Source organism: Streptomyces sp. NPDC058145 (assembly GCF_042884245.1).
Taxonomy (GTDB): Bacteria; Actinomycetota; Actinomycetes; order Streptomycetales; family Streptomycetaceae; genus Streptomyces.
Genome location: NZ_JBHVUH010000023.1, coordinates 1 through 56,118, shown reverse-complemented (window position 1 = coordinate 56,118; position 56,118 = coordinate 1). Strand labels below are relative to the sequence as shown.

The window sequence follows — 56,118 nt, the reverse complement described above, 5'->3', positions numbered from 1 at the left end:
GTGTAGCCCTGGGCGTCCAGGTACTCCAGCAGCGGTACGGCCACCCGGCGCGTGGTGTCCAGGGCCCGCCGGGCCTCGCTCAGCGTGAACGGCTGCGGCAGCCGGCGCAGTACGGCCGCGGCCGCGGCGTCCGCCCCGGGCAGCAGCACGATGCCGTCGGCGATCCGCAGCAGGGCGCCCGCGGCCACGGCGGCGGCCAACGGCTTTCTGGTCAGGCCGAGTCGGGTCAGCCGGTCGGCCTCAGGCGCGCGGAAGGGCGCCCGGGTCAGATCCTGGCGCACGGTGTCCACGGCCGCCCGCACCGGCGGCGGCAGGGCGGGCCGCGTGGCGTCGGCGTCGTACAACCGGCCCTGTTGGTCGCGGAGTCGGGGTGCGGCGCGGACGAGGGCGTCGACCAGGGCGCGGTCGGGCAGGCCCAGCAGACGGCGGGCCGCCTCGGCGGGGAGGCCGGGTTCCAGCGGGTGCGCGTCGGCGTACCGGCCGACCTCGGCGGCCAGCCGGTCCCCGAGGTCCGTCCAGTGCGCCTCGTCGGCCAGCCAGTCCCCGGCGACGGGTCCGGCCGGCGGCGGGGCGCCCATGGCGAGCAGGTCGCGGCGCCGGATGAGACCCCGGCGGCGCAGTTCGGCGGCGCCGTCGGGGTGCCCGGTCATCCCGGCCAGTTCGGCCGCGCGGGTGCGGCCTGCGCCGCGCCGGGTCAGGCGGGGCGGGCGTACGTCGAGGACGGTGGCGCCGCAGGGGGTACGGCTGCCGCCGGGTTCGCGGAGCACCGCCCGGTCGCCGATCCGCAGGGGCAGTTCACGGTGCAGGGTGAGCCGGGCGGTGTCCTCGCCCAGCGGGCGGACGGTCACCGGGACGGCGGCCGTGCCGATGTGCAGGGTGACCGAGCGAGGCAGGTCGCGGACGGGCTCGCCGGTGACCCGGACGTCGACGGCGCCGGTCGTCAGCCAGCGGTCCGGGGTCAGCAGTGCCTGGCCGCGCCGCAGTGCGGCCGCCCCCGGGCCGTGCACGTTGACGGCCACCCGGGCCACCGCGCCGGCCTCCGTCCGCTCCTCGTGCAGGGTCTGCAGGCCGCGCACCCGCAGTACGTGCCCGTCCCCGGTGACCAGCCGGTCGCCGACGCGCAGGGTGCCCGCGCCGAGCGTGCCGGTGACCACGGTGCCGTGGCCGCGCACGGTGAACGCCCGGTCCAGCCACAGGCGTACGTCGGCCTCGGTGTCGGGGACGGGCAACTCGGCTGTCAGCCGGGCCAGTTCGGCGCGCAGCGTGTCCAGTCCGGCGCCGGTGACGGCGCTGACCGCCACGGACGGCACCTTGCCGAGCGAGGTGGCGGCCAGCCGTTCGACGGCGTCCGCGCGGACCGGTTCGGGGTCGGCGAGGTCGCCGCGGGTCACCGCGAGGACGGCGTGCCGGACGCCGAGCGCGTCGAGGATCGCCAGGTGCTCCTGCGACTGGGGCTGCCAGCCCTGGTCGGCGGCGACGACGAACAGCACGGCGGGCACCGGGCCGGCACCGGCGAGCATGGTCGCGACGAATCGCTCGTGCCCGGGTACGTCGACGAAGGCGAGGTGCTCCCCGTCCGGTTCGAGCCGCGTCCACACGAAGCCGAGGTCGAGGGTCAGGCCGCGGCGGCGCTCCTCCTCGTAGCGGTCGGGTTCCATACCGGTGAGCGCCCGCAGCAGGGTGGACTTGCCGTGGTCGACGTGGCCGGCGGTGGCGAGGACGTGCATGCCGCCTACCTCTCCGCGGCCGGCCGGGCCGCCCGTACGGCCCCGGCCAGCAGTTCGTCGTCCTCCGGCGGCACGGCCCGCAGGTCGAGCAGGCAGCGCCCGGCCTCCAGCCGGCCGACCACCGGGACCCGGCCGTTGCGCAGTGCCACGGCGTACGGCTCGGGCAACGACAGCGCGGCGCTGGGCAGGGTGACGCCGGGCGCCCCTCCCCCGCCGACGGTGGCGGCGCCGGCGACGGCCCGGGCGTCGATCCCGTCGGCGCCCAGAGCCGCGGCGAGCCGGTCGGCACGGTCCCTGAGCCGGGCCGGGTCGGCGGTGAGGGCGGTGGCGGTCGGGGTGGGCGGTCCGGTGAGTGTGGCCTCGAGGGCGGCCAGGGTGAGCTTGTCGACCCGCAGGGCGCGGGCCAGCGGGTGCCTGGCCAGGGTGCGCACGAGGTCGGCGCGGCCCAGCAGCAGCCCGCACTGGGGGCCGCCGAGCAGCTTGTCGCCGCTCGCGGTGACGAGGGCGGCTCCGGCGCGCAGGGCCGTGGCGGCGTCCGGTTCCTCGGGCAGGTCCGGGTGCGGGGCGAGCAGGCCGGAGCCGATGTCGACGACGACGGGCACCGCGAGCCCGGCCAGTTCGCCGACCTCCGCGCCACGGGTGAACCCGGTGACGCGGAAGTTGGAGGGATGCACCTTGAGGATGAAGCCGGTCTCGGGTCCGATGGCGGCGGCGTAGTCGGCGGCGGTGGTGCGGTTGGTGGTGCCCACCTCGCGGAGCCGGGCGCCGGTGGAGACCAGCAGGTCGGGCAGGCGGAACCCGTCCCCGATCTCCACCATCTCGCCCCGGCTGATGACGATCTCCCGGCCGGCCGCCAGGGCGGTGGCGGCGAGCACGAGCGCGGCGGCCCCGTTGTTGACGACGTGCACGCCGCCGGCGGCGGGGACGCGGTCGGCCAGCGCGGCCAGGGCGGAGCGGCCGCGCCGGGCCCGTACCCCGGTCGCCAGGTCGAGTTCGACGTCCGTGGGCCCGGCGGCCGCCGCCACCGCCTGCCGGGCCGCCGCCGACAGCGGTGCCCGGCCGAGGTTGGTGTGCAGCAGGACCCCGGTCGCGTTGATCACCGGCCGGAGCCCGCCGGCCGTGCCGGGAAGCAGGGCGACGGCGGTGTCCCGGACCTGTTCCGGGGCGATGCCGCCCGCACGCGCCCGGTCCTGCGCCTGCCGGATGGCCCCCTTGACCACGTCCTCCCCGAGCCGCCGCGCGGCCTCGGCCAGCCGCGGGTCGCGCAGCAGCACATCGGTCCGCGGAATTCGACGCCGCACATCGCCACCACCGCCGGGAAGCGTGACCGCCGGCTCCGGTTCGGGCGCGCCGGCGTCGTCCGAGGGGCTCGCCGTCGCTCCGGCGCTTGTTCCAGCCGGGCTGCCGGGGCCGGGTCGGTCACCGCCCGGCCGCGTGGCCGTCCGCCCCGGTTGGGTCGGGTGCGTGCCGGCGTCGTCCGGGGAGCCCGCCGAAGCACCGGATCCAGGTCCCTCCGGCGCGGAGCGGGATCCCTCCGGTTCGCCGGAGCCGAGTCCGTCGCCGCGCCGCCACGTGCCCGTCCCTCCTGCCTCGCCGCTGTGTCCGCCTACGTCGTCCGGGGAGCCTCCCGAAGCGCCGCGGCCGGGTCCGTCGGCATCCGGCCGTGCGGCCCAGCCACTCGACCCGGGCCGGTACGCACCGGCGTCGTCCGGGAGACCGGCCGGAGCATCGGAGCGGGGCCCATCAGCGCCCGGCCGTGTGGCCGTCCGCCCCGCCCCTGGCTGGGGCCCGCCGACGTCACCACGGGAGCAGCCCGGGGCGCCGGGGCCGGGTCCAGCCGGAGTACCGGGGCCCGGACCCGCCGGGTTGCCGGGGCCCGGACCCGCCGGGTTGCCGGGGCCGGCTCCGGGGGTTCTCGGGTTCCGGTCGTCCCTGCCGGGTGCCACCCGCTGTTCCATGCCGCCCCTGTTTCTCCGGCCCTGTCGTGCCCGTGCGGGCATCGCTCATCGTCTCCCAGTGCCCTCGCCCGGCCGTTCGACACGCCGGGCACCGCCGGCCGTGTCACGGGCCGCTGCCGGGGTCCCGCGGCCGGTCGCCGGACCGCGGGGGCAGGCGGGGCGGGGGTGCCTCGCCCGCGGTGAGGTGCGCCAGGACCTCCACCAGTTCCTTGCAGGCCCGTTCGACGGAGCGCCGGGTGTTGCGCTGCTCGGTGATCACGGCGGACAGCAGCAGCGCGGTGAGCGCCATCGCCCCGTTGAAGGCCTGGAGCTTCGCCATGACCTCGATCCGGCTCAGCCCCGCGAAGGCGCCGACGGCGTCCGTCGCCGCGACCGTGGCCAGCACGGACGTCAGCAGCGCGCACAGCATGCTGCCCGCGAGCTGGAAGCGCAGCGCGGCCCAGATGATCAGCGGATAGACGAGGAAGAGCAGGCTGATCGAGCTGTAGGCGGCCAGCGGCACGATGGCGCAGGCGACGACGGCCAGCGCGGTGGCCTCCTTCCAACGCCCCAGCGGCGGCGGCCAGCGGGTGCGCCGCAGCAACAGCAGGACCGGGGTGACGAGCAGGACGCCCATGGCGTCGCCCACCCACCAGGCCAGCCAGACGGTCCAGAAGGCCTGCGGCGCCAGCTTGTCGGTGAGGACGAAGACGCCGACGCCGAAGGTCGCGCTGATCGTCATGGCCGTCAACGCGCCGAGGAACACCAGGGCGAGCCCGTCGCGCAGCCGGCTGATCTCGGGGCGGAAGCCGGCCCGGCGCAGCAGCAGCACCGCGACCACCGGGGCCACCGTCTGGCCGAAGAGGATGCCGACCACGTCCGGGCCGGGGGTGCCGAGGGACCAGGTGGCGAGCAGCGCGCCGACCGTGATGGCGGGCCAGCAGCCGAGCCCGAAGAACAGCAGGGCGGCCACGGCCACTCCGGTGGGCGGCCAGATCGGGGTGACGACGGCGCCGTCGACGGCCAGTTCGCGCAGGAGTCCGAGGCGCGCCGACCCGTAGTAGCAGGCGGCGACCGCCAGCAGCTGGATGGCGTAGCCGCCCGGCCGGCGCAGATCCTGGTAAGGCACCACAGCAGCAATCTCACACCGGTGGCCCTCCCTCTGCGAGGCGAGGGGCGTCCGGTCCCGCTCTATGGCTGAACGCCGGGCCGCTGCCGGGACCCGCCGGCCGCCGCGTCCCGCCAGTGCGCGCCGGGCCCGTCGAGGCCCACGACCAGTACGGCGGCGTCGTCCTCGTGCCCCACGCTCTCGGCGCCCTTGATCACCGCGGTGGCCAGCGCGTACGCCTCGAGTCCGGCGACGGCGGCGATGCCGGCGAGCCGGACCACCTGGTCGAGGCCGTCCTCGATGTTCAGCGAGGGGCCCTCCACCACGCCGTCGGTGAGCAGTACGAACACCCCGCCGGTGGTGAGCCGGTGCCGGGTCACGGGGTACGTCGCGCCGTGCTGGACGCCGAGCGGCGGGCCTCCCTCGTCGTCCGCGACGCCGGATTTGCCGTCCGCGGTGGCCCAGACGCAGGGTATGTGGCCGGCCCGCGCGCTCTCCATGACTCCCGTGGCCGGGTCGAGCCGCATGAAGGTGCAGGTGGCGAACAGCTCGATGCCCAGCGTGAGAAGCAGCTCGTTGGTCCGGGCGAGGACCTCGCCCGGCTCGGTGCTGACGGAGGCGAGGGCCCGCAGCGCGGTCCGCACCTGGCCCATGAAGGCGGCGGCCTCGATGTTGTGGCCCTGTACGTCCCCGATGGACATCCCCACGCGGCCGTCGGGCAGGGCGAAGGCGTCGTACCAGTCGCCACCCACGTTGAGGCCGTGACAGGCGGGTGTGTAGCGCACCGCCAGGTGCAGGCCGGGCGCGGTGGGCAGGTCCGGGGGAAGCATGCCGCGCTGCAGGGCGATGGCCAGTTCGACCTGGGTGCGCTGCAGCTCGGCGCGCTCGCGTGCCTGGGCGGTGAGCATCCCGAGCCGGACCAGCAGCTCGTCGCCATCGTCCGTGGAGCGCTTGCGGGGCATCGATCACATCCGGCTGGGCGGCAGCCCTTCAGGGTAAACGCCTAGATTTTACCCATTCGCGGTGATTCTCCCCAAGGGAAGGGCCACACGATCCGTACGACCCCCGCGATCCGCACGGTCAGCGGACCTCCGAGTCGATACCCGTGACGACCGCGGGCCCCAGCGGCGCCGTCCGCTCGTCCAGCCCAGCGCCGCGCAACGCGGAGTCCGCGAGCCGGCGGGCCTCCTCCTCGGCGTGCGGGCCGGTGTCCGCCTCGACGGTCAGACGGAGGGCGAAGGTGTTGTCCTCGTTGACATTGAGTACGTCCAGGTCCTCGGTGCTGCCCATCCGCGTGGTGTGCGGATCGGCCGGCCGGAGCGCCCGGCTCAGCCGCGCACGGGCCTCGTCCCCGACTCCCGTCGTGAAGGTACCGGGCACGGTGATGACGTAGGTCGTCATGACGATCCTTTCCTCGGACGTCCCCCGCCTACCCCGATTCACGGCCTTCGCACGGACGCACATGGGCGACCCCGCCGCTCCCGGTCAGAGCCATCCGTCCAGCGCGGTCATGAACCCCTCGAAGTCGTCCCGGTAGAGGGTGTGACCGGCGTCCGGCACCCTGCGCACCTCGAAGCCCCGGCGTGCCAGCTCGTCGGCCATCGCGGGCGGTACGAGGCTGTTCGCGCCGGCCAGCACCACCAGTGACGGCACCACCGGGCGCGCCGGGGTCCGGCTGACCGCGTAGGCGTCGGGGAGAGCGTGGACGGTCCCCGCGTCCCAGTCGGCGATGGTCGCCAGTTCCACGTCCACGTCGGCCTCCTCCCAGCGCGGGTTGAAGCCCCGGATCACGGTGCGGGTGACGTGCTTGAAGTCCGCGAAGTAGGCGGCGGCCGTCACCGCGTGCTCGGCGAGCTCCCACGCGGGGTCGCAGTAGACGGCCCGTTTCGGTGCCAGCCGCTCCACCGCGAGGGCGAGGGCCATGCCGCCGAGCGAGTGGCCGATCGCCAGCTCGGGGCCGTCCGGCAGGGTCTCCACGAGATCGTCCGCCCAGGTGCCGGCACCGTACTCGCCCCGGCCGCTCGCACCGTGCCCGCGCAGGTCGACGCCGATGACCCGGTAGCCCCGGTCCGCGAGCGCCGGCGCGACCCGGCGCCAGGTCCGGTGGTCGGACATGATCCCGTGGACCAGGACCGCGACCCGCTCTCCGGTCCCCCACTCCCGGGTGTGCAGCTTCATCGACTCGCCTTTCTCGTCGGGCGCCGCAGGATCCTGCCACGCAACCGGCGGCCGATCCACCGGGGATCCGCCGGGGCACCCACCGGGGGCGGCCAGGGCCGCCACCCGTCCCGCGGGCGGCCCGGCACGGCTCACAGCGGGGAGTGCGCCACCACCGTCACATAGGCGCCGTAGAGCAGGGACACGACGGCCAGCGCACCGCCGACGAGCAGGGCCTGGGCCGGCCGCGCCCGCCAGGTGCGGGCGAGTGCGCGGGCCGGCGGGATCAGCAGCGGGAAGACCGGCAGCAGGAAGCGGGGCTTGGACGAGAAGGATCCCGAGCCGCCCAGCACCAGCAGCACCAGGACCCCCGCGAACACCACCAGGGCCGGCGGGGCGCGGTCCAGGCAGAGCAGCCCGAACAGGACCACACCGACCAGGACGACGATCAGCGCGGCGGGGTAGACGACACCGCCGCCGTACAGGAACAGCAGCCGGAGGAAGCGCACGGCGCCGGCGCCGAAGTCGAAGCGCGACTCCCAGGCGCTCTGGATCGTGAAGTAGCCCCGGAACGGATCGCCGGTCCGGGCGCCCACCCACAGCACATAGCCGAGCCAGCCCAGCGGGGCGAGGAGGACACCGGCCCACAGGGCGACCGGCACCCGGCCGCGCCGGCGCAGCAGTTCGTGCGCGGCGGCGACCCCGAGGGCCGCGGCCACGGCGAACCCGGTCGGCCGGGACAGTCCGGCCAGCGCGGCGAGCGAACCGGCCCACAGCCAGCGGCCGTTGAGCACGCAGTACAGGGACCAGACCGCGAGCGCGGCGAACAGGGACTCGGTGTAGGCGATGGTCAGCTCGACGGAGTGCGGCAGGACGGCCCACAGGGCGACCAGGGCGGTGGCGGCGCCCCGGCCGTACAGGTGGTGGCCGATGAGATAGAGGCCGTTCGCGGCCACGCCGGCGGCGGCCCAGGCGACCAGCAGCCCGGCCTGGCCGGGAGTGCACGGCAGCACCGCGAGCACGGCCCGGACGAGCCCCGGATACAGGGGGAAGAAGGCCCAGTCGGTCTGCACCGCGCCGGACGGGGTGATCCAGATGAGGTGTCCGTAGCCGCGGGTGGCGATGTGCAGGTACCAACGGGAGTCCCAGGAGTGGGCCAGGCTCCTGGTCAGGGTGTGGCCGGCGAGGTGATCGGCGGTGATCACGACGAGGATCCCGGCGAGCCGGACCGCCGCGAACAGCGCGAGGGCCGCCAGGGCGCCCTCGGGCATCCGGTGCCGGGCCACGAGGGGCGGTCCCGGACGGCGGAGGCGACCGGACGGGGCGGCCGGCTCCGGCCGGGGTACGGAAGACGTGCTCACGCCCCCGACCTTGGTCACGCCGGTACGGGCGCGCAATGCGCGACCCGCGTGTCCCGGCCTCTTCCACCCTGATTCAGGAACCGTGGAGGCCCCCGGCCGGACCCCCGGAAAGATCGAAGTAAGGTGTGGTTACCATATGAGCGCTGCCTAGCTCGAAAGATAGATCTGTGACTGTCAACGACGACTCGTTCACCAACTGGATGCACCGCGAGGAAATCGCGGAGTCCATGATCCCGATCATCGGGAAGCTGCACCGCGAGCGGGACGTGACCGTCCTGCTGCACAGCCGCTCCCTGGTGAACAAGTCGGTGGTCAGCATCCTGAAGACGCACCGCTTCGCCCGGCAGATCGCCGGTGAGGAGCTGTCGGTCACCGAGACCATGCCGTTCCTCCAGGCCCTGACCACCCTCGACCTCGGGCCCTCCCAGATCGACCTCGGCATGCTGGCCGCCACCTACAAGGCCGACGACCGCGGTCTGAGCGTGGCGGAGTTCACCGCGGAGGCCGTCGCCGGCGCCACCGGCGCCAACAAGATCGAGCGCCGCGAGCCGCGTGACGTCGTCCTGTACGGCTTCGGCCGCATCGGCCGCCTCGTCGCCCGGCTGCTGATCGAGAAGGCCGGCTCGGGCAACGGCCTGCGGCTGCGCGCCGTCGTCGTCCGCGGCGGCGGCGCTCAGGACATCGTCAAGCGCGCCTCGCTGCTGCGCCGCGACTCCATCCACGGTCAGTTCCAGGGCACCATCACCGTGGACGAGGACAGCAGCACGATCGTGGCCAACGGCAACGCGATCAAGGTCATCTACGCCGACGACCCGTCGCACATCGACTACACCGAGTACGGCATCCGGGACGCCATCCTCATCGACAACACCGGCAAGTGGCGCGACCGCGAGGGCCTGTCCGAGCACCTGCGCCCCGGCATCGACAAGGTCGTACTGACCGCGCCCGGCAAGGGCGACGTCCCGAACATCGTGCACGGCGTCAACCACGACACGATCAAGCCCGACGAGCGGATCCTGTCCTGCGCGTCCTGCACCACCAACGCGATCGTCCCGCCGCTGAAGGCCATGGACGACGAGTACGGCGTGCTGCGCGGCCACGTGGAGACCGTCCACTCGTTCACCAACGACCAGAACCTGCTGGACAACTACCACAAGGCCGAGCGCCGCGGCCGCTCCGCGCCGCTCAACATGGTGATCACCGAGACCGGTGCCGCCTCGGCCGTGGCGAAGGCGCTGCCCGACCTCAAGGCGCCGATCACCGGCAGCTCGATCCGTGTTCCGGTGCCGGACGTCTCGATCGCGATCCTCAACCTCCAGCTGGCCCGCGAGACCACCCGCGAGGACGTCCACGACTACCTGCGGGACGTGTCGCTGACCTCGCCGCTCAAGCGCCAGATCGACTTCACCACGGCGCCCGACGCGGTCTCCAGCGACTTCATCGGCTCGCGCCACGCCTCGATCGTGGACGCCGGCGCCCTCAAGGTGGAGGGGGACAACGCGATCCTCTACCTCTGGTACGACAACGAGTTCGGCTACTCCTGCCAGGTCGTCCGGGTCGTCCAGCACGTCTCGGGCGTGGAGTACCCGACGTACCCGGCGACGGCGGTCTGACGCCGGAGCGCTGAGCATGACGGCCGCCGACCGGGCTTCCGGTCGGCGGCCTTCGTGCTCGGCGCTCGCGGTCAGGCCTTCGGCGGCCGGGCGCAGGCGCCCGCGGCGCAGGCGGTGAGCCACTGGTCGAAGTCGGCGTCGTAGCGGGTGCCGATGCCGTCGTGGTAGACGGCGTATCCGCCGGCGTAGTCACCGGCGCGGAAGCGGGCGAGCACGTGCTGGATGTCGTCGGGGTGCCGCTCGGCCATGTAGCGCACGGCGAGATAGCCCCACGGGTAGGTGCGGGTCACGTCGCTGTTGCCGTAGGTGCTCTCGAAGAGGGTGCTCAGGCGGTACGTGTGCCTGGCCGCCTCCTGGATCGCCTGGCCGTAGGCCAGTTCCCGGTAGCCGTAGGAGACGTACTCGGCGAGGCCCTCGATCCACCACACGTCCGGCACCGAGATCTGCTCGGTGAAGTCGCCCGGCATGTCGTCGCGGGCGTCGAGGAAGTGCGTGTACTCGTGGTTCAGGTTCCAGACCCGCGCCGCGAAACCGTCGTCCACGTCCTTCTGGTACATGATCGAGGTCGGCTGGTTGGCCGGGTCGGAGGGGTCTCCCTCGAGGGTGATGCCGCCGTTGTCGGTGCTGACGCCGAAGATCGCGCCCGCGTAGGTCTGGTAGTCGGCGCGGCTCGCGAAGACCACGAGCCGGATCGTCGAGGCGTACTGGCCGGGTATCGGGGCGTCGGCCTTGACGATGCCGCGGAAGTAGGCACCCTGGTTCAGCACGCTCGCGCACACGGCGTCCAGGTCTTCCGCGGTGAGGGCCTGGGCGCGGACGGTGTGGGCCGCGTCGCATCTGTGGTCGATATGCAGGGCGGCCTCGGTCAGCCTGCCGGGCAGGTCGCAGACGTCGTAGTAGGAGCAGCCGGCGCCGTCGTACGCGCCCGCCTGTGTGGCGACGGCCACCCAGAGTCCGGCCGTCGGGCCGGTGATCCGCGACCGGTCCAGCAGGTCCCTGACCAACGGCCTTACGGTCGTGCGCAGTTCCGGGTGCTCGACATAACGGGCCAGGTTCATCCCGGCGTTGGTGTCCAGGAATGCCAGATCGGTGCCGAGCAGGTCCATGTGGCCCAGCGCGAAGTCGTGCAGGGCGCCGGTGACGCGTGGGTCGGCGGCGACCGCCGTCACGTACCGGGGGTTCCAGTTGCCGCGCCACAGCGGTGTATGGACGTCGTTGACGGCCCTGACCATGCTGTCGACCGCGTCGTACGAGCTGTCGTAGGCGTCCAGCAGCCGCCGGTAGACGTACAGATAGCGGTCCTGCTGGTCGGCGCTGTCGGTGAGGATCACGGTCTCGCCGAGGATGCCGCCGTTGACCGCCGTGACGTCCCGCGAGTGGCGGCGCGCGAAGAAGGTGTCCAGGCCGCCGGTGGTGGCGGCGGTGAGGCGGGAGGTGTACGGGCCAACGTCGCCGGGGTGGTTGAACTGCACGTAGTAGCCGGCGCGCAGGAAGAGGACGAGTTGCAGCAGGCCCGCGGAGTTGTCGCCCTGGTACCGCCCCGCCGCGCGCGTGAAGGCATGGGCGACGCTCAGCATCTGCGGCTGGCGGAAGACGTCGCGGGCGTCGGTGCCGGTGACGGAGAAGAGGGTGTTGACGCAGTCCGCGGAGGAGGCCGTCACGAACGCTACGAGTGCCGCTCCGGTGCGGCCGCCGAAGTCGCCGGGGGCGCAGGAAGCGGCCTTCGCTCCGGAGTGCGGGAGGAGTTCCGTGTCGCGGGTGAACGGTGGTGCCTGCGGTGGCAGTTGGGCCGGGCTGAGCGGCCGCGCCCGGCCGGGAGCGGGACGTTCGGTGGCGCCGGTGGCCGGTCCGGTGGGCGGCGGCGCGGAGATGTGTCCGGCGGGGACGGCCGGGGGTCCGGGTAAGGCCAGAGCCGGGGCCGACAGCAGTCCGGCCACGGTGGCGCAGACGGCGGCGGCACAGGCCAGCCGTCCGGGCAGCGCGAAGCGATGGCGCATCGGGGATTCCTCCACGAAGGGGTGCGCCTCTGTGGGGTGTCGAGGCGTGGGAGGAATGTCTCAGCGCACCGCCCCGGCAACAATGGCGTGTGACATAGCACATGACACCGCCCGCTCATAACATCCCGTCGCCTCACCGCGAGACAGCGGCCGGCGGCCCGGCGGTGGCCCGCTACGTCCCGGCGATGCTCCAGGTGCGCGCGGCCCACGCCCTCAAGTGCGGTGCCGCGGCGACCAGTTCGCGGTAGGCGCCGGTGGCCGACTGCATCAGTGCCTCCACGATGTCGTCGCCGACCGCGTCGGGCCGCCAGGCCAGTACATAGCGGCACCACAGCGGCGATCCGGCCAGGGGCTTCACCGCGACGTGCAGGATCGGGCGCAGGGTGGGCTGCACGAGGGACACGCCGAGCCCGTCGGCGATCATGCTCTGAAGCTGCGTCTGGTCGCCGAGGAACTCGTGCACGGTGACGGGGGTGAACCCGGCCGCGGCACAGGCGTCGTAGAACACCCCGGGCCAGCCGGCCCCGTCGTCCGGGGTGACGAACCACGGGTCCTCGGCCAGGTCGGCAAGCTGCACCTGGGCGCTCTGACGCAGGCGGTGGCGGGCGGGCAGGGCGACGAACGTCGGCTCGGTGACGATGCCGCGGTGGCGCACGGCGGGCGAGTGCGCCAGCTCCAGGCCCGGATAGTCGGCGGCTATGGCCGCGTCCACCGCCCCCTCCTCCAGCAGCTCCACGATCCTCGAGGAGGCGTAGACGCTGGTCACGGCGACGGACAGGTCCGGAAGCCGGGTGCGGACGCGGGCCACGGTGCCCGAGAGCATGGGTGAGTTGGTCGCGGCCACGCGCAGGGTGCGGGCCGGGCGGGTGGCGGGCGGCCGGTGGCCGATGGCGTCGGCGCGGGTCAGGACGTCCCGGGCCTGGGCGACGACCTCGGCGCCGTACGGGGTGGGCCGCACGCCGCTCGCGCCGCGCTCGAAGAGCGGCTCACCCAGGTGGCGCTCGATGCGCCGGAGCTGGGTGCTGACGGCGGGCTGCGAGTAGCCGAGCTGCGCGGCGGCGCGGCCCACGCTGCCCGCGTCCGCGATCGCGCACAGCACCCGCAGGTGCCGAAGCTCCAGCTCCATCGGTCCACTCCCCGTCCCGGCCGTACCCGCCCAAGGTAGACGCCGGTCCACAGCCCGGCCCCGCTCGATTGTCCACCCCACCCGGGACCGGCGTTCACCACCTCCCTGGGTGCGGGTGCCGGATCGGGAGGAGTTCGCCAGCCGGTACCCCCTGGTGATCCGCGAGTCGACCGGCGACTGAGACACCCCTCCACGTACCCCACCCGCGATGCAGCACGGCTACAGCAATTTTTCATTTGCCTAATAGTATTAGGCAGACGCATAATTGCTTCAGGCCAAGAGGAGGAAGCTGATGGTGCGCGCAGGTCTGACCACGGAACGTCTGGTCCGGGCGGGGGCGGAGCTGGCCGACGAGGCCGGCTTCGACCAGGTGACGGTGTCGGCGCTGGCCCGGCGCTTCGACGTCAAGGTGGCCAGCCTGTACTCGCACCTGAAGAACTCCCAGGACCTGAAGACCCGTATCGCCCTGCTCGCGCTGGAGGAACTCGCCGACCGTGCCTCCGAGGCGCTGGCCGGCCGGGCCGGCAAGGACGCCCTTCGCGCCTTCGCGGACGCCTACCGCGACTACGCCCGGGAGCACCCCGGCCGTTACCAGGCGGCGCGCTTCCGGCTCGACCCGGAGACGGCCGCCGCGAGCGCCGGCGGCCGGCACGCGCAGATGACCCGGGCGATCCTGCGCGGCTACGACCTGGCCGAGCCCGACCAGACCCACGCGGTCCGGCTGCTCGGCAGCGTGTTCCACGGCTACGTCGATCTGGAGGCGGCCGGCGGCTTCAGCCACAGCGCCCCCGACTCCCAGGAGTCGTGGACCCGGATCCTGGACGCCCTCGACGCGCTGCTGCGCGCATGGCCGACTCGCTGAACCCCTGAACCTCTGAACTCCCTAGCAGGACAGGCGCATACGATGCCCTCCACCCCGTCCGACTGGATCACCACCCCGCTGACCGCCCACCTCGTGCGCGGCGCCCTCGACCTGGAGCGCACCGAGCACGGACTGCTGCCGCACCGGCTGCCCGCCCGGGCCCGGGCCCAGTGCGCCGATCCGCAGCTGCGGATGGCGGAGTCCCAGCCCTCGGGCGTTCGGCTGGTGCTGCGCACCCGCGCCACCGCCGTCGAACTCGACACCCTGCCGACCAAGCGCGTCTACACCGGCGCCCCACCCCGCCCGGACGGCGTGTACGACCTGCTCCTGGACGGACGCCCGGCCGGCCGTGCCATCGCCGCCGGCGGGAACACCCTGACGATCGACATGGCCACCGGCACCGCCGAGCAGCGGCCCGGTCCGGTCGCCACCGTGCGCTTCACCGGCCTTCCGGACGAGGTCAAGGACGTCGAGATCTGGCTGCCGCACAACGAGACCACCGAACTGGTCGCGCTGCGCACCGACGCGCCCGTCGAACCGGTGCCCGACCGGGGCCGCGCGGTGTGGCTCCATCACGGCAGCTCGATCAGCCACGGCTCCGACGCCGCGAGCCCCACCACCACCTGGCCGGCGCTGGCCGCCTCGCTCAGCGGGGTGGAGCTGATCAACCTGGGCCTCGGCGGCAGCGCCCTGCTCGACCCCTTCACCGCACGCGCGCTGCGCGACACGCCCGCCGACCTGATCAGCGTCAAGCTCGGCATCAACCTGGTCAACACGGACCTGATGCGGCTGCGCGCCCTCGGGCCGGCCGTCCACGGTTTCCTCGACACCGTTCGTGACGGACACCCCGGCACACCGCTGCTCGTGGTCTCGCCGATCCTGTGCCCCATCCACGAGGACACGCCGGGACCGAGCGCGCCGGACCTGTCCGCCCTGAGCTCCGGACGGCTCCGGTTCCGGGCCGCCGGGGACCCGGCGGAGGTCGCGCAGGGCAAGCTCACCCTGGGCGTCGTCCGGAAGGAGCTGGCCCGGATCGTGCGGGAGCGGGCCGCCGAGGACCCTCGGCTGCACTACCTCGACGGCCGCGAACTCTACGGTGAGGCCGACTTCGCCGACCTGCCGCTGCCCGACGGGCTCCACCCGGACGCCGCCGCGCACCGCCGGATCGGTGAACGCTTCGCCTCGCTCGCCCTCGCCCCAGGCGGACCGCTCGGGCGCCGGACCGGCTGACCGGCACCGCCGGCCGGCCCCTCACACCAGGTGGGCGAAGACGACCAGGTTGTCGGTGTAGTCCCGCACCGTGTGGTCGTAGTCCCCCGCGCAGGTGATGAGCCGGACCTCGGGACGGTCGGCGTCGGCGTACACGCGGTCGCTGGGGAAGGCGTCCTTGGCGAAGGTCTCCGTGTCGTCCACGACGAACTCCGCCTTCTGCCCGTCGGCCCGGTCCACGGTGAACCGGTCGCCGCGCCCGAGTTCGTAGAGGTTGGCGAAGACGGCCGCCGACGTCACCGTGTCCACGTGGCCGGCGATGATCGCGGTGCCCTTCTCGCCGGGCGTGACGCCGTCGACGTACCAGCCGACGAGGTTGGTGTCGGCCGCCGGCGGCGGCTGGAGCTGCCCGGTGGAGGCGAGGGAGAGGGGGGTGAAGGGGGCGTCCACGGAGATCTTCGGGATGAGCAGACGGGTCGGCGTGGCGCGGGGCATCGACCGGTCGGCCTGATCCGTGCCGGGCTGTTCCGTGCCGGGCTGCTCGGTGCCGGCCGGTGTGCCGGCGCTCACCGTCGTGCCGCCGGGCGCCTGCGGGTTGTCGCCGTCACCGCGGTGGCCGCCGAACACGCTGACGGCGATGAAGACGATCGCCACGCCCCACAGGGTCAGCCGCCCGCCGTGGCCGGCGTTCTGCACGGTCCGGGCCTGCTCGGTGGAGGCCGGGGTCGAGGGATCAGGGGAGGAGGGGTCCGGGGAAGAGGGGTCTGCTGCCATCGGACATCACCTCACTCGGGCACGGCAGCACAGGCGTCGGGCTCCTTCGGGGCGCGGGCCGCCGGTGCGGGACGCACCGGCGGCGTACGCGGCCCTGAGAGGAGAGGGGGCCGGTCAGGACGCCGACTCGACGGCCTTCTTGCGACGCAGCGCGTACATGCCGGTGGCGCCTACGGCGAGCACGGCCAGACCGCCCGCGGTGAGACCGGAAGAGGCGAGGGCGCCGCCTCCGGTGTGCATGCCGCCGCGCGGCTTGTCGTGGTCGCCGCCGCCCCAGTCGCCCTTTCCGCCGCCGTCCCTGCCTCCGTCTTCCTTGCCGCCTCCGTCCTCCTTGCCGCCTCCGTCTTCCTTGCCGCCTCCGTCCTCCTTGCCGCCTCCGTCTTCCTTGCCGCCTCCGTCTTCCTTGCCGCCGCGGCCTTCCTTGCCGCCGCCCTTGTCCTTGTCCCGGTAGGTCTCGGGGTCGAACCTGCTGTCGTCACCCGAGCCCCAGTCGTCACCACCGCGCACCGTGGCGAGCGCACCGCCGCCCGTGTGCATTCCGCCGCGCGGGCCGCCGTGGCTACGGCCGCCGTCGTCGTCGCTGCTGTAGTCGTTGTCGTGGTCCTTGCCGGAACCCCTGCCGGAGCCCTTGTCGTGGTCCCGGCCGGAACCCTTGTCGTAACCGCTGTCGGAGTCGCTGTCGTGCTCCTTGCTGTACGAGGAGTCGTCCCGGCCTCCGCCGTCCGCGGCCGGCGCGGCGAACGCCGCACCGGGCGTGGCGAAGGCCAGGGCGGCGGAGGCGGCCGCCGTGGCGAGAAGAATGCGGGCAGAGCGCATATCGATGTCCTTCCGCCGTGGCCGGGCAGCGGATACGTCATCAGCTGAATGGGCCCGGCCTCGACATGAACCACCGTCAGTCAGGGGGTCGCCGCGCACCATCCGGGCGGCCCAGCCGGGTCATCGCGCCACCCGTCTGTCCCAGCGACACGCCGGAGCACCCCCCGTCCGGGGCAGTGCGCGTCACCCGGTGGCGCGCAGGCCTGCCCCCGGCTCCCGGCACGGATGTCCCTCTTCCGGGCCGATCCGGCCGTACGGCGGCGGTGGCATGCATGACGGGAACCCGACGATGCATCACATGACGGCGGCGCACCCGTTCCCCGGCCCGCCGAGAAGGGGGCCGTTCCATGCCCCGCGTCACCCTGGCCGGACGGCACCCGGTCCGCCGCTTCCTCGTGGCCTCACTGGGCGCGCTGACCGGGGCCGCCACGGTCTCGGCTCCGGCCCGGGCGGACGTGGGGGATGTGACGGTGCATCCGATCACCACCACGGCCGGCACGCTCCCCGCCGGGATCACCACCGGTCCTGACGGGGCACTGTGGTTCGCGGGGTCGGGGGCCGGCCGCATCGGGCGGATCAGCGCCGAGGGCGACGTCACCGACTTCCCCACCTCCGGCCCGGACAGCCTCCCCCTCGACATCACGGCCGGCCCCGACCGGGCGCTGTGGTTCACCGAGGGAAAGGCGAACCGGATCGGCCGGATCACCACCTCCGGGCGGCTCACGGAGTTCCGGGTGCCCACGACGGACGGATTCCCGGCCGGGATCGCGACCGGGCCGGACGGCGCCCTGTGGTTCACCGAGCAGAACGGCAACAGGATCGGCCGGATCACCACCTCGGGCCGCATCACCGAGTACCCGGTGCCGACCCCGGACGCCGCCGTCCGCTCCATCGCGGCGGGCGCCGACGGCGCGCTGTGGTTCACGGAGCCGGCCGGCGGCAGGATCGGGCGGATCGGCGTCACCGGACGGATCACCGAGTTCCCGCTGCCCCGCGACGGCGGCTTCCCCGACGCGATCGTCGCCGGGCCGGGCGGCATGTGGTTCACCATGTCCGGCCCGGACCCGGTCGGCCGGATCGACTTCTTCGGACATGTCACCGGGTTCCGGCCGCCCGATCCGGACAGCGGCCCGGCCGGGATCACGCGCGGGCCCGACGGCCGGGTGTGGTACGCCGACCAGGCCGGCCGGATCGGGCGGATCGACGCGGGCGGCGTGATCACCTCCTTTCCGGTGCCGGGCGGCGCCGACGGGGTGCCGTTCCGCGTCACCGCGGGTCCCGACGGGGGCGTGTGGTTCACCGAACTGCTCGGCAACGCCGTGGGACGGGTCCGGGCCGTGCCGCGCTGACCCCGCGACGCCGGGACCCCGTCCGTGCGGGCGCCCGGAAGCCCCTTGTTATGACCGGCGTCATAGAGCAGGCTGTTCGGCGGCAGGCCGGCTGGACGGTGGCCCGGCGGGGCGACGTGGTGGGAGGAAGCGGTGGTGGACGCGACGGCACGGGACATGTGGGAGCGGTTCGAGCCGGTGCACGATCTGGTGTACTTCGCGCCCGAGGCGCGGCGGGCGGCGGACGGGCTCGGGATGCGCGGGTACTGGATGGGGTACTTCGCGCTGCGCGCGGCCCCGCTGGGCCCGGTGGCCCCGTGCGTGGTGACGAGTTCCTTCTACGTCTTCCACCCCGCCCGGGTCGCCCGCGCGCTGCCCGACGCCTGGGAGTACGCGGCTCCGGCGGAGGTGCTGGCGGCCCGCGGTGAGGCCATGGACGCGGCGATGACCCGCCTGTTCGGGGCGGAGGTGGCGCGGTCCGCGGAGTTCGCGGAGGCGGCCGACCTCGCGTGGGAGGCGGCTGCGGCGGCGGACACCACGGGCCGGGTGCTGGCCGCCGCGAACCAGGCGCTGGAGCGGCCCGGGCGGGCGACCGCGCGGCTGTGGCAGGCGGTGACGACGCTGCGGGAGCACCGGGGCGACGGGCATGTCGCGGTGCTGGTGAGCCTGGGGATCGGTCCGCTGGAGGCCATGGTGCTCAAGGCGGCCGCCGGCGAGTCGGACGGGCCGTTCCTGCGGGAGACCCGGAAGTGGGAGCCGGAGGACTGGACGGCGGCCGAGCACGCCCTGCGCGAGCGCGGGTTCCTCGCCGCGGACGGTTCGCCGACCCCCGCGGGCGTCGCGGGCCGGGCGCTCGTCGAGCGGCGGACCGACGAGGCGGCCGGGCGTCCGTGGCGCGCGCTGGGCGCGGAGCGCACCGCGCGCCTCGCCGGGCTGCTGGAGCCGCTGGCCCGCGCCGTCGGGGAGTCGGGGCTGCTGCCGCCCGGCAACCCGGTGGGGCTGACCCTGCGGCCGTCCGCGGCGCGGTGACAGCCGCCGACCTGCCCGAATCCGGCTGAAACCGGCCGGGGCAATGGCCGAAGCGTCCTCAGAAAGGCCTCATTCACGGGTCGTACGCTGAGGCCGTGGTCAACCGAGACGAGGAACCAGGGCGGGTGGCGTCCCGGCTCACCGGGTGCCGGGTCACGGCTGCGCGGGCGCCGTCCGGGTCACCCGCCGAAGTGACGCTCGAGGGCGGCACGGTGGTGATGGTCAAGCGCGGCGACGCCCCGGGCGCGGTGCGCGCCGAGGTGGCCGGGCTGCGCTGGCTGGGTGAGGCGGGCGCGGTGCGGGTACCGGCGGTGCTCGGCCATGACGAGCGGTGGATGGTCACCGAGCGCGTGCCGACCGGGCAGCCGGGCGACACGGGGGCGCTGCGTTTCGGCCGCGCCCTGGCCGCCCTGCACGCCGCCGGAGCGCCCGCGTTCGGCGCGCCGCCGCCCGGCGGGCCCGCGGAGGCGTACATCGGCGCCGCGCCCATGTGCAACGCGCCGGCGGCCGACTGGCCCAAGTGGTACTCCGAACACCGGGTGCTGCCTTATCTGCGGGCCGCGGTCGACGCCGGCACCCTGCGGCGCGAGGAGGCCGCCCTGATCGAGCGGGTCTGCGCGCGGCTGCCGGACCTCGCGGGGCCGGCCGAGCCGCCCGCCCGGCTGCACGGCGACCTGTGGAACGGCAATGTGCTGTGGGGCGCGGACGGGGAGGTACGGCTCATCGACCCGGCCGCGCACGGCGGCCACCGCGAGACCGACCTGGCGATGCTCCAGCTGTTCGGCTGCCCCCGGCTGGACCGGGTGCTGGCCGGCTATACGGAGGCCGCGCCCCTGGCGGACGGCTGGCGGGGCCGGGTCGGTCTCCACCAGCTCTTTCCGCTGCTGGTGCACGTGGTGCTGTTCGGACGCGGATACGCGGAACAGGCCGTCGCCGCGGCACGTGGGGCCCTGGCCGGATGAATCCGCGGCGACCGCGCGCAGCCTCGCGGCCCCTGCCGGCGTCCTAGTACCCGACGCCGCCGAACGGCCTTGCTTCCGACCATGGTTACGGAGCGTAAGGAAACCAATCACCCGTTCGATTCGTATAAGGACGTGAAAGCCGAATCAGGGAGAGACCAATGCAACCGTTCACGCTCAACTACGCGCGCCCTGCTGTGCAGTTGGACGTCACCACTCCGTACGCGTACGACTCCGGACTGCAGTTGAACGTCCTCCCGGACGGGCGGATCGCCGCCACCGACCACGCCACGCTGAGAGCATTGGGGACAACGACCTCGACCGCCGGGTCCAAGACGCACTTCGACGACTGACCGCGGGCCCACGGAAGATGACCGTGCTCATCCTGACCAGTGAAGAGGACGTGACAGCGGACATGGTGGTGCTCCGGCTGCGCCAGTCCGGTGTGCCCGTGGTCCGGCTGGATCCCGCCGACCTCACCAACGGGGTCGCCCTGTCGGGCGAGTTCGTGCACGGCGCCTGTCGCGGGCATCTGTCCGTCGGCGGGCGCCTGGTGAGCATGAGCGGCCTGCGCTCCGTCTGGGTGCGCCGGCCGGGGGAAGCGGCCGCCCGCGCCGTCCAGCCGTCCGCCTGGCTGACGGAGGAGTCCGCCCAGGCGCTGTACGGCATGCTGCGCTCCACCGGCGCACGCTGGATGAACCATCCGGACGCGGCTCGCCGCGCCCGGCACAAGCCCTGGCAGTTGCGCCTCGCGCAGGACAGCGGCCTCGCCGTGCCGGCGACACTGATCACGACATTCCCGCAGGCGGCCCGGGAGTTCGCCGAGCGCTTCCCGGACCTGGTGGTCAAGCCCGTCTCCGGCGCGCATCCGCAGGAGCCGCCGCGCGCGGTGCCCACCAGCCGGGTCGCGCCGGACGCGGACTTCACCGCCGTCGCCTTCGGCCCGACCCTGCTGCAGCGGCGGATACCGAAGCGGGCCGACATCCGGCTCACCGTCGTCGGCGACCGGCTGCTGGCCGCACGCAAGCCGGCCGATCCGGACGGCCACCCCGACGACGTGGACGTGCGCTTCGCGCCGTCGGTCTCGCCCTGGCTCCCGGCGGAGGTGCCGGCACGCGTCGCCGAGGCCGTCCACCGCTACATGAAGGACGCCGAACTCGCCTACGGTGCCTTCGACTTCGCAGAGGACGCGGACGGGATCTGGTGGTTCCTGGAGTGCAACCAGTCGGGCCAGTTCGGCTTCGTGGAGATGGACACCGGGCAGCCGATCGCCGAGACCATCGCACGGTGGCTGGCGGGCGACGGCGAGGCGGCGGTGCCGGACGCGGGCGGCGACCGGGACGCGGCGCCGTGACGCCGTCGAGTCCGGTCCGGAGAAAGGAAGACGACATGCGCATCGCACTGCTGGGAACGGGCCCGTGGGCCCAGGCGGCCCACGCCCCCGCCCTCGCCGGGCACCCCGGCCTGGACTTCACCGGGGTGTGGGGCCGCCGCCCGGACGCGGCCGCCGAGCTGGCGGCGCGGTACGGGGTACGGGCGTACGACGACGTGGACGCGCTCCTCGCCGACGTGGACGCGGTCGCGATGGCGGTGCCGCCGTCCGTGCAGGCGGAGTTGGCGGTGCGGGCCGCGCGGGCGGGCCGTCATCTGCTGCTGGACAAGCCGCTGGCGGCGGGGGTGGCCGAGGGGCGGGCCGTCGTCGAGGCGGTGGAGCGGGCCCAGGTGGCCTCCGTGGTGTTCTTCACCACCCGCTTCCAGAAGGAGCCGGAGGCGTGGATCGAGGAACAGGCCGCCGTTGCGGGCTGGTTCACGGCGCGGGCGCAGTGGCTGGGGGCGGTGTTCACCAGTGACAGCCCGTTCGCGCACTCCCCCTGGCGGCGGGAGAAGGGCGCGCTGTGGGACGTGGGACCGCACGCGCTCTCCCTGCTGCTGCCGGTGCTCGGCGATGTCCGGGCGGTGGCGGCCGCGACGCACGGCCCCGCCGACACCGTGCACCTGGTCCTCGACCACGCCACCGGCGCGTCGAGCACGCTCACCCTGAGCCTGACGGCCCCGCCGGCGGCGGCCGGGGCCGACCTCGAGCTGCGCGGCGAGGCCGGGACGGCCGTGCTGCCGAGGAGCTCCGAGGGCGCGGTTCCCGCCCTCACCCGCGCCGCCGACGCCCTCCTGACCGCGGCCCGCACCGGCCGCCCCCACCCCTGCGACGCCACCTTCGGCCTCCGCATCACCGAGATCCTCTCCACGGCCGAGGCCCGCTTGGCCGGGCACACGGTGGCCGACTAGTCCGACCGGTCATCGCGCTCCGCGCCCGGTGGCCCGCCCACCGCGGGGCGGGCCCGTCGTGGGCCGACCGGCGGGGGCGCAGCGGATCTCCGAGTGGTGGCCCGCGAAGGCTCCCCGGCCCCGGCACCCCGGCGCCGGGCAGAGCACGGGGGGGGCGGAACCGTCCGGGCGCACGGCCCGGAACGGGCCACCGGACGGCAAGACGTTCCCACCCGGTGGACACGCCCACGCCGAGGGCCCGCCGGGCGACGGGACCCGGGTCCTTCCCCCGCCAGGCGCACATCCCAAGGCGGCCCCCCGGTCGGCGGCCCCCCGGCCGGGCGGAAGCCGGTCGGGCCCGGCGGCCGCGCAGACGGCGGGCGAGACAGCCGGGACGACACACCGGGCCGCCGGACCGACCGGCCCAACGCGCGGCCCCAGCCGACACGCACCGCCAAAGGCTCCCCGCCGGGCGCCGACCCCTGTACGGCCGGGCACACGACCGCGGAAGGGCCACCGGCCGCTCGGGGAGCTCACCGGTCGGGGGACGCCGAGTGGCCCGGCCGGGTCCGCCTCGCGCGGGCCCGACGCGCGAGCAATGAAAGCCGAGGGCTTCGTGGCACACGCCCAGGCCCCCAGGGCTCCCCCGCCGGACCGCCCGGGCCCCCAGGGCCCCCATCCGGAGGGGCGGCGGAGGGAGGTGAGGGGTCCGGGGGCGGCGTAGCGTGGGAGTGTGACTTGGGTGCGCGGCGGGGCGTCGCGTCGGGATGTGGAGGATCGCGGCTGGCTGCGGGGGGCGCCGCCGCCGCGGTGGGTGCGGGTGCTGCCGGTGGTGCTGCTCGTGGCGGTGACCGCGGCCACCTTCGTCACCCCGGAGGCGCGTGATCTCGGATTCCTGCTGGGCGCGATCCCGCCGCTCGCGGTCCTGTCGTACGGGCCCTGGGCGACGGCCGCGCTCGGCGGCGCGGTCGTCGTGGTGCTGAACGTGCCGGCCACGCATCTCAACCGCCCCGGCAACACCGACCTGCTGACCATCGTGTTCGTCGCCCTGCTGAGTGTGTTCGTGTCATACGTGCGCAGTCACCGGGACGCCCAGCTGGTCGTGGAGCGGGCGATCGGGGAGGCCGTGCAGCGGGCGGTGATGCCACCGCTGCCGGAGCGGGTCGGGCCGATCGGCTGCGCCGGCTTCTACCGGGCCGCGCAGGACGGGACGCTGGTGGGCGGCGACTTCTTCGACGTGCGGGACGGACCCGGCGGTGTCCGCGCGGTGATGGGTGACGTGCGGGGGCACGGCCTGGCGGCGATGGCGACGGTGGTGTCGCTGCTGGGCGCGTTCCGTGAGGCGGCCCTCGACCAGCCGGACCTGGAGGCGGTCGCGGCCCGGATGGACCGAAGACTCGGGGTGGACGCGGCCGGCGACGGGCAGACGGAGCTGTTCGCCACCGCCGTGCTGCTGGAGTTCACCGGCGACGCCGGCGCGGTGCGGGTGGTGGCCTGCGGTCATCCGCCGCCCGTGCTGCTGCACGAGGGGCAGGCCCGCGAGGCGACCGTGGCCCCGGGTCCGCCGTTGGGCATCGGGCTGGTCGGTCTCGATCCGCCGAAGGAGGTCACGCTCGCCCTCGCCCCGGGCGACCGGCTGCTGCTGGCCTCGGACGGGGTCTGGGAGGCGCGGAACGCCGCCGGCGCCTTCTATCCGCTGCCCGAGCGGCTCGCCCACCTGGCCACCGCCGGCCCGGCCGAGCTGCCCGGCGCGGTGTGGGCGGACCTGGCGCGGCTCAGCTACGAGGTCCGCGACGACGCCACCATGCTGGTGCTCGCCCCCCGGCCACCGGTCGCCTGACCGGCGCCCCGGTGTCCGGCGACGTGTCACACCGGTCAGCCCACGTCCCAGAGGAACCGGTGGGTGTGGATCCCGAAGTACGGGAAGGACTGGATCTCCCGGACGCCCTCGATCGGCCGGACCACGTCGTTGACGAAGTCCAGCAGGTCCTTGGGACCCGGCGCGACCACCTCCGCGAACAGGTCGAAGCCGCCGGCGGTGAGCACCGAGTAGACCACCTCGGGGCGTGCGGCGAGCGCGTCGGCGACGGTGCGCGGGTCGCCTTCGACGCCGATGCCGAGCAGGGCCATGGCCTGCCCGCCCATGGCCATCGGGTCGGTGACGCCGACGACCTGGACGGCCTTCGAGTCCAGCAGGCGCTGCAGTCGCTGCCGGGCCGCCGACGCGGACAGGCCGACCCTGGGGCCGAGGTCGGCGTAGGCGATGCGGCCGTCGGTCTGCAGCTCGCGCAGGATGGCGCGGTCGATCTCGTCCATCTGTGCCGGCCGTCCTCTCTCACTCCGCCAGTTCGGCCAGGGCCGCGGCGAAGACCTCGGTGTGGGTGTCGACGTCCTGCTCGGTGGTGTCGGGGCACATCAGCGCCATGTTGTGGAACGGGGTCAGCAGGATGCCCCGGTTGGCGAGGTAGAGGTGCAGGAAGTCCTCCAGCTCCGGGTCGGCCGCGGCCGCGGACTCGGTGCCGGTGCGGGGCGCCGGGGAGGTGAAACGGTACTCGGTGCGGGCGCCGAGCCGGCTGACGGACCAGGGCAGCCGGTGGGCCTCGATGCCGGCCCGGACGCCCGCCTCGAAGCGTTCCGAGAGCCCCGTCATGCGGGCGAAGGCCTCGTCGGTGAGCACGTGCTCCAGGGTGGCGCGGGTCGCGGCGACCGACAGGGCGTTCCCGGCGAGGGTGCCGCCGACGCCGCCCATGTCCACGAGGTCCAGGTCGTCGCGGCCCAGCAGCCGCTCGGCCAGTTCGGCGGACAGGCCGTACGCGCCGGCCGGGATGCCGCCGCCGATCGCCTTGCCGATGGTCAGCAGGTCGGCGTCGAGGTCCCAGGCGGCCGTGCAGCCGCCGGGTCCGGCGGAGAAGGTGTGGGTCTCGTCGTTGATCAGCAGCACGCCGTACCGCCGGGTCAGTTCGCGGACGCCGGCGAGATAGCCGGGCTCGGGCAGCACGATGCCGATGTTGGTGAGCGCGGGTTCCATGAGCACGGCGGCGACGTCGCCGTGGGCCAGCTCGCTTTCCAGCCCGGCGAGGTCGTTGAACTCGGCGACCCGGCTGGTCAGGGTGACGTCGCACGGGGCGCCGACATTGCCGGGGCGGTCCGCGCCCCGGCCGTCGGGACCGACGACGATCAGCGACTCGTCGACGCTGCCGTGGTAGCAGTAGCTGTTGAACAGGATCTTCGGGCGGCCGGTGACGGCCCGGGCGAGCCGGATCGCCCACCGGTTGGCGTCGGTCGCGGTCAGCGAGAAGCTCCAGCGGGCCAGGCCGAAGCGCCGGGTCAGCTCGGCGCCGACCCACTCGGCGTCCTCGGTGGGCAGCATGGCGGTGGCCCCGCCCAGCGTCGCGTACCGGTGCTGGACCGCCTCGGTCACCGGGGCCGGCGAGTGACCGGCCATCGCGCCCGTGTCACCGAGGCAGAAGTCGATGTACTCGTGCCCGTCCACGTCGGTGACCCGGGCGCCGCGTGCCCCCGCGAGGTAGCGGGGGAAGGAGCCGGCGGTCTTGTTCATCCAGGTCATCGGCACCCGGCCGAAGAGGTGGTCGGCTCTGGCATAGGCCGCCCTGGAGCGCGGGTTGCGGCGTTCGGCCTCGGCGCTCTCGCGGGCCAGGAGGGCGTGCAGACGCTTGCGGTCCATGGAGTACCTCGGTACGTGCTGGGCGACGGAACAGCGGGAGCGTACGACTGGACCGATGACATGAGCAAGATCTGACACTCGAATCGATTGTCACTGCGATCGATTCGACTGCGGCTCGGCCAATGGACACAGGGGTGCCGATCTCGCCCCTCAAACGCCAGGCTGCGCCACCCCTTCCGCCAGATAGAAATATCTACCAACATGCATATGCCGGGTTGGCGTGCGCGTGCACCGAGTGCCCGGTCATGACCGTTTCCCGCGCCGCGGGCGGACGAGCGAATCACCCGGAGCAGTGCATGACGAACGCGATGTGGACACGGGGCGTGGAGTGGCTCGCCGCCGCGGCGGCCGATCCGCGGGCCTGCAAGCGGGAGTGGGACCACGGCGACGGCATCTCGGTCCTGGAGGCGGGCCGCTTCTGGGACGTGCTGAGCGTGCCCGACCGGCTCGGTCTGCTCACCCTGGACCTGCTGTGGCGGCCCGCACTGCCCGTGCCCGGCCCGACCCTGGTGGACACCACCGCGGGACGGGTCGGGTTCTTCCTGCCGCCCGACCCGGCCGGCGGCTGGGTCGGCGCCGGCCTGCGGTACGCGACCAAGGGATCCTGGGTCGCCGTGCCGCCGCCGTACCGGCCCGCCCGCTCCCTGGAGTGGCTGGTCCCACCGGACGGCACCGGCGCGCTGCACACGCCCGGCACCCTGGAGACGGCGCTGCGGCAGGCCAACGGCATGCTGGCGGTCACGGCTCCCCTGTGCGGGCGTTGACGGACCGTCCCGAAGACCGCCGCTCCGCCACGAGTTGGGCGGGGGCGGGCGACCGCGACGCCGCCGCCCGGCCGACGGGCGGGGTGCGGTCGGCGCCCCTATGCTGAGCAGGCAGGGCTCCGACGTCTCGCCCACCGCACGTCCGGCTCTCATGTGGTTGGAGTCGCCCATGTCGCATTCGCTCGCACGCCTGCGCAGGGGGGCCGCGGTCACCGTCGTGGTGGGGACACTGACGGTACCGCTCACCGGCGCTCCCGCCGGGGCGGCGCAGACCGCCGTACCCGCCGCGTCCGCCACCGGCTCGCCGAGCCCGGCCCCCTCCGGACCGAACGCCGTCCGCGCCCTCACCCCGGATGTGACCCGTCAACTCGACGCCGCCGTGCGGCAGGTGATGCGTACGGCGAACGTGCCCGGCGTGACCGTCGGCGTCTGGACGCCGGACCGCGGCAGTTACGTCCGTTCCTTCGGCGTGGCCGACAAGAGCGACGGCCGGAAGATGGCGCCGGACATGTACGTCCGGATCGGCAGCGAGACCAAGACGTTCACCGTGACGGCGCTGCTGCAACTGGTGGACGAGGGTAAGGCCGGCCTGGACGACCCGATCGGCAAGTACGTCGACGGGGTGCCGAACGGGGACCGGATCACCCTGCGCGAACTGGCCGGGATGCGCAGCGGGCTGTTCAACTACTCCGAGGACGACGGCTTCTTCAAGGCGCTCACATCCGATCCGCAACGCCCTTTCACGCCCCAGCAGTTGCTCGGCTACGCCTTCAAGCACCCGGTGTTGTTCCCGCCGGGGCAGAAGTTCTACTACAGCAACACCAATCTCATCCTGCTCGGCCTGGTCGTCGAGAAGCAGAGCGGTCAGGGCCTCGGGGACTACATCCGTGGGCACATCCTCGTCCCGGCCGGGATGAAGGACACCTCGTTCCCGTCCGGCGCCGAGTTCCCCTCCCCGCACCCGCAGGGTTACACGGACCAGACGGCCGACGGCAAGGTGCAGGGCACGGCCGACTGGAACCCGTCGTGGGGGTGGGCGGCCGGCGCCATGATCTCCACCCTGGGGGATCTGCGGACCTGGGCGCCCACGGTGGCGACCGGCCGCTTCCCGGACGGCCGGCGGATGATCAGCCCGGCCACGCAAGCGCAGCGGCTCGTCACACCGCCCACGCCGATCCCGGGCGCCGGGTACGGGCTGGGGATCTTCGATGTGCAGGGATGGATCGGCCACAACGGCTCGCTGCCGGGCTACGAGACCCTGACCGTCTACCTGCCCGAGGCACGGACGACCCTCGTGGTGGCCCTCAACACCGACATCGGCCACGACGACCAGGAACCGAGCACCCTGTTCGGGCAGGCGATCACGAAGATCATCTCCCCCGGCCATGTCTTCGACCTGCCGGCCGAACCCGCCGCGAGGTGAGACCGGTCGAGCCGGGCAGCCAAGAAGGGGGCGGGGCCCCGACCGGTCCCCCGTGCCGGTCGTGCCCCGCGGACGGCCGACGTTACGCGCGGGACACGGCGAGGGGTACCGCGCCCGTGCCCTTCCGGCGGCGCCGGGGACTCACTCGTGCACAGCCGAGTCCGGTTGGCCCCGGTTCGCCCCGCGGAGGCCGGGGACGGTGAGGGCGCCGGTGGCCAGGTGGGCGAGGACGACCTCGTACAGATCGCTCCCGCCGGCCAGCAACTGGCGCTCCAGCACGGGTTCGGCGGCCCGGACGTGCTCGCGCACGGTCTGGGCGTGGACGCCCAGCTCCCGTGCCGCGCGCTCGGCGTTGGCGTCGGCGGCGAGCCAGGCACGCAGGGTGCGGCGCAGATCGCGGCCGTCGCCGTCCAGGCGGCCGAGGAGGCCCCCGGCCCAGCCGCGCAGCGCGGGCGGGGCGAGCAGGTCGCCGAGCCGGACGCCGGACGACGGGCCCGGTGCCGTGCCGCCGGGGTCGTACGGGCCGCGCGCCGCCTCGGAGTTGAGCGCGAGCCGGACGGCGGCTCGGGTGGTGAGGCCGGAGAAGTCCGTGCCGATCAGCGTCTCGACGCGGTCCATGCGAGCGCGGACGGTGTTGCGGCTGACGCCGAGCACCTTGGCCGCGCTCACGGCGGTGAACTCCAGGCCGAGACGGGTGGTGGCGAGGAGTTCGGCGCGGGTGTGGTGGGGCAGGCCGTCGAGGGGGCGCAGCACTCCGGCGGACCAGGCGTGCAGCGCGGCCGGGTCCATGAGGCGCTCGGGGTGGGTGCGTTCGGCGTAGACGGCCGTCCGGTCCGGGCGGAAGCGGGCGACGGCGAGGGCGCTGACGGCCTGGCCGTAGGCGGTGGCGGTGCGGGCGAGGCGCTGGCGCAGGCTGCCGCCGAGGAAGACGCCGGACCGGCCGTCGATCAGGGACCGCAGCCGCTGCCCCGCCGTGGGCTCGGGGCTGACGACGATGACATGGCCGTCCATCGCGGGGCAGCGCACGACGAGCGCCTGGCCGTCGGTGGCGTCGGCGCAGGCATCGGCCAGCGCGTCCCGCTCGGCGGGGGCGCTCTCGACCACGTACACCCGGGCGGTGTCCCCCTCGAGCAGGCCCGGCCACAAACCCGCGGCGACCCTGCGGGCGGAGACGATGTCCTCCACCATCAGCAACTGCAGGATGGCGAGCCGCAGGTCGGCCGCGGCCCGGCGCAGCCGGCGCCCGGCGTGGGTCAGCTCCCGGTGGCGCAGCAGGAGTTCGAGCACGCCGGCGGCGCGGTTCACGAGCTCGGCGGCGCGCCGGTCGAAGGGTTCACCGCGGACCACGGCCAGCACGGCGCCCGTGCCCTGGTCACGGTGCCGTACCGCGACCATGCGGACGTGGCGCCCGCCGTCGTCCAGGGCGGCGGAGGAGATCCGGCCGCCGCCCATGTCGGCGAGCACAGCGGCGTCGAGCGGCGTCGGCTCGCCCGCGAGGAGGCCGCCGTGTGCGTCCTGGAGGCACACGGTCGCCCGCAGTGCCTTTCCCAGCCAGGTGGCCACCCGGTGCGGGTCGCGGGCCGCGGGGCGCAGATGGTCGAGCAGTTGCTCGGCCCAGTCGGTGGCGTACGGCTCCTCGGCGCGGGGGCCCTCGTCGGCTCGGCCGGCCACGTCGTGCCCCTCCTCGTTCTCGCGCTGACCTCGGGTTTCGGATGTGGACGTTACCCGATTCACCGCTTCGCGCCGTCGGCCGTGCCCGTTGACATGGCTCCGCCGGCGGTCCGGGGGGGTTGGACCGCCGGCGGAGGCGCCGCAGCCCGGTGGCGGGGGGAGGCCCCGGGCGGCTCATCCCTCGGATGCCCCCTGACTCACGTCCTACACCAGGCGAATTTCCGGGGGCTTCCGGTGCGGGCCCGTCAGTGGCTTGCGGAGGTCCGTTCGCCGGTGTCCGCGTCCGGCGCGGTCGCATCCCGGCCGCCGCGAGGAGGCCGCCCAGCAGGCAGAGCACACCGGTGACCACGGCGGACGCGTGCAGCCCGTTCATGAACGCCCGGTCGCTGCCCGCCACCACGGCCGCCCGCAACGAGTCCGGCATGCCGCCGGAGACGGGGGCGACGCCCATCGCCGGTGCGCTGGGTCCGGGCATGACAGAAAGGATAGGTATGACTTCATACCTATGTCAGACCGGCGGGAGGTACGTCCGTCACGGCGGGCGCGGCCCGGCCGCGTCCGCGGTGCCCCGGGAAGGGCATTAAGCTCGGCGGATGGCGAAGTACTTCGACGTGCACCCCGAGAACCCGCAACCGCGCAGCATGGGCCAGATCGTCGACGCGGTGCGCTCCGGGGCACTCATCGCATACCCGACCGACTCCTGCTACGCGCTGGGCTGCCAGATCGGCAGCCGGGACGGCATGGACCGGATCCGTTCGATCCGCCATCTGGACGACCGGCACCACTTCACGCTCATGTGCCGGGACTTCGCGCAGCTCGGCCAGTTCGTACGCGTCGACAACGACGTGTTCCGGGCCATCAAGGCGTCGACCCCGGGCAGCTACACCTTCATCCTCCCGGCGACCCGCGAGGTGCCGCGCAAGCTGCTGCACCCGAAGAAGAAGACGGTGGGCGTGCGCATCCCCGACCACGTGGTCACCCAGACCCTGCTGGCCGAACTGGGCGAGCCACTGCTGTCCAGCACCCTGCTGCTGCCGGACGAGGAGGAGCCGATGACCCAGGGCTGGGAGATCAAGGACCGGCTCGACCACGTGGTGGACGCGGTGGTCGACTCCGGGGACTGCGGCACCGAGCCGACCACGGTGGTGGACTTCTCCGGCGGTGAGGCCGAGATCGTCCGGCGGGGCGCCGGGGACACGGCACGCTTCGAGTGACGGGCAGGCCGTCCCGGCCCCGTGGATCTTGCGTGGCAGCATGAGCCGTGCACGCGAGGGCTCGGCCCTGTCGTCGGGCTCCCGTCGTCCAACCGGAGGGCGGGCCTCGCGGTGTCAGGTGCGCACCCTGAGGGCCCCGCGGCCGGAGGCTGGGGGGAGTGCCGGGCCGTGACCCTCGTACTGGACGTACTTGGGTCGGGGCCCCGGTGCGGCGAGCGTGCGCGCATGGCGTCGCGGGGCAGCCGGGAGTCCGACGCCGGGGCCGACAGGGCACCTGTGTCCCCCTCGGCCGATCCACCCGGGAGGCTCCACATCATGACCGGCGTACGGGGAACCGACGTAGACATTCCGACCGCGGACGGCGTCGCCGACGCCTATCTCGCCCATCCCGCCGACGGGCGGCCGCGGCCGGGAGTCCTCCTCTACCAGGACGCGTACGGGCTGCGCCCGCGACTGCGCTCGATGGCCGACCGGCTCGCGGCCGCCGGCTACACGGTGCTGGTGCCCAACGTCTTCTACCGGCACGGCCGTACCCCGATCGGGGAGGTCCCGGAGTTCATCGACACGTCGGCCGACCCGACCATCTGGGAGCGGATCGGCCCGGTCATGGCCTCCCTCACCCCGGACCAGACCCGGCGGGACGCGGACGCCTACCTGGACTGGCTCGCGGGCAGTCCCCTGGTCACCGACGGCCCGGTGGCGCTGACGGGCTACTGCATGGGCGCCCGGCTGGCCCTGCGGACGGCGGCCACCCACCCGGACCGGGTCGCGGCCGCGGCCGGCTTCCACGGCGGGCGGCTCGCCACCGACGCCCCGGACAGCCCGCACCTGGGCGCCGGGCAGATCACCGCCGAGCTGTACTTCGGCCACGCCGACCAGGACCGGTCCATGCCCGAGGAGCAGATCCGGCGCCTGGCGGACGCGCTCACCGCCGCCGGCGTACGGCACACCTCCGAGGTCTATCCGGGGGCCGGGCACGGGTACACGCAGACGGACACCACCGCCTACGACCGGGAGGCCGACGAACGGCACTGGGCCGCCCTTCTCGCGCTGCTCGAACGCGCCTTCTGAGGTTCGCCGTGGCGTCCGCCCCGGCGCGGACGCCACCCGGATCTTGTCCGAATCATTGACATGCACGTGATCGGCCGCAACGCTGAGAGCGCTCTCAGAACAGGTACGGACCAATATCCGTACCACCCCGACCCCACACGGAGGTGGAGAGTGCTCCCCAGTCACACGCGTCCCGTGCTGCCCCTGGCGGCCGCGGCGGCCCTGGTGGGCGGTGTGCTCGCGCTCGGCACGCCGGACCGCGCGGGCGCCGCCGTCGCGGACACCATCCCCCTGAAGATCACCAACAACTCGGGCCGTTCCGAGCCCGTGTACGTGTACGACCTCGGCACCCAGCTGTCCTCGGGACGGCAGGGCTGGGCCGACGAGAGCGGCGCCTTCCACGCCTGGCCCGCGGGCGGCAATCCGCCGACCCCGGCACCGGACGCGGCGATCGCCGGCCCGGCCCCGGGGCAGTCGAAGACGATCCGGATACCCAAGTTCTCCGGCCGGATCTACTTCTCCTACGGCCAGAAGCTGGACTTCCGGCTGACCACCGGCGGCCTGGTGCAGCCGGCCGTGCAGAACCCCTCCGACCCCAACCGGAACATCCTGTTCAACTGGTCGGAGTACACGCTGAACGACTCCGGTCTGTGGCTCAACAGCACCCAGGTGGACATGTTCTCGGCGCCGTACGCGGTCGGAGTGCAGCGCGCGGACGGCAGCGTGAGCACCACCGGCCACCTGAAGTCCGGTGGCTACAACGCGGTGTTCAACACCCTGCGCGGCCAGTCGGGCGGCTGGTCCGGCCTGGTCCAGACGCGTTCCGACGGCACCGTGCTGCGCGCGCTCTCCCCGCTGTACGGGGTGGAGACCGGGGCCCTGCCGGCGAACGTCATGGACGACTACGTCAACCGGGTGTGGCAGAAGTACTCGACGTCGACCCTGACCGTCACACCCTTCACCGACCAGCCGAACACCAAGTACTTCGGCCGGGTGTCGGGGAACGTCATGAACTTCACCAACTCCTCCGGCGCGGTGGTCACCAGCTTCCAGAAGCCGGACGCCTCCAGCATCTTCGGCTGCCACAAGCTGCTGGACGCGCCCAACGACAACGTGCGGGGCCCCATCTCCCGTACGCTGTGCGCCGGTTTCAACCGCTCCACGCTGCTGAGCAACCCCAACCAGCCCGACACCTCGGCGGCGAACTTCTACAAGGACGGCGTGACCAACCACTACGCGCGTGCCGTCCACTCCCAGATGGCCGACGGCAAGGCGTACGCCTTCGCCTTCGACGACGTCGGCAACCAGGAGTCGCTGGTGCACGACGGCGGCCCGCAGCAGGCGTATCTGACGCTGGGTCCGCTGAGCTGAGACATGAGACGGTCCCGCACCCCGGAGGAGCTCCGGGGTGCGGGACCGCTTCGCGCTGTGATCAGCCGGTCGTCAGGGCGGTGTCGTCCACGACGAAGCTGGTCTGCAGGGAGGAGTCCTCCACGCCGTTGAACTTCAGCGTGACGGTCTGGCCCGCCAGCGAGGACAGGTCGAAGGACTTCTGGCTGTACCCGGAGGCCGCGTTGGCGTTCGAGTAGGTGGCCAGGGTCTTCGAACCGGCGGTCACCGTCAGCTTGTCGTACGCGGTGGTGCCGCTCTCCGAGGTGTCGATGTGCAGGTAGAAGGTCAGGGTCGCCTTGCAGCCCGCGGGGATCGTCACCGACTGGGACACGGTGTCGGTGTGCGAGGAGCCGTAGCCGTCGAGCCAGGCCTTGTACGAGCCGCTGTGCGCGGCCTCACCGGTGTCGGTGGTGATCGCACCACTCGTCGCCGTCCAGCCGGTGCTGCCCGACTCGAAGCCCGGGTTGGCCAGCAGCTGGGACGCGGAGCAGCCGCCGCCGGTGGTGCTGACGGTCCAGCCGAAGGTCGTGGTGCCGGTCGCGCCGGTGGAGTCCTTCACCGTCACCGTGGTGCTGGAGGAGCCGGCGGTGGTGGGCGTACCGGAGATCAGGCCGGTCGAGCTGTTGATCGACAGGCCGGCCGGCAGACCGGTGGCGCTGTAGGTGAGGGCACCGCTGTTGGTGCTGCTCGCCTGGACCTGCAGGCTGACCGCCGTGCCGACGGTGGCGCTCTGGCTGCCCGGGTTGGTGACCGTCACGCCGCTGCTCGGCGGGTTGATGTGGCTGCCGACGTTGATACCGGCGAAGGCGTTGCCCACCCCGGCGTACTCGGCGGAGTTGGTGCCGTACAGCGAGGCGGCCGCGTTCAGGGCGGCGGTGCGGGCACCGGCGTAGTTGGTGCTCGACGTCATGTAGGTCGTCAGCGCCTTGTACCAGATCTGCAGCGCCTTGGCGCGGCCGATACCGGCGACGGCGACGCCGTCCGAGGTCGGGCTGTTGTAGGTGACCCCGTTGATGACCTTGCTGCCGCTGCCCTCGGACAGCAGGTAGAACATGTGGTTCGCGGGGCCCGAGGAGTAGTGGACGTCCAGGTTGCCCACGCCGGAGTACCAGCTGTCGGCGGAGCCGCCGTCCTTGCTCGGCTTGTCCATGTACCGCAGCGGCGAGCCGTCGCCGTTGATGTTGATCTTCTCGCCGATGAGGTAGTCACCGACGTCGGTGGAGTTGTTGGCGTAGAACTCCACTCCGGTGCCGAAGATGTCGGAGGTCGCCTCGTTCAGGCCGCCGGACTCGCCGCTGTAGTCGAGGCCCGCGGTGTTGGAGGTGACACCGTGGCTCATCTCGTGGCCGGCCACGTCGAGCGACGTCAGCGCGTGGGTGTTGGACGTGCCGTCGCCGTAGGTCATGCAGAAGCAGCTGTCGTCCCAGAACGCGTTGACGTAGGCGCTGCTGTAGTGGACCCGGCTGTAGGCGGCGACACCGTCGTTGCGGATGCCGCTGCGGCCGAAGGTGTTCTTGTAGAAGTCCCAGGTCTCCTGGGCGCCGTAGGCGGCGTCGGCGCCGGCGGTCTGGGTGTTGGAACCCGACCCGGTGCCCCAGACGTCGTCCGAGTCCGTCATCAGCGTGCCGGTGCCGGAGGTTCCCCCGTTGAGGGAGTACGTCTTGTGGCCGCCGCGCGTGGTGTCGTAGAGCTGGTACGTCGAGCCGGACAGCGTGGTGCTGAGGCTGACCGAGCCGCTGTACTGGGTGTTGCCGGTACCGGTCTGGATGGCCTGGTAGCGGTGCAGCTCCTTGCCGGTGGTGGCGTCGGTGATGACGTGCAGCGCGCTGGGCGTACCGTCGTCCTGGAGGCCGCCGATCACCGTCTCCCAGGCGAGCTTCGGGGTGCCGTCGCCGGCCCAGATCACCTTGCGGGCGCTGTCGGTGGTGGCCTTCTTCGCGTCGAGGGCCTTCGCCGCCTTCAGGGCCTTGGTCTCGGCGGCGCCCTTGGCGAAGGTCGCGGTGGTGGAGGCGACCTTCATGGTGCGCTTGTTGTTGAAGGTCGCACTCACCGTGCCCTTGGCCACGGAGGCCGGCGGGGTGTGCACCACGACGTCGCCGCCGAGGACGGGGAGCCCGGCGTAGGTGCGCTCGTAACGGGTGTGCAGGGTACCGTCGTTGTCCTTGACGACATCCTTGACGACCAGCTTCTCCTTGGCGCCGAGGCCGAGGGAGCGGGCGGTCGTGGCGGTCCCTTGCTGGGCGCTCTTGAGCAGCTTGGCGTGCTGGGCCGGGGAGAGCTTGGCCTCCAGGCCGCCGGTGCGCAGGTGGCCGGCGTGGGGAGCCGAGGGCTTGGCGGCGGCCGGCACCGACTGGATGCCGACGGCGAGGAAGGCCGCGGTGGAGACCAGTGCGGCTCCGGCCATGGCCCGTCTGTGGGGAAGACGACTCACTCGATTTCCTCCTGCTGCGGCCGCCGGGTAGCGGCCGGTGAAGACCCGGGCAGACGGGTGTGCTGTCCGGGACGAGCTGAACTGTGTGGGGAGCATGGTGCTTGCTCGCGAAACCGACTGCGTGCTGGGGGAGAATGACAGTCTTGACTCGCGCATGTCAGCAGCGTCAGAGGCAATTCGAGGGTTTTCCCTACCCTGCCCCGGCGACGGCCGGGCGGGCTCGGACGCTCTCGCCGCGCCGGGCCGGCGCACCGTGCGGCGCGGGGCCCGGTGAACACGGCCTCGGCAACACCGAACCGCGAAGTTGCCTTATTTTACCAGCACTTGACACCAGGTCCCACCCTTCGGGCGTTCACAGGACCGTTGTTACCGTGCTCGCGTGTCTGAATCCTCACGCGATACCGCCCGGGGCGCCGGCTGGGGCCCCTCCGAACCCGGCCTCTACCAGCGGCTGATGCCCGTCCACGTGGAAAAGCTGTCCTGGCTGAATCCGAGGGTCCTGTGGGCCGCCCGCAACGGGGTGCTCGCGTCATGGTTCGGTGACCCGACCGGCCGTACCCGCAGCCGCCTGGCGGCCGGGCGGGCGGCGGCCGGGGCGCCGGCGGACAAGGTGGTGCGGCGGGACGTGCCGGACCGCTTCTCCTTCATGGTCGTCGGGGACACCGGCGAGGGCGGCGCCTCCCAGTACGCCACCGTGCCCGGCTTCCTGAAGGCGGGCCGGGACACGGAGTTCGCGGTGATCGCGAGCGATGTCATCTACCCCGTCGGCAGCGCGGACGACTACGGCACCAAGTTCTTCCGGCCGTACCAGGACTATCCCGCGCCCATCTACGCCGTACCGGGCAACCACGACTGGTACGAGGACCTCGGCGCGTTCATGCGGGTCTTCTGCGCCGACGCTCCCCCGCCCGCACCCGAGCCGCGGCCCCGCCCGCTCACCCGCGCCTGGTGGCGCACCCTGCTGTGGCACCGGGCGCGCCCGGTGGACGGCCAAAACCTGTCCGGGGCACGGGCGTTGCGCTCGGCGCCGGAGCAGCGGGCCGTGCAGCCGGGACCCTACTGGGCGATCGACGCCGGACCGGTGCGGATCGTCGGCATCGACACCGGACTGCTCGGCACGATCGACGCCGAGCAGGGCGCGTGGCTGCGGGAGGTGTCCCGGGGGCCGAAGTCCAAGATCCTGATCACCGGATCCCCGCTGTACGTGGACGGCGAGCACCACCCCTGCGCCGTCGAGGGCGGCGGCACGGTCGACGACATCGTGCGCGACCCGGAGCACCACTACGTGGCCGCGATCGGCGGCGACATCCACAACTACCAGCGCTATCCGGTCGATGTGGACGGCCGCACCGTCCAGTACGTGGTCTCGGGCGGTGGTGGCGCGTTCATGCACGCCACGCACACCATCCCCCGGGTGTCCGTCGCCGATGTCACCGAGCGGGAGTTCCGCTGCTATCCGCTGCGCGGAGACTCGCTGGCCTTCTACAGCCGGGTGTACGCCCGGCGGCTGCGGCTGCGCCGCTTCTTCACCCTCACCGAGGACGAGGCGACGGCGGTCGTGGCCCAACGTCTCGGTATCGAGCCCGGCCGGGCGCCCGGTCCGGACGTCAGGATCACCCGGCGGGTCCGGCTGGTCGCGAGCCTGCTGGGCGCGGGCCGCCGCCCCGACCGGACCTCCCGGTTCCGGCTGCCCGTCCGCAAGCTCTACACCCAGCTCTTCTCGCCGGGTTCGGTCACCTACAGCCCGCCGTTCTTCAAGTCCTTCCTGCGCCTGGACGTCACCCCGGAGGCGGTGCGGCTGCGCTGCTTCGCCGCGACCGGCAACCGCGCCCAGGAACTGGATCCGCCGGTCGAGGACGAGGTCACGATCCCGCTGATATGAGCCACGGGGGGCCGGCGCCGGGCCGGGTGCCTGCCTCCCGGCTCACCAGCGGCCCGCCTCCGTGCCGGTGACCGGCTCGGACGGCCTGCCGTCCACGCCCACCGGGACGTCGCCCGCGAGCATCACCCGGTGCATGATCCGGGGGAACCCGAGGTGGGCGTTGTCGCTCGGGGCCAGGTGGATAGTGGCACGGTTGTCCCAGAAGGCGACGCTCCCGGGCTCCCAGCGGAAACGGACCGTGTACTCGGGGCGCACCGCCTGTTCGAGCAGCATCTCCAGCAGGGCCGCGCTCTCGGGTCGGGAGACGTCGGTGATCTGCTCCAGGTAGTAGCCGTTGACGTACAGCACGCGCTCGCCCGTCTCCGGGTGCACCCGCACCAGGGGGTGCACGGAGGCGACCTGATGGTCCAGCAGGTGACGGAGGTAGGCGTCGTCGCCGGGCCGCGGCTGGTAGCCGACGCCGAGCCGGTGCTCGGCGCGCAGCCCGTCCAGGAAGGCGCGGACCGGCGCCGATAGCCCGGCGTAGGCGGCGGCCAGATTGGCCCAGGTGGTGTCGCCGCCGTACGTCGGCACGGTCTCGGCGCGCAGGATGGTCGCGGCGGGCGGGTCGACGCGGGCGCCGTGGTCGCAGTGCCAGCCGCGCAGCAGGGTGTGCCGGCGCCGCCGCAGCCACTCCTCGTGCTCCATGCCGAAGCGTCCGCCCAGCTCCAGCCGGTCGGCGGTGGTCTCCACCTCGGGGAAGCCCTCCGGTGAGGCGCTGCCCCGCCGGCCGAGGACGACCGGCTCGCCGAACCGGCGGGCGAAGGCGACGTGCCCGGCGTGGTCCAGCTCCTGCCCCCGGAAGAACACCACCTTCCAGCGCAGCACCGCCTCCCTGATCAGGGCGACCACCGCGTCGTCCAGCGGGCCGGCGAGATCGACGCCGGTGATCTCGGCGCCGATGTGCCCGGCGACCGGGCGCACCTCGACGCCCTCGGTCCGTTCCGCCTGCCCGGTGTGCTCCGCCGTGGCCCTGTGCGTCGTCATGCGCGCTCCGTTGGTCGTCCGAACCGGCTCCACGACCGATCGTGACACCAGGGCCCCGGGCGCCGCGAACTTCCCGCGCCCGTGCTCCGCGCGCCCACGCGGCCTGCGCCCTTCGGCACGGCCTCCCGGCCTTCCTCCGCTACGGCTCCTCGGCGGGTTCCGGGGCGGCGGCCGAGCCGGGCGCGGCGAGGCTGCCGAGGATGTCCAGGAGTTCGGCGCCGCGGCTGCCGGGATCGGCGTGGAAGACCACCAGGGTGAGGCCGCCGGTGCCGTCCGCGGTCAGCTTCTCCGAGTACAGGTCCAGGTCGCCGACCTGCGGGTGGCTCAGTCTGCTGAGCCGGCCGCGCCGGGGCCGGACCTCGTGCCGGGCCCAGAGCGTGCGGAAGCGGTCGCTGCGCAGCGAGAGGTCGCCGACCAGGTCACGCAGCCGCGGGTCGTCGGACTCGGGCCCGGCGTACGCGCGCAGCGCGGCCACACCCTCCTCGGTGAGGTCGTCCCAGTCCCGGCGCAGCGCGCGCTCGGCGGGGTCGAGGAAGACGGCCCGCAGCAGGTTGACGCCGGGCCGGTAGTTGGGGGTGAGGGCCGTGGCGAGGGCGTTGGCGGCGAGGCAGTCGGTGTAGCGGTTCTGGATGTAGGCGGGGTTGCGCGGCCAGCCGTCGATGAGGTGCAGCAGACCCTCCGGCACCTGCTCCCGGTGGCGCGCCGGCCCGGTGCGTGCCCCCGGCCGGGTGTCGCGGGGCCGGTCCTGGGCGAGGCCGAGGAGGTAGGAGGTGGTGTCGGTGTCCAGCCGCAGCACCTCGGCGATGGCCTGGAGGACCTGCGCGGAGGGGTTGCGGTCGCGGCCCTGTTCCAGGCGCAGGTAGTAGTCGGAGCTGATGCCGGAGAGCATCGCGACCTCCTCGCGGCGCAGCCCCGGCACCCGGCGCGGTCCCGAGCCGGGAAGCCCCACGTCCTCCGGCCGGACCTGACCCCGGCGGGCGCGCAGGAACTCGCCGAGCGCGTTCGTACCGTCCATGACACCACCGTACGGCGGCACCCGCGGCGGTGACTGGTCCTGGCACTCCCAGGAACGCGGGGACACTGCCGTGCGGGGCACAGCGGGCGCAGGGTGGAGACGAGCCGCCGGCCGGCGGCTCGACGAACGGCACGAGAGGCACGACATGACCGCACGACTCGGCGGCACCGTCACCCCCGCGGACGGTCTGACCCTGACCCGCATGGGCTACGGCGCCATGCAGCTCGCCGGACCGCACGTCTTCGGCCCGCCGAAGGACCGGGCCCGGGCCGTGGCGGTGCTGCGCGCCGCGGTGGAGGCGGGCATCACCCACATCGACACCGCCGACTTCTACGGCCCCGTCGTGGTCAACGAACTTATCCGGGAGGCGCTGCACCCCTACCCGGACGGCCTGCGCATCGTGACCAAGGTCGGCGCGCGGCGCGGCGCGGACGGCGGTTGGATCATGTCCCGGCATCCGGCGGACCTGAAGGCACAGGTGTACGACAACCTGCGGCACCTGGGGCTGGAGACGCTGGACGTGGTCAATCTGCGGCTCGGTGACGTGGACATCCCGAACGAGGATCCGGTGGCCGAGATGTTCGGCGCCCTGGCCGAGCTGCGCCGGCAGGGCCTGATCCGGCATCTCGGACTGAGCGCCGTGTCCCTGGCGCAACTGGAGGAGGCGCGGGGAATCGCCCCCGTGGTCACCGTGCAGAACCTGTACAACCTGGCCATCCGGCGGGACGACGCCCTGGTCGAGCGCACGGCGGCGGAGAACATCGCCTTCGTGCCGTACTTCCCGCTCGGCGGGTTCACCCCGCTGCAGTCCGGCACGCTGTCGAAGGTGGCCGCGCGGCTCGGCGCCTCGCCGCAGCAGGTCGCCCTCGCCTGGCTGCTCGGCCGCTCGCCGAACATCGCGCTCATCCCCGGCACCTCCTCCCCGGACCACCTGCGCGAGAACATCGCCGCCGCCGCGCTGGTCCTGCCCGCGGACGCGGTCGCCGAGCTGGACGGCGTGGCGGGCTGACCAGGCCCGTACCGGGGTACCCGGGGCGCGTGAGGCGGACGGACGGAGGGAGCCGCACGTGGCGACGGAGGACCGGCTGCGGACCTACCGCGGCAGGCGCGACTTCGAACGGACCAGCGAGCCGTCCGGCGGGGCGGCGGCCGCGGACGAGTGGCCGCGGTTCGTGGTGCAGATCCACGACGCCCGCCGGATGCACTTCGACTTCCGGCTCCAGGTGGGGGACGTGCTGAAGTCCTGGTCCGTCCCCAAGGGGCCGTCGACGGACCCCGGGGACAAGCGGCTGGCCGTGCCCACCGAGGACCATCCGCTGGAGTACGAGGACTTCGAGGGCGTGATCCCGAAGGGCGAGTACGGCGGGGGCACGGTGATCGTGTGGGAGCACGGGACGTACGAGCCGCTCAGCCACGACCGCCGGGGGCGTCCGCTGGACTTCGCCGAGTCGCTGGAGCATGGGCACGCCACGTTCCGGCTGCACGGCGCCAAGCTGCACGGCGAGTGGGCCCTCACCCGGTTCCGCGGCGGCCCGGACGAGGAGGAGTCCTGGCTGCTGGTGCGCAAGGGCCCCGCGCGGGCGGCGGGGCACGGCACCCCGGATCCGCGCCGGGCCCGTTCGGTGCGCACCGGGCGCACCCTGGCCCAGGTCGCCGCCGACGCCGGCGAGGAGTGACCGGCCGGACCTCGCACCCGGCTCCGGGCCGCCGGCCGGGAACGCCCTGTGCGGATCACCGGGCGCCGCAACCGGATCACCTGGTTCCGCCCCCAACACCCGCCTTACGCCTCTATGTTCGCGGCGGTAACCGCTCGCGACCCTGGAGGCTCCCGCATGCGCACCGCACTCCGCACCGCCCTCATCGGCGTGGTGACCGCCACCGCGTTCCTCACCTGCGGCACCGCGGGGGCCACCCCGCCGGGCCCCGGGGTGACGGCCCGGACCCTCGCCCAGAGGACGGTCGGCGGCACCGACTACACCCTGCGCGAGATCACCATCCCGCCCGGCCAGGGCACCGGCTGGCACTACCACGACGGTCCGCTGTACGGCGTGGTGAAGCAGGGCACCCTCAGCCACTTCGACTCCGGCTGCGCCTCCGACGGCGTGTACCGCAAGGGCGCGACGATCCAGGAGCCGTCCGGCCCGGACCGTGTGCACATAGGCCGCAACCTCGGCAGCATCCCGGTCGTCCTGGAGGTGCTCTACGTGCTGCCGCACGGCGCCCCGTTCTCGGAGGACGCGCCGAATCCGGGGTGCTCCTTCGAGTGATCAGCCGCCGGGCAGCGACTGCTGCGCCCAGATGGTCTTGCCGCTGCCCGTCTGCCGGCTGCCCCAGCGCTGAGTGAGCTGGGCGACCAGCAGCAGTCCGCGGCCGCCCTCGTCGTAGGCGTGCGCCCGGCGCAGATGCGGTGAGGTGGAACTGGCGTCGGACACCTCGCAGATGAGCGCGCCGTCGCGGATCAGGCGGAGCTGGACGGGCGGTTCGCCGTAGCGGATGGCGTTGGTGACCAGTTCGCTGACGACGAGTTCGGTGACGAACGCGATCTCCTCGAGACCCCAGGCGGTCAGCCGTTCGGTGGCCGCCTGCCGGAAGGCGGCCACCGCGGCCGGGTCGGGCGGGACGTCCCAGGTGGCCACCCGGTCGGCGCCCAGGGCGCGGGTGCGGACCAGGAGCAGGGCGATGTCGTCGGTGGGCTGCTCGGGCATGACGGCCTTGAGGACGTCGTCGCTGAGGGCTTCGAGGGAGTCGGCCGGTGCGCCGAGGGCGCGGCGCAGTTCCTCGGTGGCGCGGTCGACGTCCCGGTCGCGGTCCTCGACCAGGCCGTCGGTGTAGAGGGCGACGACCGAGCCCTCGGGCAGTTCGAGTTCCGTCGCCTCGAAGGGCAGCCCGCCGACCCCGAGGGGCGGCCCGGCGCTCATCGGGACGAACTCGGCGGTGCCGCCGGGCAGTACGACGGCCGGAGCCGGGTGGCCGGCCGCGGCCAGGCCGAGCCGGCGGGAGACGGGGTCGTAGACGGCGTAGAGGCAGGTGGCACCGAGTTCGGCGACCTCCTCGCCGGTCCCGTCGGAGGCCAGATGGCTGACCAGGTCGTCCAGGTGGGTGAGGAGCTCGTCCGGGGGCAGGTCGACGTCGGCGAGGGTCCGCACCGCCGTGCGCAGCCGGCCCATGGTCGCGGAGGACTGGATGCCGTGGCCGACGACGTCCCCCACGACCAGCCCGACCCGGCTGCCGGAGAGCGGGATCACGTCGAACCAGTCGCCGCCGATGCCGGCCAGCGAGCCGCACGGCAGATACCGGTGGGCCACCTCGACCGCGGCCTGCCCCGGCAGACCGCTCGGCAGCAGGCTGTGCTGGAGGGCGTGCGCGGTGTCGCGCTCGCGGGCGAAGCGGCGGGCGTTGTCGACGCAGACGGCGGCGCGGCTGGCGAGTTCCTCGGCGAAGACGGCGTCGTCGGGGCCGTAGGCGTCCGAGTGGTACTTGCGCACGCACACCGCGGCGCCGAGGGTGATGCCCCGGGCGCGCAGCGGCACCGCGATCATCGAGTGGACGCCCTCGCGGTGGGGCCGGCCCTCCGGGGAGCGCGCGTTGCGGTCCGCGAGCCACTGGTCGAACGCCGGCTCACCGGCCTGGGCCAGCACCGCCCGGCCCTCGCGGAGGGCGACGGCCGGTGGGGTCGATGGCAGGTACTCCTCGGACTCCCCCGGCTTCAGCGCCGCGCCCTGGTTGCCCGCCACGACGGAGCGGTGGGCGACGCGCCGCAGCTCGATGCCGCCCCGGGGGGCCGCCGGCGGCTCGTCCGCGCCGAGGACCCAGTCCAGCAGGTCGACGGTGGCGAAGTCGGCGTACTGCGGGACCAGGAGTTCGATCAGCTCCTCGGCCGTGCGCACCACGTCAAGGGTGGTGCCGATGCGGGTGGCGGCCTCGTTCAGCAGGGCGAGGCGGCGCCGGGCCCAGTACTGCTCGCTGCTGTCGAAGGCGGCCAGGGCCACCGCGGCCGGCTCGCCGGAACCGTCGCACAGGGGCCACATCTCGATGCTCCAGGCGTGTGCCCGGTGCAGTGCGGGGGCGCCGGTGAAGCTCTCGTAGCGGACGGGCCGGCCAGTCTCGGCCACCTCGCGCAGATGGCGCACGAACCCCCGGGTGTCCTCGCCCTCCTCCACGGTGTCCGTGTAGAAGCGGCCGACCAGCGCCTCCTCGGGCACCCCCATCAGCCGGCAGGCGATGCCGTTGACGTACAGGTAGCGCTGTTCGAGGTCGAGGACCGACATCGCCATGGAAGCCTGCTGGAAGGCCTCGCCGACCAGCACCGGGCCGGTCGGGCCGGCCGTGATCACGTGTCCGGCCGGTGCGCCGTCGGCGCCGAGCACCGGGCAGACGGTCACGGCCACCTCGACCGGATGTCCCTCGCGGTGGCGCAGGGTGAGGATGCCGGTCCCGGCGGCCAGGACGCCGCCGGGTGGTTCCCCGGCGAGCAGCTCGGCCGCCGGCCGGCCGACGACCTCGTCCGCCACGCGGCCCGTGAGCAGCCGCGCGCCCTGGCTCCACCCGGTCACCCTGCCCTGGGCGTCGATGACCACAGCGGCCGCGACTCGCTCCATATGCCCCAGGATGATCCGAATGCTCCGGTCCATCAAGCGCGGCAGCGGACCGGATCAGTCCCGGGGGGCGCGCAGCACCGCCAGGGCACGGTCGGCGTGGGTGTTCATGCGCAGTTCGCTGCGCACCACCTCCAGGACCGTGCGGTCCTGGCCGATCACGAAGGTGACCCGCTTGGTCGGGGCGAGGGTGAAGCCCCGCCTGACCCCGAACCGGTCACGCACCGCACCGTCGGCGTCCGACAGCAGCGGCATGCCGAGGGTGTGCCGTCCGGCGAACTCCTGCTGGCGTTCGACGCTGTCGCCGCTGATCCCGACCGGGCGGGCGCCGACGGCGGCGAACTCGGCGGCGAGGTCGCGGAAGTGGCAGGCCTCGGCGGTGCAGCCGGGCGTCAGGGCGGCGGGGTAGAAGAACAGCACGACCGGGCCGTCGGCCAGCAGCTCGGTGAGCCTGCGGAGCGTGCCGGTCTCGTCCGGCAGCTCGAAGTCCTCGGCCTTGTCGCCCACCTCGACACGTTCGGTCACGACCGTCCCTCCCCGTTCCGGGCCACTCCGCGGGCCCACAGCACCAGGGGCACCTGGAGCGGCAGCCGGGCCAGGGCCGCGTTGCGCTGGGGCGCGGGCCGGTGCCGCCAGTCGACGGCCATCTTCACATTGGCGGGAAACACCCCGACGAAGAAGGCGGCGGCCGCCCTGGCGGCCAGGGGGCGCGTCCGGCGCGCGGCGACACCGGCCGCCAGGGCCAGCTCCACGGCTCCGCTGCCGTACGTCCAGGTCCGCGGCGAGCCCGGCAGTGCTCGCGGGACGAGGTGGTCGAACTGGCGGGGTGCGGCGAAATGGGCGACCCCCGCGGCGGCCAGCAGGCCGGCGAGCAGCAGGGGTGAGCGTTCGGACCGGGGCACGGTTCCTCCTCAGGTGACCTGCCGCCGGATATTACTCGACAGTAGTCCCGGCCAGGGCCACTTCCGGCGGGCAGGGAAGGGAAAACACGCGGTGCCGCACCCGGAGCGTGGGTGCGGCACCGTACCGGCCGGCCCCGGGGCGTGCGGCTGCGGGCGCGGTCAGCCCCCGGATCGATCGTGATGGCCCGCAGGGTCTGGTGATGATGGCCATGGCCCCCGTCTCCGCCCTGATCACCAGGTCCCGGGCCCGAAGATCACGCTGATGACCGGCGCGGTCGTCGTGGCCGCCGGATACGGCCTCAACATCGTGCTGATGAGCGAGGTCTGGCACCTGGTCCTGGTGTCCTGCGTCATCGGCGCCGGTGTCGGGTCCGCCTACGGTGCCATGCCCGCGCTGATCACGGGCGCCGTGCCGCTCTCGGAGACGGCCGCCGCCAACGGCCTCAACACCCTGATGCGGTCCATCGGCACCTCGGTGGCCAGTGCCGGCGCCGGCGTGGTCCTCGCCCAGATGACGACCAGCCTGGGCGGCCACGCGCTGCCGTCCGAGGACGGCTTCAAGGTCGTCCTGGCGCTCGGCGCGGGCTCCGCCGTCCTGGCCTTCCTGCTCGCCTCCTTCCTGCCCCGCCACCGCCCTGCGGCCCCGGTGGCGGCCCCGGCGACCGCGGGCGAGCCGTCGGCCGAGCCGGTGGGCTGAGAACGGCCGGACCGGCCCCGGGCCCGTTCAGGGGAACCGGGGCCGAATGGCGCGTGAGGGCGGCGGGAGCGGTCGACACCTTCAGCCGTGAACGCCCTGACCCTGCCGCTCGTCGCGCCCATGCTCGCCACCCCCGGCCCGCTGCCGCCCGCCGCCCAGGACGAGCGGTGGGCGTACGAGACCAAACAGGACGGCCAGCGGGTGATGGTCTATCTGCCCGGCGACGGCAGCGTCCTGCTGCGCGCCCGCTCCGGCGAGGACATCACCGGCGCCTACCCCGAACTCCGGCCGCTCGGCACCGCCCTCGGCACCACGCCCGCCGTCCTGGACGGCGAGGTGCTGGCCCTGGACGAACTGGGCCGCTCCGACTTCCAGTTGCTGCAGAGCCGGATGGGCCTCGCGCACTCCCCCGCCCGGGCGGCCCGCCGCGCCGCCCAGGTGCCGGTCCACCTGGTGCTGTTCGACGTCCCGCACCTGGAACGGCCCCTGCTCCGGCTCCCCTACACACGGCGGCGGGCGCGGCTGACGGAGCTGGGCCTGACCGGACCGCACTGGTCGACGCCGGCCGCGGTGACCGGACACGGCGCCCAGGCCCTCCGGGCGACCCGGGAGCACGGCCTGGAGGGCTTGGTGTGCAAGCGGCTCGACTCGGTGTACGAGCCGGGAGTGCGCTCCCGTTCCTGGATCAAGATCCGGAACATGCGCAGCGAGGACGTGATCGTCGGCGGCTGGCTGCCCGGCAAGGGGCGGCTGACCGGGCTGCCCGGCGCCGTACTGGTCGGCCAGCGCGCCGGTGGCCGGCTGCGCTACGTCGGCGGGGTGGGCACCGGCTGGAGCGAGGCGGAGCGGACGGAACTGGCCCGGCTGCTGCGGGCCGCGGCGAGCGGCCGCTGCCCCTTCGACCCCGTACCGCGCGTCGCGGGCGCCCACTGGGTGCTGCCCCGGCTGGTCGGCGAGGTCAGCTACAGCACCCGGACCCGGGCCGGGATGCTGCGCCAGCCCTCGTGGCAGCGGCTGCGCCCCGACCTGGCCGCCGAGGAGTCGTCGGCGGACCTGCCGGAGGACTTCGGTTAGGCGCGGCTGTTCCACGGTCCTTCACTTCTGTGACGCCTGTGACCCCTTGGCAGCGGGGCGCACGGCCGGGATGCTGAACTCCCCTGCTCCCCGCCGCAGTTGGAGGTCCCCCATGCCCTCGCCGCGTATCCGCCCCCGGAGCTGGCTCGCCGCGCTCGCCGGTGCCGCCGCTCTCGTCGTGACCTTCCCCTCCGCCGCCTTCGCCGCGCCGCCCACCGCGCTGCCCCGCAACGCCGAGCCCGCCGAGCTGGCGTACCAGCCGGCCTTCGACTACGACACCGACGGCTGCTACCCGACGCCCGCCATCGGGCCGGACGGCACGGTCAACGGCGGTCTGAACCCGACGGGCGCGCTGAACGGCAACTGCCACGACGCCTCCGACCTGGACAACACCAACAGCTACTCGCGCTACAAGTGCAACAACGGCTGGTGCGGCTACCTCTACGGCCTGTACTTCGAGAAGGACCAGGCGCTGGCCGGCAGCAGCATCGGCGGGCACCGGCACGACTGGGAGCACGTGGTGGTGTGGGTGCAGGACGGGCAGGTGCGGTACGTGTCGACGTCCAACCACGGCTCGTTCACCGTGCACGCGGTCTCCGAGGTCCGCTTCGACGGCGGCCACCCCAAGGTCGTCTACCACAAGGACGGCATCGGCACGCACTGCTTCCGGCTGGCCAACGCCAATGACGAGCCGCCGGAGAACCACAAGCACACCTGGCAGTACCCGCCGCTGGTCGGCTGGAACGGCTATCCGGCGGGGCTGCGCGACAAACTGGCCACCTACGACTTCGGCAGCGCCAACTTCGGCCTGAAGGACGCGAGTTTCGCCTCCCACCTGGCCTCGGCGAAGCCCTCCGGCATCCCCTTCGACCCGAACGCCTGACGCCTTATCGCCACCGCCACCGCCACCGACTTACGACTGTCCAGGGGGAGCGCGAGAGACGGCGGCCGTGAGGGTCTATGGTGTCCACCATGTCCGTGCCCGAGTTGATCCGTATCGTCTCCCGCGACTCGCCGATGGCCCTCGCCCAGGTCGAGCGGGTACGCGCCGAGCTGGGCGTACTGCACCCGGGGATGCGCACCGAGGTCGTCCCCGTGAAGACCACCGGGGACAAGTGGCTCGGCGATCTGTCCCAGGTCGAGGGCAAGGGCGCGTTCACCAAGGAGGTGGACGCCGCCCTGCTCGCCGGGGAGGCGGACCTCGCGGTGCACTGCGTCAAGGACGTGCCCGCCGACCGGCCGCTGCCCGCAGGCACGGTGTTCGCCGCGTTCCTGAAGCGGGACGACGTACGGGACGCGCTGGTCCACCCGGGCGGACTCACCCTGGACGAGCTGCCCGCGGGCACCCGGATCGGCACTTCCGCGGTGCGCCGGGTGGCCCAGCTCGCCGCCTCGCACCCGCACCTGGAGTGCGTGCCGTTCCGCGGCAACGCCAACCGCCGGCTGGCCAAGCTGGCCGACGGTGAGGCGGACGCGCTGCTGCTCGCGGTGTCCGGTCTGGAGCGGATCTGCCGCCAGGACGTGATCAGCGAGGTGCTGTCCACGGAGACGATGATGCCGCCGATCGGCGCGGGCATCCTCGCCCTGCAGTGCCGGGAGGGCGACACCGAGCTGATCGACGTGATCAGCGGTCTCGGCCATCCGGACACCCATCGGGAGGCCACGGCCGAGCGGATGTTCCTGCATGTGCTGCAGGGCCACTGCAACAGCCCGATCGCCGGTTACGCGCGCGTGGACCGCGGTGGTGAACTCTCCCTGCGGGCCTGCGTGTTCACCCCGGACGGCAAGACCCGGCTGAACGCCCACGAGTGGGCGGGCCGGCTGGACGCGGCCACGCTCGGCACCTCGGTCGCGGTGTCGCTGCTGCGGCAGGGGGCGCGGGAGATCATCGACGGCATCCCGCACTGACCCGGCTCAGGCGCCGCCCGGCTCCGTCTGCTCCTTGAGGAAGGCGCTCACCTGGTGGGCCAGGCTGGTCTGCGCGCCGGCCGCCGGGGCTGCGGGCGCGGTGGCCTCCAGCACGCCGATGCCGCCCGCCCACAGCCTGCGGTCGGCCCACTCCTCGTCCACCCGCAGCTGCACCTGGACGTCCACGTGCGTCAGGGAGGCCTCGGGACCGGCCGCGTAGAGCACGGCGGTGGCCCGGCGCAGCGGGTAGACGTCGAAGCCCTCGATGAACTGGGAGTTGCGCCAGTCGATGAAGGCGCCCTCCCCGTCCGGGCCGAGCCGGACGTCGATCTGGCCGTCCTCGAGGTGGATGCCGTAGTGCCGCGAGCCGCGGTTCTCGATCGTCACCCGGACAGTGAAGTACGTCAGACCCGCGGCGGCGTCGTCGCGTCCGCGCGGCGGCTCGGCCGCTTCCAGGCGGTGGACGCGGATCCGCAGACCGGCATGCTCGTCGTACTCCTGCCAGTCCCCGACCACGTTCGGCTCGTACACAATGCCCCTCTCCACCTTTCGAGAGCTGCTGTCTATCTGTGTGCCGAGCGGACTGTCAAATGAGCAGAATGCGCTGTGGCCAGCGGGTTCGCCCGCTTTGATCGGTGATCAAGCGCTGCCCAGGAGAAATCCCTTCGGCGGGCTCCCGGGCATGGTCGGGGTGCGTGCCGCACATCACGTCCGCGGCGGGCCCGGCGCGCCGGGGCACCGGGCGGTTCAGCGGGCCGGCCGCCGAGCGTCGGTGTGGGGAAGGCCGCCGGTCGGGATCGCCCGGGTCGCAGAGGTGACGAACCAAGGAGCGGTCAAGAAAGGGCCCGACCATGACCCGAATAGACCGTTTTGTTTCGATATGCCCGGCAGAGGGAATGGGTACTGCGTGCTTCGGACAGGAGGCACGTCCGTGGGAGCCGGTCCGGCCGGGCGCCCCGGTGTCCCTTCAAGCATTTGAGCGCACCCTCCCACGGTGTCTGTCGATCAGCACCTGCTGAGAGAGGTGCGCGCGATGCCTGTCACTGGCAGCACCAGGCCTCACCCCCACGACGACGCCCCCGACACGGGCAGGTCGTTCGAGCGGCTCGCCGGCCTGACCGAGGGGCCCGAGCGGCAGACGCTCCGGGACGAGCTGGTCCGGCTCTGGCTTCCCATGGCCGAGCGGATCGCGGTGCGGTTCCGCGGCCGCGGGGAGTCCCTCGAAGATCTCTACCAGGTGGCCGCGCTCGGCCTGGTCAAGGCCGTCGACCACTACGACCCGGCCCGCGGCCGGGCTTTCGAGGCGTACGCCGTACCCACCATCACCGGCGAGATCAAGCGCCATTTCCGCGACCACATGTGGACCCTGCATGTGCCGCGCCGGGTGCAGGATCTGCGCAACCGGGTGCGCGGCGCCGTCAAGGAACTGGCCCAGACCACGCCCGGCCGGGCGCCCACGGTCGCCGAGATCGCCACCCACACGCGCCTGAGCGAGGACGAGGTGCGCACCGGCATGGAGGCGCTGGAGTGCTTCTCCGCGCTGTCCCTGGACGCCGAGGTGGCCGGCACGGACGGTTACGCGCTCGGGGACTCCCTGGGCTCCCCGGACCCCGGCTTCGACCTGGTCATCGACCGGGCCGCGGTCAAACCGTGTCTGGCGGCACTGCCCGAGCGCGAGCGCACCATCCTCTACCTGCGGTTCTTCGGCGGGATGACGCAGAGCCGTATCGCCGAGCAACTGGGCATCTCGCAGATGCATGTCTCGCGGCTGCTGAGCGGCTGCTTCGACCGGCTGCGCGAGGAACTGCTCGCGGAGGCGGGCTGAGTCTCAGTCCCCCGCCGTCCCCGGCAGCTGGGTGGGCCCGTAGCTGTCCAGGCTCTCCTCCAGCGCGGCGCGGATGTCCGGCGGGATCTCGCCGCGGCGGCCCCAGATCACGATCAGCTCCGCCACGTTGCGCAGCTTGATGTTGGTGTGCTGCGAGACGTCCTTCAGCACCTGCCACCCCTGGTCCGGGGTCACCCGGCCGAAGGCGACCATCATCCCGATGGCCTGGTCGACGACGGCATGGGAGGCCACGGCCACCTTCAGCTGGTCGACTTCCGCCTGCAGCTCGACGATCCGGTCCGCGTCGCTGTGCGTCATGCCTCCATCCTGTCACCCGCCTGGACGATGGGCACCGGGGTACTCGACGAGCACATGAGGCCCTTCCGGTTGGACACTGGTGCGTGAGCGGTGGCCGCCGGGCCCCGAGACTCAGGACGCGACAGCCATGAACGATGACAAGCCTGCCGGTGGTGGGACGAGGACGCGCGAGCTCGTCTCGACGCACTCCGTCTTCGGCGCCCCGTGCTGGGTGAGCCTGACCAGCCGTGATCTGGGCGCGACCCAGGAGTTCTACTCGGCCCTGCTGGGCTGGCGGTGGCGTGGCGCCAAGCTCGGCGAGCACTTCCGCATCGCCCTGGCGAACGGGGTGCCGGTGGCCGGGATCGCCGCGGTCGCCTCGATGTGGCAGATGGCGGTGGCCTGGACCCCGTACTTCGCGGTGCCGGACGCCGACGAGGCCGTGTCCCGGGCCCGGGAGCGCGGCGGTACGGCGGCTGTCGGGCCGCTGTCGTTCCCGCCGGGACGGGCGGCGCTGCTCGCCGACCGGGACGGGGCCACCTTCGGCATCTGGCAGGGCGAACTGGTCGGCAACTGGGAGGCGTGGCGCCAGGCGGCCCCGACCTTCATCCGGCTGCACACCCGCAACGCCTTCGACTCGGCGATCTTCTACGGCGAGATCCTCGGCTGGGCGTCCGGCAGGCCGGGCTGCTGCGAGGTCCAGTACGAGGGCGGCGAGGTGGTGCTGCGCAGCCGGGGAGACGTGGTGGCGCGCATCGACTCGGGTGCGGTCGAGACGGCCCCGGACCCGTCCGTGCGGCCGCACTGGCAGATCCACTTCGCGGTGGACGACGTGACGGGGTGTGCCCGCACCGCCGAGAAGCACGGCGGCAGCGTACTGAGCGAGGACGAGCAGGAAGCGATCCTGCGCGACCCGGACGGCGCCCAGTTCACGGTCACCTCCCGCGGGATGCGCTGACCCGCTGCCCGACCCGCTTCGGGCGGCGGGCCGGGCGGATCAGCGGGTGCCGTGGGCCGGACGGGTGCCGTGGGCCGGACGGGTGCCGCGGGCCGGGCGGGAGTCGCGGGCCGGGCGGGAGAGGACGACCAGGCTGCGCGGCTCCACCCGCAGCCGGGTGCCGGCCTTGCGTTCCCGCTCGTCGGGGATGCCGTCCGGGTCGGCGGTGTCGATCAGGGTCGTCCAGCGCTCGCCGAAAGACTCGTCGGGCAGGCGGAAGACGACCGGTTCCCAGTAGCCGTTGAGCAGCAGCAGGAACGAGTCGTCGACCACCCGGCGGCCGTGCGGGTCGCGTTCGGCGATGGCGTCGCCGTTGAGGAACACGCCCATCGAGTACGCGTCCTCGCGGTGCCAGTCCCGCTCGGTCATCTCGCGGGCGTCGGGCCGCAGCCACATCACGTCGGGCAGCGGCTGTCCGGCGTTGGTCGGGGTCTCGCCGTGGAAGAAGCGGCGCCTGCGCAGCACGGGGTGCCGGGCGCGCAGGTCGATCACGTACCGGGTGAAGTCGGCGAGCGAGCGCTGCTCGTCCGTGATCTCCCAGTCGACCCAGGAGACCTCGTTGTCCTGGCAGTAGGCGTTGTTGTTGCCGCGCTGGGTCCGGCCCAGTTCGTCGCCGTGGCAGAGCATCGGGATGCCCTGCGAGAGCAGCAGCGTGGCCAGCAGGTTGCGCTGCTGGCGGGCGCGCAGTTCCAGCACGTCCGGGTCGTCGGTGTCGCCCTCGGCCCCGCAGTTCCAAGACCGGTTGTGGCTCTCGCCGTCCCGGTTGCCCTCGCCGTTGGCCTCGTTGTGCTTGTCGTTGTAGGACACCAGGTCGCGCAGGGTGAAACCATCGTGCGCGGTGACGAAGTTGACGCTGGCGCGCGGTGTGCGGCGGCTGTGCTGATAGAGGTCGGACGATCCGGTCAGCCGGGAGGCGAACTCGCCCAGCGAACCGGGCTCCCCGCGCCAGAAGTCCCGAACGGCGTCCCGGTAGCGGCCGTTCCACTCCGACCACAGCGGCGGGAAGTTGCCCACCTGGTAGCCGCCCTCCCCCACGTCCCAGGGTTCGGCGATCAACTTGACGCGGCTGATCACCGGGTCCTGCTGGATCAGGTCGAAGAACGCGGACAGCCGGTCCACCTCGTGGAACTGCCGGGCCAGTGTGGCCGCGAGGTCGAAGCGGAAACCGTCGACGTGCATCTCGGTCACCCAGTACCGCAGCGAGTCCATGATGAGCTGGAGCACGTAGGGGTGGCGCATCAGCAGGCTGTTGCCGGTGCCGGTGGTGTCGTAGTAGTGCGCCCAGTCGCCGTCGACCAGCCGGTAGTAGGAGGCGTTGTCGATGCCCCGGAAGGACAGCGAGGGGCCGAACTCGTTGCCCTCGGCGGTGTGGTTGTAGACCACGTCGAGGATGACCTCGAGGCCGGCCGCGTGCAGCGCCTTCACCATCGCCTTGAACTCGTTGACCTGCTGGCCCGAACTGCGGAAGGCGGCGTAGGCGTTGTGCGGGGCGAAGAAGCCGATGGTGTTGTAGCCCCAGTAGTTGGCGAGACCCCGGTCCTGCAGGACGCCGTCGTGGATGAACTGGTGGACCGGCATCAGCTCCACAGCGGTGACGCCGAGCGAGGTCAGGTGCTCGATGACCGCGGGGTGCGCGAGACCGGCGTAGGTGCCGCGCAGCCGCTCGGGGATCTCCGGGTGGGCGCGGGTCAGGCCGCGCACATGGGCCTCGTAGATGACGGAGTCCGCGTACGAGCGGCGCGGCGGGCGGTCGTCGCCCCAGTCGAAGTACGGGTCGGTGACCACGCCCAGCATGGAGTGCCCGGCGCTGTCGCCCGGCGAGGGGCCGTCGGGCGAACGCTCGTACAGGGAGGCGTGGTTGTCGATCTGGCCGTCCACGGCGCGGGCGTACGGGTCGAGCAGCAGCTTCGCCGGATTGCAGCGGTGGCCGAGGGACGGCTGCCAGGGGCCGTGCACGCGGTAGCCGTAGCGCCGGCCGGGGCCGACGCCGGGCAGGTAGGCGTGCCAGACGAAGCCGTCGACCTCGTGCAGCGGGACGGACGTCTCGGCGCCGGCGTCGTCGACCAGGATCAGCTCGACGCGCTCGGCGACCTCGCTGAACAGGGCGAAATTGGTGCCCTCGCCGTCGAACACGGCCCCCAACGGGTAGGGGTGCCCGCTCCAGACGGACACCCCTTTCCGGGACTTCCGTGCCGTCACCGGGCGCCCGCCAGGACGCCGTCCGCGGCGGTCGCCGGCGCGGCGAGCGCGGCCACCCGCAGCTCGCGCGGCACCTGCAGGCCCTCGGTGAGGCTCGGCGCCGGGGCGGTCGGGACCAGCGGGACGCGCTCGCCGGTGCGGGCGCGCTGCGAGAACCAGATGATCACGCTTCCGGTCGCCGAGGCGCAGCAGCCCCATCCGTCACTCATGGCGGCGATGTCCGCCAGGCAGGCCCGCAGATCCTGGTCCGGACGCAGATCGCGGTCTCCGCCACCGACCGCCGTGATCAGATGCTGGCCGTTCCACCACATCTCGATCGACATGGTCTTGTCCGTGGCATGCTGGTCGATCGCCCGCAGCAGCAGTTCGGCACCGCGGCGGACGGGGGCCACGAGGTTGTCGAGGTCCCAGTAGCGGAGGTGGGCGCCCAGGATGCGGCTGAGCTGTCCCACCCGTTCCGGGCTGACTTCCACATCGATGTGGTAGTAGCAGGGCACTGCGGTCTTCATCGTCGCTTGCTCCTCACCGGCGAGGCTCTCGCTCCCTCACCCCGTCCGGGAGGGATCCCGGACACCGAGCGTGAGCAGTGATCGCTTCTGAGTCACCTCCCACAGTGAGGTCGCTACGCCATTCGTGCAACACGAGCGCCCCGAACGGCCGGATGGTTGAACGTCCAACAGGACGGTGCGTGTCTGTACGTGCACCATGAGTGAAAGCCTCGATCGCCGTAACGGTTCCGTGCCCACCCCTGCGCGGACACCACCCGACCGTCGGGAACGCGCCCAGTCGAGAGCGTGGAAGGTGAAGAGGGTCATGCTGCTACCCGCCAAGGCCGAAGTGGCCAGGCAGTTGCGGCGTTACCGGGCCTGGGAGCGCGTCATGCTCGCCTCGCCCCACGACCGCACGGTCCGGGCAACCTTCGAGGACTCGGGCTACACCTTGTGCGTGCTGATGGGAAAACGCTGCGCCCGGGAGGCAGCGGACGCGGCCGAGCGCTATCTGCGCTCCACTCTGGCCGGCTACCTGCGCGAGCAGGACGGCCGGCCACAGCCGGGCCGGGCGGCGCGGCGCGCGCCACCTTCGGAGCGGCGTTCCACGGCGCCAAGCCCATGACCTGGCACCGTACATGGCGTTCCCCACGGACGGCAGCAGCCGGACGTGCATCGGATCGCGAAGCCGGGCCCTGGGCCCGGCTTCGCGCACGGCGGAGGTGAGAACGATGCGCAGGACCCCGGCCATCGGCCGCGTACCGGTACGTGACGTCCGGCCGGCCGTGGAGTGCGGCAGGCGCCCGGCGAAGGCGGTGACCGGGGAGACGTTCCAGGTCACGGCCACCGTGTTCCGGGAGGGGTACGACGCCGTCGGTGCCAATGTGGTCCTGCGGGATCCGAAGGGCCGTCGTGGCCCCTGGACGCCGATGCGGGAGCTGTCTCCCGGCAGCGACGTGTGGGGCGCGGACATCACGCCGGACGCCACCGGCCGCTGGACCTTCCGGGTGGAGGCGTGGAGCGATCCGCTGGCGACCTGGCGGCACACCGCCTCCGTCAAGATCCCGGCGGGCATCGACACCGGCCTGGTCCTTGAGGAGGGCGCCGAACTCTACGAGCGGGCCGCCACCGGGGTGCCCAAGGGGCCGGAGCGGGTCCTGATCCTGGAGGCCGCGCACGCGCTCGGCGACGACACGCGGTCGGTCAACCACCGCCTGAAGCCCGCGCTGTCTCCGGAGGTGGCGGCGGTGCTGTCCCGTTATCCGCTGCGGGAGTTGGTGACGGCGTCGGAGGCGATGCCGTTGCTGGTGGAGCGGGA

At 73.4% G+C, this 56,118-nt stretch carries 49 protein-coding genes and 2 pseudogenes (1 of these 51 only partly in view); 27 read left to right on the top strand and 24 right to left on the bottom strand.

The genetic code is table 11. From position 1 onward, the window contains the following. The 7 genes and pseudogenes from selB to ACFVVO_RS35695 all read right to left on the bottom strand — a co-directional run. Positions 1 to 1,727 (bottom strand): annotated as a pseudogene (gene selB / locus ACFVVO_RS35725) (selenocysteine-specific translation elongation factor); its annotated part reaches 34 nt to the left of the window's first position; the annotation flags it as partial. A 5-nt stretch (positions 1,728 to 1,732) separates the two neighbouring features. Continuing rightward, positions 1,733 to 3,028, bottom strand: coding sequence for an L-seryl-tRNA(Sec) selenium transferase (gene selA, locus ACFVVO_RS35720; RefSeq protein ID WP_390060711.1), 1,296 nt, complete (start codon positions 3,026 to 3,028; stop codon positions 1,733 to 1,735). 760 nt (positions 3,029 to 3,788) lie between these two features. After that, on the bottom strand, positions 3,789 to 4,796 hold the full coding sequence (locus tag ACFVVO_RS35715) for an MASE1 domain-containing protein (RefSeq protein WP_390060709.1): 1,008 nt from the start codon (positions 4,794 to 4,796) through the stop codon (positions 3,789 to 3,791). A 59-nt stretch (positions 4,797 to 4,855) separates the two neighbouring features. Then, positions 4,856 to 5,734, bottom strand: a complete 879-nt coding sequence (locus ACFVVO_RS35710) for a PP2C family protein-serine/threonine phosphatase (protein ID WP_390060708.1) — start codon at positions 5,732 to 5,734, stop codon at positions 4,856 to 4,858. A 118-nt stretch (positions 5,735 to 5,852) separates the two neighbouring features. Further along, positions 5,853 to 6,173 carry a hypothetical protein gene (locus ACFVVO_RS35705; protein ID WP_390060706.1) on the bottom strand — a complete coding sequence of 107 codons (321 nt, stop codon included), beginning with the start codon at positions 6,171 to 6,173 and terminating at the stop codon, positions 5,853 to 5,855. Between the two features lie 84 nt (positions 6,174 to 6,257). Further along, on the bottom strand, positions 6,258 to 6,950 hold the full coding sequence (locus tag ACFVVO_RS35700) for an alpha/beta fold hydrolase (protein ID WP_390060704.1): 693 nt from the start codon (positions 6,948 to 6,950) through the stop codon (positions 6,258 to 6,260). Between the two features lie 131 nt (positions 6,951 to 7,081). Next, positions 7,082 to 8,290 carry a hypothetical protein gene (locus tag ACFVVO_RS35695; RefSeq protein WP_390060702.1) on the bottom strand — a complete coding sequence of 403 codons (1,209 nt, stop codon included), beginning with the start codon at positions 8,288 to 8,290 and terminating at the stop codon, positions 7,082 to 7,084. A gap of 167 nt (positions 8,291 to 8,457) precedes the next feature. On the opposite strand from ACFVVO_RS35695, the gene ACFVVO_RS35690 reads away from it, so the two are divergent. Next, on the top strand, positions 8,458 to 9,903 hold the full coding sequence (locus tag ACFVVO_RS35690; RefSeq protein ID WP_390060701.1) for a glyceraldehyde-3-phosphate dehydrogenase: 1,446 nt from the start codon (positions 8,458 to 8,460) through the stop codon (positions 9,901 to 9,903). A 71-nt stretch (positions 9,904 to 9,974) separates the two neighbouring features. Here the strand turns inward: ACFVVO_RS35690 and ACFVVO_RS35685 are convergent, their stop codons facing one another. Next, positions 9,975 to 11,900 carry a collagenase gene (locus ACFVVO_RS35685; protein ID WP_390060700.1) on the bottom strand — a complete coding sequence of 642 codons (1,926 nt, stop codon included), beginning with the start codon at positions 11,898 to 11,900 and terminating at the stop codon, positions 9,975 to 9,977. A gap of 172 nt (positions 11,901 to 12,072) precedes the next feature. After that, a complete protein-coding gene (locus ACFVVO_RS35680) occupies positions 12,073 to 13,026 on the bottom strand; it encodes a LysR family transcriptional regulator (RefSeq protein WP_390060698.1) in 954 nt (317 codons plus the stop codon). Positions 13,027 to 13,318: 292 nt separating this feature from the next. Here ACFVVO_RS35680 and ACFVVO_RS35675 point away from each other — a divergent pair, with 292 nt between their 5' ends. Both ACFVVO_RS35675 and ACFVVO_RS35670 read left to right on the top strand, forming a co-directional pair. Next, complete coding sequence (locus ACFVVO_RS35675) at positions 13,319 to 13,888, top strand: TetR/AcrR family transcriptional regulator (protein ID WP_390060696.1); 570 nt, start codon at positions 13,319 to 13,321, stop codon at positions 13,886 to 13,888. Positions 13,889 to 13,930: 42 nt separating this feature from the next. Beyond that, a complete protein-coding gene (locus tag ACFVVO_RS35670; RefSeq protein ID WP_390060694.1) occupies positions 13,931 to 15,118 on the top strand; it encodes a GDSL-type esterase/lipase family protein in 1,188 nt (395 codons plus the stop codon). Positions 15,119 to 15,139: 21 nt separating this feature from the next. On the opposite strand, the gene ACFVVO_RS35665 is transcribed toward ACFVVO_RS35670, so the two are convergent. Continuing rightward, positions 15,140 to 15,871: a class F sortase gene (locus ACFVVO_RS35665; protein WP_390060692.1), complete on the bottom strand. Its 732-nt coding sequence runs from the start codon at positions 15,869 to 15,871 to the stop codon at positions 15,140 to 15,142. A gap of 114 nt (positions 15,872 to 15,985) precedes the next feature. Next, positions 15,986 to 16,687 carry a hypothetical protein gene (locus tag ACFVVO_RS35660; RefSeq protein WP_390060691.1) on the bottom strand — a complete coding sequence of 234 codons (702 nt, stop codon included), beginning with the start codon at positions 16,685 to 16,687 and terminating at the stop codon, positions 15,986 to 15,988. A 347-nt stretch (positions 16,688 to 17,034) separates the two neighbouring features. Between ACFVVO_RS35660 and ACFVVO_RS35655 the strand changes: the two genes are divergently transcribed. The 7 genes from ACFVVO_RS35655 to ACFVVO_RS35625 all read left to right on the top strand — a co-directional run bounded on the left by ACFVVO_RS35655 (position 17,035) and on the right by ACFVVO_RS35625 (position 24,105). Next, positions 17,035 to 18,036, top strand: a complete 1,002-nt coding sequence (locus ACFVVO_RS35655) for a hypothetical protein (RefSeq protein ID WP_390060689.1) — start codon at positions 17,035 to 17,037, stop codon at positions 18,034 to 18,036. Positions 18,037 to 18,171: 135 nt separating this feature from the next. Beyond that, a complete protein-coding gene (locus ACFVVO_RS35650) occupies positions 18,172 to 19,044 on the top strand; it encodes a hypothetical protein (RefSeq protein ID WP_390060688.1) in 873 nt (290 codons plus the stop codon). Positions 19,045 to 19,169: 125 nt separating this feature from the next. Then, positions 19,170 to 20,006 carry a fructosamine kinase family protein gene (locus tag ACFVVO_RS35645; RefSeq protein WP_390060725.1) on the top strand — a complete coding sequence of 279 codons (837 nt, stop codon included), beginning with the start codon at positions 19,170 to 19,172 and terminating at the stop codon, positions 20,004 to 20,006. A 158-nt stretch (positions 20,007 to 20,164) separates the two neighbouring features. Continuing rightward, on the top strand, positions 20,165 to 20,356 hold the full coding sequence (gene tgmA, locus ACFVVO_RS35640; RefSeq protein WP_020938095.1) for a putative ATP-grasp-modified RiPP: 192 nt from the start codon (positions 20,165 to 20,167) through the stop codon (positions 20,354 to 20,356). 17 nt (positions 20,357 to 20,373) lie between these two features. Further along, positions 20,374 to 21,357 carry an ATP-grasp ribosomal peptide maturase gene (gene tgmB, locus ACFVVO_RS35635; protein ID WP_390060687.1) on the top strand — a complete coding sequence of 328 codons (984 nt, stop codon included), beginning with the start codon at positions 20,374 to 20,376 and terminating at the stop codon, positions 21,355 to 21,357. Between the two features lie 35 nt (positions 21,358 to 21,392). Further along, positions 21,393 to 22,286: a Gfo/Idh/MocA family protein gene (locus tag ACFVVO_RS35630; RefSeq protein ID WP_390060685.1), complete on the top strand. Its 894-nt coding sequence runs from the start codon at positions 21,393 to 21,395 to the stop codon at positions 22,284 to 22,286. A gap of 748 nt (positions 22,287 to 23,034) precedes the next feature. Then, on the top strand, positions 23,035 to 24,105 hold the full coding sequence (locus tag ACFVVO_RS35625; protein ID WP_390060683.1) for a PP2C family protein-serine/threonine phosphatase: 1,071 nt from the start codon (positions 23,035 to 23,037) through the stop codon (positions 24,103 to 24,105). 35 nt (positions 24,106 to 24,140) lie between these two features. On the opposite strand, the gene ACFVVO_RS35620 is transcribed toward ACFVVO_RS35625, so the two are convergent. Both ACFVVO_RS35620 and ACFVVO_RS35615 read right to left on the bottom strand, forming a co-directional pair. Next, on the bottom strand, positions 24,141 to 24,581 hold the full coding sequence (locus ACFVVO_RS35620; RefSeq protein ID WP_390060682.1) for an Lrp/AsnC family transcriptional regulator: 441 nt from the start codon (positions 24,579 to 24,581) through the stop codon (positions 24,141 to 24,143). Between the two features lie 19 nt (positions 24,582 to 24,600). After that, positions 24,601 to 25,950 (bottom strand): transaminase, encoded by a 1,350-nt coding sequence (locus ACFVVO_RS35615; protein WP_390060680.1) that lies wholly within the window; start codon positions 25,948 to 25,950, stop codon positions 24,601 to 24,603. A gap of 296 nt (positions 25,951 to 26,246) precedes the next feature. Here ACFVVO_RS35615 and ACFVVO_RS35610 point away from each other — a divergent pair, with 296 nt between their 5' ends. Together ACFVVO_RS35610 and ACFVVO_RS35605 are read left to right on the top strand one after the other, a co-directional pair. Continuing rightward, a complete protein-coding gene (locus ACFVVO_RS35610; protein ID WP_390060678.1) occupies positions 26,247 to 26,714 on the top strand; it encodes a hypothetical protein in 468 nt (155 codons plus the stop codon). Between the two features lie 169 nt (positions 26,715 to 26,883). Then, entirely contained in the window at positions 26,884 to 28,137 is a 1,254-nt protein-coding gene (locus tag ACFVVO_RS35605; RefSeq protein WP_390060676.1) for a serine hydrolase domain-containing protein, read from the top strand. A gap of 141 nt (positions 28,138 to 28,278) precedes the next feature. Here the strand turns inward: ACFVVO_RS35605 and ACFVVO_RS35600 are convergent, their stop codons facing one another. Continuing rightward, positions 28,279 to 29,808: a helix-turn-helix domain-containing protein gene (locus ACFVVO_RS35600; protein WP_390060674.1), complete on the bottom strand. Its 1,530-nt coding sequence runs from the start codon at positions 29,806 to 29,808 to the stop codon at positions 28,279 to 28,281. 593 nt (positions 29,809 to 30,401) lie between these two features. Here ACFVVO_RS35600 and ACFVVO_RS35595 point away from each other — a divergent pair. The 3 genes from ACFVVO_RS35595 (at position 30,402) to ACFVVO_RS35585 (ending at position 33,443) form a co-directional block, all read left to right on the top strand. Further along, positions 30,402 to 31,022, top strand: coding sequence for an L-threonylcarbamoyladenylate synthase (locus ACFVVO_RS35595; protein WP_390060673.1), 621 nt, complete (start codon positions 30,402 to 30,404; stop codon positions 31,020 to 31,022). A 315-nt stretch (positions 31,023 to 31,337) separates the two neighbouring features. Then, positions 31,338 to 32,093, top strand: coding sequence for a dienelactone hydrolase family protein (locus ACFVVO_RS35590; RefSeq protein ID WP_390060671.1), 756 nt, complete (start codon positions 31,338 to 31,340; stop codon positions 32,091 to 32,093). Between the two features lie 150 nt (positions 32,094 to 32,243). Continuing rightward, the gene (locus ACFVVO_RS35585) at positions 32,244 to 33,443 is read left to right on the top strand and encodes a glycoside hydrolase family 64 protein (RefSeq protein WP_390060669.1); all 1,200 of its coding nucleotides are present in this window, start codon (positions 32,244 to 32,246) and stop codon (positions 33,441 to 33,443) included. Positions 33,444 to 33,504: 61 nt separating this feature from the next. Here the strand turns inward: ACFVVO_RS35585 and ACFVVO_RS35580 are convergent, their stop codons facing one another. Further along, complete coding sequence (locus ACFVVO_RS35580; protein ID WP_390060668.1) at positions 33,505 to 35,868, bottom strand: M4 family metallopeptidase; 2,364 nt, start codon at positions 35,866 to 35,868, stop codon at positions 33,505 to 33,507. Positions 35,869 to 36,274: 406 nt separating this feature from the next. On the opposite strand from ACFVVO_RS35580, the gene ACFVVO_RS35575 reads away from it, so the two are divergent. Further along, complete coding sequence (locus ACFVVO_RS35575) at positions 36,275 to 37,777, top strand: metallophosphoesterase family protein (RefSeq protein ID WP_390060666.1); 1,503 nt, start codon at positions 36,275 to 36,277, stop codon at positions 37,775 to 37,777. A gap of 42 nt (positions 37,778 to 37,819) precedes the next feature. Here the strand turns inward: ACFVVO_RS35575 and ACFVVO_RS35570 are convergent, their stop codons facing one another. Both ACFVVO_RS35570 and ACFVVO_RS35565 read right to left on the bottom strand, forming a co-directional pair. Then, complete coding sequence (locus ACFVVO_RS35570) at positions 37,820 to 38,803, bottom strand: TauD/TfdA dioxygenase family protein (protein WP_390060665.1); 984 nt, start codon at positions 38,801 to 38,803, stop codon at positions 37,820 to 37,822. Between the two features lie 139 nt (positions 38,804 to 38,942). After that, positions 38,943 to 39,818 (bottom strand): helix-turn-helix domain-containing protein, encoded by an 876-nt coding sequence (locus tag ACFVVO_RS35565; RefSeq protein WP_390060663.1) that lies wholly within the window; start codon positions 39,816 to 39,818, stop codon positions 38,943 to 38,945. A 145-nt stretch (positions 39,819 to 39,963) separates the two neighbouring features. Here ACFVVO_RS35565 and ACFVVO_RS35560 point away from each other — a divergent pair, with 145 nt between their 5' ends. From ACFVVO_RS35560 to ACFVVO_RS35550, 3 genes are all read left to right on the top strand, one after another. Continuing rightward, a complete protein-coding gene (locus tag ACFVVO_RS35560; RefSeq protein ID WP_390060662.1) occupies positions 39,964 to 40,827 on the top strand; it encodes an oxidoreductase in 864 nt (287 codons plus the stop codon). Between the two features lie 58 nt (positions 40,828 to 40,885). After that, positions 40,886 to 41,494 (top strand): DNA polymerase ligase N-terminal domain-containing protein, encoded by a 609-nt coding sequence (locus ACFVVO_RS35555; RefSeq protein WP_390060660.1) that lies wholly within the window; start codon positions 40,886 to 40,888, stop codon positions 41,492 to 41,494. A gap of 156 nt (positions 41,495 to 41,650) precedes the next feature. Beyond that, positions 41,651 to 42,085, top strand: a complete 435-nt coding sequence (locus ACFVVO_RS35550; protein ID WP_390060658.1) for a cupin domain-containing protein — start codon at positions 41,651 to 41,653, stop codon at positions 42,083 to 42,085. On the opposite strand, the gene ACFVVO_RS35545 is transcribed toward ACFVVO_RS35550, so the two are convergent. From ACFVVO_RS35545 to ACFVVO_RS35535, 3 genes are read right to left on the bottom strand one after another with little or no spacing between them, the layout of a single operon-like run. Then, positions 42,086 to 44,416 (bottom strand): SpoIIE family protein phosphatase, encoded by a 2,331-nt coding sequence (locus ACFVVO_RS35545; RefSeq protein ID WP_390060656.1) that lies wholly within the window; start codon positions 44,414 to 44,416, stop codon positions 42,086 to 42,088. A 54-nt stretch (positions 44,417 to 44,470) separates the two neighbouring features. After that, positions 44,471 to 44,938, bottom strand: coding sequence for a peroxiredoxin (locus ACFVVO_RS35540; RefSeq protein ID WP_390060654.1), 468 nt, complete (start codon positions 44,936 to 44,938; stop codon positions 44,471 to 44,473). Continuing rightward, positions 44,935 to 45,315 carry a hypothetical protein gene (locus tag ACFVVO_RS35535; protein WP_390060652.1) on the bottom strand — a complete coding sequence of 127 codons (381 nt, stop codon included), beginning with the start codon at positions 45,313 to 45,315 and terminating at the stop codon, positions 44,935 to 44,937. The genes ACFVVO_RS35540 and ACFVVO_RS35535 overlap by 4 nt, the downstream gene beginning before the upstream one ends. Before the next feature lie 185 nt (positions 45,316 to 45,500). Here ACFVVO_RS35535 and ACFVVO_RS35530 point away from each other — a divergent pair. The 4 genes and pseudogenes from ACFVVO_RS35530 to hemC form a co-directional block, all read left to right on the top strand. Continuing rightward, a pseudogene (locus tag ACFVVO_RS35530) lies at positions 45,501 to 46,012 on the top strand (MFS transporter); the annotation flags it as partial. A gap of 120 nt (positions 46,013 to 46,132) precedes the next feature. After that, a complete protein-coding gene (locus ACFVVO_RS35525; RefSeq protein WP_390060723.1) occupies positions 46,133 to 47,086 on the top strand; it encodes an ATP-dependent DNA ligase in 954 nt (317 codons plus the stop codon). 112 nt (positions 47,087 to 47,198) lie between these two features. After that, positions 47,199 to 47,969 carry an NPP1 family protein gene (locus ACFVVO_RS35520; RefSeq protein WP_390060650.1) on the top strand — a complete coding sequence of 257 codons (771 nt, stop codon included), beginning with the start codon at positions 47,199 to 47,201 and terminating at the stop codon, positions 47,967 to 47,969. 89 nt (positions 47,970 to 48,058) lie between these two features. Then, positions 48,059 to 48,994 carry a hydroxymethylbilane synthase gene (gene hemC, locus ACFVVO_RS35515; protein ID WP_390060649.1) on the top strand — a complete coding sequence of 312 codons (936 nt, stop codon included), beginning with the start codon at positions 48,059 to 48,061 and terminating at the stop codon, positions 48,992 to 48,994. Between the two features lie 6 nt (positions 48,995 to 49,000). Here the strand turns inward: hemC and ACFVVO_RS35510 are convergent, their stop codons facing one another. Next, entirely contained in the window at positions 49,001 to 49,525 is a 525-nt protein-coding gene (locus tag ACFVVO_RS35510; RefSeq protein WP_390060648.1) for a hypothetical protein, read from the bottom strand. 502 nt (positions 49,526 to 50,027) lie between these two features. On the opposite strand from ACFVVO_RS35510, the gene ACFVVO_RS35505 reads away from it, so the two are divergent. Then, positions 50,028 to 50,819, top strand: coding sequence for an RNA polymerase sigma factor SigF (locus tag ACFVVO_RS35505; RefSeq protein WP_390060647.1), 792 nt, complete (start codon positions 50,028 to 50,030; stop codon positions 50,817 to 50,819). Between the two features lie 3 nt (positions 50,820 to 50,822). Here ACFVVO_RS35505 and ACFVVO_RS35500 read toward each other — a convergent pair whose 3' ends face one another. Beyond that, entirely contained in the window at positions 50,823 to 51,137 is a 315-nt protein-coding gene (locus ACFVVO_RS35500) for an ANTAR domain-containing protein (protein ID WP_390060646.1), read from the bottom strand. A gap of 127 nt (positions 51,138 to 51,264) precedes the next feature. On the opposite strand from ACFVVO_RS35500, the gene ACFVVO_RS35495 reads away from it, so the two are divergent. Continuing rightward, complete coding sequence (locus tag ACFVVO_RS35495) at positions 51,265 to 52,074, top strand: VOC family protein (RefSeq protein WP_390060644.1); 810 nt, start codon at positions 51,265 to 51,267, stop codon at positions 52,072 to 52,074. Between the two features lie 39 nt (positions 52,075 to 52,113). Here the strand turns inward: ACFVVO_RS35495 and glgX are convergent, their stop codons facing one another. Together glgX and ACFVVO_RS35485 are read right to left on the bottom strand one after the other, a co-directional pair. Beyond that, the gene (gene glgX / locus ACFVVO_RS35490; RefSeq protein WP_390060642.1) at positions 52,114 to 54,285 is read right to left on the bottom strand and encodes a glycogen debranching protein GlgX; all 2,172 of its coding nucleotides are present in this window, start codon (positions 54,283 to 54,285) and stop codon (positions 52,114 to 52,116) included. A gap of 23 nt (positions 54,286 to 54,308) precedes the next feature. Next, positions 54,309 to 54,821, bottom strand: coding sequence for a pep a2 (locus ACFVVO_RS35485; protein WP_390060640.1), 513 nt, complete (start codon positions 54,819 to 54,821; stop codon positions 54,309 to 54,311). Between the two features lie 304 nt (positions 54,822 to 55,125). On the opposite strand from ACFVVO_RS35485, the gene ACFVVO_RS35480 reads away from it, so the two are divergent. Beyond that, positions 55,126 to 55,425: a DUF5133 domain-containing protein gene (locus ACFVVO_RS35480; protein WP_143634047.1), complete on the top strand. Its 300-nt coding sequence runs from the start codon at positions 55,126 to 55,128 to the stop codon at positions 55,423 to 55,425. Between the two features lie 106 nt (positions 55,426 to 55,531). Further along, the coding region (locus ACFVVO_RS35475) for a maltotransferase domain-containing protein (protein WP_390060638.1) at positions 55,532 to 56,118 on the top strand (587 nt) is incomplete at its 3' end.

Bases quoted from the DNA above. Each gene is read 5' to 3' on its own strand.
- ACFVVO_RS35565 (WP_390060663.1), bottom strand. From the start codon at position 39,818: ATGGACGGTACGAACGCGCTCGGCGAGTTCCTGCGCGCCCGCCGGGGT.
- ACFVVO_RS35670 (WP_390060694.1), top strand. From the start codon at position 13,931: ATGCCCTCCACCCCGTCCGACTGGATCACCACCCCGCTGACCGCCCAC.
- ACFVVO_RS35520 (WP_390060650.1), top strand. From the start codon at position 47,199: ATGCCCTCGCCGCGTATCCGCCCCCGGAGCTGGCTCGCCGCGCTCGCC.
- ACFVVO_RS35505 (WP_390060647.1), top strand. From the start codon at position 50,028: ATGCCTGTCACTGGCAGCACCAGGCCTCACCCCCACGACGACGCCCCC.
- ACFVVO_RS35680 (WP_390060698.1), bottom strand. From the start codon at position 13,026: ATGGAGCTGGAGCTTCGGCACCTGCGGGTGCTGTGCGCGATCGCGGAC.
- ACFVVO_RS35710 (WP_390060708.1), bottom strand. From the start codon at position 5,734: ATGCCCCGCAAGCGCTCCACGGACGATGGCGACGAGCTGCTGGTCCGG.
- ACFVVO_RS35705 (WP_390060706.1), bottom strand. From the start codon at position 6,173: ATGACGACCTACGTCATCACCGTGCCCGGTACCTTCACGACGGGAGTC.
- ACFVVO_RS35655 (WP_390060689.1), top strand. From the start codon at position 17,035: ATGCCCCGCGTCACCCTGGCCGGACGGCACCCGGTCCGCCGCTTCCTC.
- ACFVVO_RS35675 (WP_390060696.1), top strand. From the start codon at position 13,319: ATGGTGCGCGCAGGTCTGACCACGGAACGTCTGGTCCGGGCGGGGGCG.
- ACFVVO_RS35595 (WP_390060673.1), top strand. From the start codon at position 30,402: ATGGCGAAGTACTTCGACGTGCACCCCGAGAACCCGCAACCGCGCAGC.
- ACFVVO_RS35550 (WP_390060658.1), top strand. From the start codon at position 41,651: ATGCGCACCGCACTCCGCACCGCCCTCATCGGCGTGGTGACCGCCACC.
- ACFVVO_RS35485 (WP_390060640.1), bottom strand. From the start codon at position 54,821: ATGAAGACCGCAGTGCCCTGCTACTACCACATCGATGTGGAAGTCAGC.
- ACFVVO_RS35665 (WP_390060692.1), bottom strand. From the start codon at position 15,871: ATGGCAGCAGACCCCTCTTCCCCGGACCCCTCCTCCCCTGATCCCTCG.
- ACFVVO_RS35700 (WP_390060704.1), bottom strand. From the start codon at position 6,950: ATGAAGCTGCACACCCGGGAGTGGGGGACCGGAGAGCGGGTCGCGGTC.
- ACFVVO_RS35610 (WP_390060678.1), top strand. From the start codon at position 26,247: ATGACGAACGCGATGTGGACACGGGGCGTGGAGTGGCTCGCCGCCGCG.
- ACFVVO_RS35685 (WP_390060700.1), bottom strand. From the start codon at position 11,900: ATGCGCCATCGCTTCGCGCTGCCCGGACGGCTGGCCTGTGCCGCCGCC.
- tgmB (WP_390060687.1), top strand. From the start codon at position 20,374: ATGACCGTGCTCATCCTGACCAGTGAAGAGGACGTGACAGCGGACATG.
- ACFVVO_RS35480 (WP_143634047.1), top strand. From the start codon at position 55,126: ATGCTGCTACCCGCCAAGGCCGAAGTGGCCAGGCAGTTGCGGCGTTAC.
- ACFVVO_RS35495 (WP_390060644.1), top strand. From the start codon at position 51,265: ATGAACGATGACAAGCCTGCCGGTGGTGGGACGAGGACGCGCGAGCTC.
- ACFVVO_RS35630 (WP_390060685.1), top strand. From the start codon at position 21,393: ATGCGCATCGCACTGCTGGGAACGGGCCCGTGGGCCCAGGCGGCCCAC.
- ACFVVO_RS35605 (WP_390060676.1), top strand. From the start codon at position 26,884: ATGTCGCATTCGCTCGCACGCCTGCGCAGGGGGGCCGCGGTCACCGTC.
- ACFVVO_RS35570 (WP_390060665.1), bottom strand. From the start codon at position 38,803: ATGACGACGCACAGGGCCACGGCGGAGCACACCGGGCAGGCGGAACGG.
- ACFVVO_RS35545 (WP_390060656.1), bottom strand. From the start codon at position 44,416: ATGGAGCGAGTCGCGGCCGCTGTGGTCATCGACGCCCAGGGCAGGGTG.
- ACFVVO_RS35615 (WP_390060680.1), bottom strand. From the start codon at position 25,950: ATGGACCGCAAGCGTCTGCACGCCCTCCTGGCCCGCGAGAGCGCCGAG.
- ACFVVO_RS35525 (WP_390060723.1), top strand. From the start codon at position 46,133: ATGCTCGCCACCCCCGGCCCGCTGCCGCCCGCCGCCCAGGACGAGCGG.
- ACFVVO_RS35560 (WP_390060662.1), top strand. From the start codon at position 39,964: ATGACCGCACGACTCGGCGGCACCGTCACCCCCGCGGACGGTCTGACC.
- ACFVVO_RS35660 (WP_390060691.1), bottom strand. From the start codon at position 16,687: ATGCGCTCTGCCCGCATTCTTCTCGCCACGGCGGCCGCCTCCGCCGCC.
- tgmA (WP_020938095.1), top strand. From the start codon at position 20,165: ATGCAACCGTTCACGCTCAACTACGCGCGCCCTGCTGTGCAGTTGGAC.
- ACFVVO_RS35500 (WP_390060646.1), bottom strand. From the start codon at position 51,137: ATGACGCACAGCGACGCGGACCGGATCGTCGAGCTGCAGGCGGAAGTC.
- ACFVVO_RS35590 (WP_390060671.1), top strand. From the start codon at position 31,338: ATGACCGGCGTACGGGGAACCGACGTAGACATTCCGACCGCGGACGGC.
- ACFVVO_RS35580 (WP_390060668.1), bottom strand. From the start codon at position 35,868: ATGGCCGGAGCCGCACTGGTCTCCACCGCGGCCTTCCTCGCCGTCGGC.
- ACFVVO_RS35620 (WP_390060682.1), bottom strand. From the start codon at position 24,581: ATGGACGAGATCGACCGCGCCATCCTGCGCGAGCTGCAGACCGACGGC.
- hemC (WP_390060649.1), top strand. From the start codon at position 48,059: ATGTCCGTGCCCGAGTTGATCCGTATCGTCTCCCGCGACTCGCCGATG.